General features: G+C 57.3%; 51 protein-coding genes (2 of these 51 running past the window's edge). 20 read left to right on the top strand and 31 right to left on the bottom strand.

The window, feature by feature from the left end:
- Positions 1-362 carry the 3' portion of a molybdopterin synthase catalytic subunit MoaE gene (gene moaE, locus AC1VYI_RS17795; protein ID WP_134866634.1) on the top strand. 91 nt of this gene lie to the left of the window's left edge, so 362 of the gene's 453 nt are visible here — the last part of the coding sequence; the start codon falls outside the window, past its left edge; the stop codon is at positions 360-362.
- A gap of 64 nt (positions 363-426) precedes the next feature.
- On the top strand, positions 427-1,134 hold the full coding sequence (locus AC1VYI_RS17790; RefSeq protein WP_134866633.1) for a Bax inhibitor-1/YccA family protein: 708 nt from the start codon (positions 427-429) through the stop codon (positions 1,132-1,134).
- Positions 1,135-1,239: 105 nt separating this feature from the next.
- On the opposite strand, the gene AC1VYI_RS17785 is transcribed toward AC1VYI_RS17790, so the two are convergent.
- The 3 genes from AC1VYI_RS17785 to AC1VYI_RS17775 are packed head-to-tail and all read right to left on the bottom strand — an operon-like array spanning position 1,240 to position 4,198.
- Positions 1,240-2,202, bottom strand: coding sequence for a lysylphosphatidylglycerol synthase domain-containing protein (locus AC1VYI_RS17785; RefSeq protein WP_023310857.1), 963 nt, complete (start codon positions 2,200-2,202; stop codon positions 1,240-1,242).
- A complete protein-coding gene (gene clsB, locus AC1VYI_RS17780; RefSeq protein ID WP_023310858.1) occupies positions 2,202-3,440 on the bottom strand; it encodes a cardiolipin synthase ClsB in 1,239 nt (412 codons plus the stop codon). The genes AC1VYI_RS17785 and clsB overlap by 1 nt, the downstream gene beginning before the upstream one ends.
- Complete coding sequence (locus AC1VYI_RS17775) at positions 3,437-4,198, bottom strand: endonuclease/exonuclease/phosphatase family protein (RefSeq protein ID WP_023334979.1); 762 nt, start codon at positions 4,196-4,198, stop codon at positions 3,437-3,439. Before AC1VYI_RS17775 ends, clsB begins: the two co-directional genes overlap by 4 nt.
- A 133-nt stretch (positions 4,199-4,331) precedes the next feature.
- Here AC1VYI_RS17775 and AC1VYI_RS17770 point away from each other — a divergent pair, with 133 nt between their 5' ends.
- On the top strand, positions 4,332-4,742 hold the full coding sequence (locus tag AC1VYI_RS17770) for a YbhQ family protein (protein ID WP_014883088.1): 411 nt from the start codon (positions 4,332-4,334) through the stop codon (positions 4,740-4,742).
- Here the strand turns inward: AC1VYI_RS17770 and AC1VYI_RS17765 are convergent.
- From AC1VYI_RS17765 to cecR, 5 genes are read right to left on the bottom strand one after another with little or no spacing between them, the layout of a single operon-like run.
- Positions 4,704-5,810 carry an ABC transporter permease gene (locus AC1VYI_RS17765; RefSeq protein WP_023310860.1) on the bottom strand — a complete coding sequence of 369 codons (1,107 nt, stop codon included), beginning with the start codon at positions 5,808-5,810 and terminating at the stop codon, positions 4,704-4,706. The two genes, AC1VYI_RS17770 and AC1VYI_RS17765, sit on opposite strands and share 39 nt — an antisense overlap.
- A gap of 9 nt (positions 5,811-5,819) precedes the next feature.
- Complete coding sequence (locus AC1VYI_RS17760) at positions 5,820-6,953, bottom strand: ABC transporter permease (protein WP_059446392.1); 1,134 nt, start codon at positions 6,951-6,953, stop codon at positions 5,820-5,822.
- Positions 6,943-8,682 carry an ATP-binding cassette domain-containing protein gene (locus tag AC1VYI_RS17755; protein WP_134866632.1) on the bottom strand — a complete coding sequence of 580 codons (1,740 nt, stop codon included), beginning with the start codon at positions 8,680-8,682 and terminating at the stop codon, positions 6,943-6,945. The genes AC1VYI_RS17760 and AC1VYI_RS17755 overlap by 11 nt, the downstream gene beginning before the upstream one ends.
- Complete coding sequence (hlyD, locus tag AC1VYI_RS17750) at positions 8,675-9,670, bottom strand: secretion protein HlyD (RefSeq protein ID WP_039261400.1); 996 nt, start codon at positions 9,668-9,670, stop codon at positions 8,675-8,677. Before hlyD ends, AC1VYI_RS17755 begins: the two co-directional genes overlap by 8 nt.
- Positions 9,667-10,344, bottom strand: coding sequence for a transcriptional regulator CecR (gene cecR, locus AC1VYI_RS17745; RefSeq protein ID WP_134866631.1), 678 nt, complete (start codon positions 10,342-10,344; stop codon positions 9,667-9,669). Before cecR ends, hlyD begins: the two co-directional genes overlap by 4 nt.
- Before the next feature lie 207 nt (positions 10,345-10,551).
- Between cecR and rhlE the strand changes: the two genes are divergently transcribed.
- Positions 10,552-11,931, top strand: a complete 1,380-nt coding sequence (rhlE, locus tag AC1VYI_RS17740) for an ATP-dependent RNA helicase RhlE (RefSeq protein ID WP_134866630.1) — start codon at positions 10,552-10,554, stop codon at positions 11,929-11,931.
- A gap of 97 nt (positions 11,932-12,028) precedes the next feature.
- On the top strand, positions 12,029-14,206 hold the full coding sequence (gene dinG, locus AC1VYI_RS17735; protein ID WP_134866629.1) for an ATP-dependent DNA helicase DinG: 2,178 nt from the start codon (positions 12,029-12,031) through the stop codon (positions 14,204-14,206).
- On the opposite strand, the gene AC1VYI_RS17730 is transcribed toward dinG, so the two are convergent.
- The 5 genes from AC1VYI_RS17730 to AC1VYI_RS17710 all read right to left on the bottom strand — a co-directional run bounded on the left by AC1VYI_RS17730 (position 14,193) and on the right by AC1VYI_RS17710 (position 19,554).
- Positions 14,193-14,696 (bottom strand): fimbrial protein, encoded by a 504-nt coding sequence (locus AC1VYI_RS17730; RefSeq protein WP_134866628.1) that lies wholly within the window; start codon positions 14,694-14,696, stop codon positions 14,193-14,195. The genes dinG and AC1VYI_RS17730 overlap by 14 nt on opposite strands.
- The gene (locus AC1VYI_RS17725; protein ID WP_134867391.1) at positions 14,693-15,685 is read right to left on the bottom strand and encodes a fimbrial protein; all 993 of its coding nucleotides are present in this window, start codon (positions 15,683-15,685) and stop codon (positions 14,693-14,695) included. Before AC1VYI_RS17725 ends, AC1VYI_RS17730 begins: the two co-directional genes overlap by 4 nt.
- Before the next feature lie 20 nt (positions 15,686-15,705).
- A complete protein-coding gene (locus AC1VYI_RS17720; RefSeq protein ID WP_134866627.1) occupies positions 15,706-18,249 on the bottom strand; it encodes a fimbria/pilus outer membrane usher protein in 2,544 nt (847 codons plus the stop codon).
- Between the two features lie 25 nt (positions 18,250-18,274).
- Positions 18,275-18,949: a fimbrial biogenesis chaperone gene (locus tag AC1VYI_RS17715; protein WP_134866626.1), complete on the bottom strand. Its 675-nt coding sequence runs from the start codon at positions 18,947-18,949 to the stop codon at positions 18,275-18,277.
- A gap of 68 nt (positions 18,950-19,017) precedes the next feature.
- Positions 19,018-19,554: a fimbrial protein gene (locus AC1VYI_RS17710; RefSeq protein ID WP_023310872.1), complete on the bottom strand. Its 537-nt coding sequence runs from the start codon at positions 19,552-19,554 to the stop codon at positions 19,018-19,020.
- A 266-nt stretch (positions 19,555-19,820) separates the two neighbouring features.
- On the opposite strand from AC1VYI_RS17710, the gene ybiB reads away from it, so the two are divergent.
- The gene (ybiB, locus tag AC1VYI_RS17705) at positions 19,821-20,783 is read left to right on the top strand and encodes a DNA-binding protein YbiB (RefSeq protein WP_482882188.1); all 963 of its coding nucleotides are present in this window, start codon (positions 19,821-19,823) and stop codon (positions 20,781-20,783) included.
- A gap of 116 nt (positions 20,784-20,899) precedes the next feature.
- Here ybiB and ybiJ read toward each other — a convergent pair whose 3' ends face one another.
- From ybiJ to mcbA, 3 genes are all read right to left on the bottom strand, one after another.
- Positions 20,900-21,160 carry a DUF1471 family protein YbiJ gene (gene ybiJ, locus AC1VYI_RS17700; RefSeq protein WP_023310874.1) on the bottom strand — a complete coding sequence of 87 codons (261 nt, stop codon included), beginning with the start codon at positions 21,158-21,160 and terminating at the stop codon, positions 20,900-20,902.
- 285 nt (positions 21,161-21,445) lie between these two features.
- Positions 21,446-21,712: a DksA/TraR family C4-type zinc finger protein gene (locus AC1VYI_RS17695; RefSeq protein WP_023310875.1), complete on the bottom strand. Its 267-nt coding sequence runs from the start codon at positions 21,710-21,712 to the stop codon at positions 21,446-21,448.
- A gap of 122 nt (positions 21,713-21,834) precedes the next feature.
- The gene (gene mcbA, locus AC1VYI_RS17690; protein ID WP_023310876.1) at positions 21,835-22,101 is read right to left on the bottom strand and encodes a DUF1471 family periplasmic protein McbA; all 267 of its coding nucleotides are present in this window, start codon (positions 22,099-22,101) and stop codon (positions 21,835-21,837) included.
- A gap of 243 nt (positions 22,102-22,344) precedes the next feature.
- Between mcbA and rlmF the strand changes: the two genes are divergently transcribed.
- Entirely contained in the window at positions 22,345-23,256 is a 912-nt protein-coding gene (rlmF, locus tag AC1VYI_RS17685) for a 23S rRNA (adenine(1618)-N(6))-methyltransferase RlmF (protein ID WP_047742421.1), read from the top strand.
- Between the two features lie 48 nt (positions 23,257-23,304).
- Here rlmF and ybiO read toward each other — a convergent pair whose 3' ends face one another.
- The 6 genes from ybiO to rhtA all read right to left on the bottom strand — a co-directional run bounded on the left by ybiO (position 23,305) and on the right by rhtA (position 29,914).
- Positions 23,305-25,518 (bottom strand): mechanosensitive channel protein, encoded by a 2,214-nt coding sequence (gene ybiO / locus AC1VYI_RS17680; RefSeq protein ID WP_045355729.1) that lies wholly within the window; start codon positions 25,516-25,518, stop codon positions 23,305-23,307.
- Between the two features lie 124 nt (positions 25,519-25,642).
- The gene (gene glnQ / locus AC1VYI_RS17675) at positions 25,643-26,365 is read right to left on the bottom strand and encodes a glutamine ABC transporter ATP-binding protein GlnQ (RefSeq protein ID WP_023310879.1); all 723 of its coding nucleotides are present in this window, start codon (positions 26,363-26,365) and stop codon (positions 25,643-25,645) included.
- Positions 26,362-27,021 carry a glutamine ABC transporter permease GlnP gene (glnP, locus tag AC1VYI_RS17670; protein ID WP_014169254.1) on the bottom strand — a complete coding sequence of 220 codons (660 nt, stop codon included), beginning with the start codon at positions 27,019-27,021 and terminating at the stop codon, positions 26,362-26,364. Before glnP ends, glnQ begins: the two co-directional genes overlap by 4 nt.
- Positions 27,022-27,117: 96 nt before the next feature.
- On the bottom strand, positions 27,118-27,861 hold the full coding sequence (gene glnH / locus AC1VYI_RS17665) for a glutamine ABC transporter substrate-binding protein GlnH (protein ID WP_023310880.1): 744 nt from the start codon (positions 27,859-27,861) through the stop codon (positions 27,118-27,120).
- A 362-nt stretch (positions 27,862-28,223) separates the two neighbouring features.
- Positions 28,224-28,727: a DNA starvation/stationary phase protection protein Dps gene (gene dps, locus AC1VYI_RS17660; RefSeq protein WP_010428924.1), complete on the bottom strand. Its 504-nt coding sequence runs from the start codon at positions 28,725-28,727 to the stop codon at positions 28,224-28,226.
- A gap of 299 nt (positions 28,728-29,026) precedes the next feature.
- Positions 29,027-29,914: a threonine/homoserine exporter RhtA gene (gene rhtA, locus AC1VYI_RS17655; RefSeq protein WP_134866625.1), complete on the bottom strand. Its 888-nt coding sequence runs from the start codon at positions 29,912-29,914 to the stop codon at positions 29,027-29,029.
- 354 nt (positions 29,915-30,268) lie between these two features.
- On the opposite strand from rhtA, the gene ompX reads away from it, so the two are divergent.
- The gene (gene ompX, locus AC1VYI_RS17650) at positions 30,269-30,787 is read left to right on the top strand and encodes an outer membrane protein OmpX (RefSeq protein ID WP_134866624.1); all 519 of its coding nucleotides are present in this window, start codon (positions 30,269-30,271) and stop codon (positions 30,785-30,787) included.
- A gap of 144 nt (positions 30,788-30,931) precedes the next feature.
- Here ompX and AC1VYI_RS17645 read toward each other — a convergent pair whose 3' ends face one another.
- Together AC1VYI_RS17645 and mntS are read right to left on the bottom strand one after the other, a co-directional pair.
- Complete coding sequence (locus AC1VYI_RS17645) at positions 30,932-32,515, bottom strand: phosphoethanolamine transferase (protein ID WP_134866623.1); 1,584 nt, start codon at positions 32,513-32,515, stop codon at positions 30,932-30,934.
- A gap of 283 nt (positions 32,516-32,798) precedes the next feature.
- The gene (mntS, locus tag AC1VYI_RS17640) at positions 32,799-32,927 is read right to left on the bottom strand and encodes a manganase accumulation protein MntS (protein ID WP_014831181.1); all 129 of its coding nucleotides are present in this window, start codon (positions 32,925-32,927) and stop codon (positions 32,799-32,801) included.
- Positions 32,928-33,110: 183 nt separating this feature from the next.
- Here mntS and mntR point away from each other — a divergent pair, with 183 nt between their 5' ends.
- From mntR to AC1VYI_RS17595, 9 genes are all read left to right on the top strand, one after another.
- Positions 33,111-33,584, top strand: coding sequence for a manganese-binding transcriptional regulator MntR (mntR, locus tag AC1VYI_RS17635; RefSeq protein WP_023310887.1), 474 nt, complete (start codon positions 33,111-33,113; stop codon positions 33,582-33,584).
- Positions 33,581-34,690 (top strand): anion transporter, encoded by a 1,110-nt coding sequence (locus AC1VYI_RS17630; RefSeq protein WP_126795056.1) that lies wholly within the window; start codon positions 33,581-33,583, stop codon positions 34,688-34,690. The genes mntR and AC1VYI_RS17630 overlap by 4 nt, the downstream gene beginning before the upstream one ends.
- A gap of 101 nt (positions 34,691-34,791) precedes the next feature.
- Entirely contained in the window at positions 34,792-35,886 is a 1,095-nt protein-coding gene (locus AC1VYI_RS17625) for an HlyD family secretion protein (RefSeq protein WP_047742414.1), read from the top strand.
- A complete protein-coding gene (locus AC1VYI_RS17620) occupies positions 35,883-37,454 on the top strand; it encodes a DHA2 family efflux MFS transporter permease subunit (RefSeq protein ID WP_033145003.1) in 1,572 nt (523 codons plus the stop codon). The genes AC1VYI_RS17625 and AC1VYI_RS17620 overlap by 4 nt, the downstream gene beginning before the upstream one ends.
- The gene (locus AC1VYI_RS17615) at positions 37,454-38,977 is read left to right on the top strand and encodes an efflux transporter outer membrane subunit (protein ID WP_226483658.1); all 1,524 of its coding nucleotides are present in this window, start codon (positions 37,454-37,456) and stop codon (positions 38,975-38,977) included. Before AC1VYI_RS17620 ends, AC1VYI_RS17615 begins: the two co-directional genes overlap by 1 nt.
- 102 nt (positions 38,978-39,079) lie before the next feature.
- Entirely contained in the window at positions 39,080-40,120 is a 1,041-nt protein-coding gene (locus AC1VYI_RS17610) for an aldo/keto reductase (protein ID WP_063408101.1), read from the top strand.
- 148 nt (positions 40,121-40,268) lie between these two features.
- A complete protein-coding gene (locus tag AC1VYI_RS17605; RefSeq protein ID WP_134866622.1) occupies positions 40,269-41,645 on the top strand; it encodes a glycoside hydrolase family 1 protein in 1,377 nt (458 codons plus the stop codon).
- Between the two features lie 51 nt (positions 41,646-41,696).
- Entirely contained in the window at positions 41,697-43,019 is a 1,323-nt protein-coding gene (locus AC1VYI_RS17600) for a PTS sugar transporter subunit IIC (protein WP_134866621.1), read from the top strand.
- Positions 43,020-43,034: 15 nt separating this feature from the next.
- A complete protein-coding gene (locus AC1VYI_RS17595) occupies positions 43,035-43,751 on the top strand; it encodes a GntR family transcriptional regulator (protein ID WP_196350295.1) in 717 nt (238 codons plus the stop codon).
- Between the two features lie 42 nt (positions 43,752-43,793).
- On the opposite strand, the gene ldtB is transcribed toward AC1VYI_RS17595, so the two are convergent.
- Entirely contained in the window at positions 43,794-44,714 is a 921-nt protein-coding gene (ldtB, locus tag AC1VYI_RS17590) for a L,D-transpeptidase (RefSeq protein WP_023310896.1), read from the bottom strand.
- Positions 44,715-44,936: 222 nt separating this feature from the next.
- Here ldtB and AC1VYI_RS17585 point away from each other — a divergent pair, with 222 nt between their 5' ends.
- Positions 44,937-46,532 carry an ABC-F family ATPase gene (locus AC1VYI_RS17585; protein WP_023310897.1) on the top strand — a complete coding sequence of 532 codons (1,596 nt, stop codon included), beginning with the start codon at positions 44,937-44,939 and terminating at the stop codon, positions 46,530-46,532.
- Between the two features lie 187 nt (positions 46,533-46,719).
- Here AC1VYI_RS17585 and AC1VYI_RS17580 read toward each other — a convergent pair whose 3' ends face one another.
- The gene (locus tag AC1VYI_RS17580; RefSeq protein WP_047742406.1) at positions 46,720-49,083 is read right to left on the bottom strand and encodes a glycoside hydrolase family 31 protein; all 2,364 of its coding nucleotides are present in this window, start codon (positions 49,081-49,083) and stop codon (positions 46,720-46,722) included.
- Between the two features lie 17 nt (positions 49,084-49,100).
- Positions 49,101-50,402: an MFS transporter gene (locus AC1VYI_RS17575; protein ID WP_134866619.1), complete on the bottom strand. Its 1,302-nt coding sequence runs from the start codon at positions 50,400-50,402 to the stop codon at positions 49,101-49,103.
- Positions 50,403-50,690: 288 nt separating this feature from the next.
- On the opposite strand from AC1VYI_RS17575, the gene AC1VYI_RS17570 reads away from it, so the two are divergent.
- Entirely contained in the window at positions 50,691-51,764 is a 1,074-nt protein-coding gene (locus AC1VYI_RS17570) for a LacI family DNA-binding transcriptional regulator (protein WP_047173467.1), read from the top strand.
- On the opposite strand, the gene AC1VYI_RS17565 is transcribed toward AC1VYI_RS17570, so the two are convergent.
- The 4 genes from AC1VYI_RS17565 to AC1VYI_RS17550 form a co-directional block, all read right to left on the bottom strand.
- Positions 51,761-53,017, bottom strand: a complete 1,257-nt coding sequence (locus AC1VYI_RS17565) for a DUF1479 domain-containing protein (protein ID WP_047742403.1) — start codon at positions 53,015-53,017, stop codon at positions 51,761-51,763. The two genes, AC1VYI_RS17570 and AC1VYI_RS17565, sit on opposite strands and share 4 nt — an antisense overlap.
- Positions 53,018-53,166: 149 nt before the next feature.
- Positions 53,167-53,982 carry a Cof-type HAD-IIB family hydrolase gene (locus tag AC1VYI_RS17560; protein ID WP_134866618.1) on the bottom strand — a complete coding sequence of 272 codons (816 nt, stop codon included), beginning with the start codon at positions 53,980-53,982 and terminating at the stop codon, positions 53,167-53,169.
- Positions 53,983-54,188: 206 nt separating this feature from the next.
- Complete coding sequence (locus AC1VYI_RS17555) at positions 54,189-56,621, bottom strand: formate C-acetyltransferase/glycerol dehydratase family glycyl radical enzyme (protein WP_134866617.1); 2,433 nt, start codon at positions 56,619-56,621, stop codon at positions 54,189-54,191.
- Positions 56,622-56,625: 4 nt separating this feature from the next.
- The gene (locus AC1VYI_RS17550) at positions 56,626-57,525 is read right to left on the bottom strand and encodes a glycyl-radical enzyme activating protein (protein ID WP_226483660.1); all 900 of its coding nucleotides are present in this window, start codon (positions 57,523-57,525) and stop codon (positions 56,626-56,628) included.
- A 128-nt stretch (positions 57,526-57,653) separates the two neighbouring features.
- Here AC1VYI_RS17550 and fsa point away from each other — a divergent pair, with 128 nt between their 5' ends.
- On the top strand, positions 57,654-57,671 hold the 5' portion of the coding sequence (gene fsa / locus AC1VYI_RS17545; RefSeq protein WP_134866616.1) for a fructose-6-phosphate aldolase. 645 nt of this gene lie beyond the right edge of the window; the window shows 18 of its 663 coding nt (coding positions 1-18); the start codon lies at positions 57,654-57,656; its stop codon lies off the right edge, out of view.

Here is a 57,671-nt window from a genome sequence, read left to right as displayed (position 1 = left end):
TCGTCACCTTCACCGGCAAGGTGCGCAACCACAATCTCGGTGACAGCGTGAAGGCACTGACGCTGGAGCACTATCCGGGGATGACCGAGAAATCGCTGACGGAGATTGTTAACGAGGCACGGGGCCGGTGGCCGCTTGGCCGGGTCACGGTTATTCACCGCATCGGCGAGATGTGGCCTGGCGAGGATATTGTCTTCGTCGGGGTGACCAGCGCGCACCGCAGCAGCGCGTTTGCGGCAGGGGAGTTCATTATGGATTACCTCAAAACCAAAGCGCCGTTCTGGAAGCGCGAGGCCACGCCGGAAGGTGACCGCTGGGTAGAATCTCGCGACAGCGATAAACAAGCCGCCAGCCGTTGGTAGTCGGTTTACGTGGATGTGTTAATCTTAACGTGTGTGTCTACTTAATCTTAATCAGGAGTGAATCATGGACCGATTTCCGCGTTCCGATTCAATAGTACAGCAGACCCGTAGCGGCCTGCAGACGTATATGGCTCAGGTGTACGGCTGGATGACGGTTGGCCTGCTGCTTACCGCGTTTATCGCGTGGTATGCGGCGAACACGCCTGAACTGATGATGTTTATCTTCTCGAGCAAAATTACCTTCTTTGGGCTGATTATCGCGCAGCTGGCGCTGGTATTTGTGCTTTCTGGTCTGGTGCAAAAGCTGAGTGCCGGAATGGCGACCACGCTGTTTATGCTCTATTCGGCGCTAACCGGGCTGACGCTTTCCAGTATTTTCATCGTTTACACCTACTCCTCCATCGCCAGCACCTTCGTGGTGGCGGGCGGGATGTTCGGTGCGATGAGTCTCTACGGTTATACCACCAAACGCGATCTGAGCGGCTTCGGCAGCATGCTGTTTATGGGGCTGATTGGGATTGTGCTGGCGTCGCTGGTGAACCTGTGGCTGAAGAGCGACGCGCTGATGTGGGCCGTGACCTACATCGGGGTGGTGATCTTCGTTGGGTTGACGGCGTATGACACCCAGAAGCTGAAAAACATCGGCGAGCAGATCGACGTACGCGACAGTTCAAACCTGCGCAAATACGCGATTCTGGGCGCGCTGACGCTGTATCTGGACTTCATCAACCTGTTCCTGATGCTGCTGCGGATTTTAGGCAACCGTCGTTAAGGTTGTTTTGCCGGGTGGCGGTGCGGTCTGGTGCCCTCACCCTGACCCTCTCCTACGGGAGAGGGAACAAACACCAAAAACGGCAACAAGGTTGCCGTTTTGCTTTTATTTCGCCAACGCCTTCTCGTTCTTCGCTCTCAGCTTCTTCGCCCGACTCTCCAGCACCAGATAACAGACCGTTGCCAGCGCCAGCGGCAGGAAATAATACAGCATGCGGTACGCCAGCAGGGCGGCGATAATCGTTCCCTGAGAGACATGCTCCCCGGCCAGCAACGCGATAAATACCGCCTCCAGCACGCCGATCCCGGCAGGAATATGCACAATTACGCCCGCAATACTGCTCACCAGCAGCACGCCCAGCACGAAGAAGTAGTTCACGTCCTCGCCAATCAGCAGCCAGATAATGGCCCCCATCGCCATCCAGTTGGCGCTGGAGACTGCCATCTGCAGCACCGCAAACTTCCACGAGGGCAGAACCAGCTTTTGCCCCTTGATGGTCATATGGCGGCGTTTGGCAAACGCGCAGGCCCACAGATAAACGGCGATAATCAGTAGCAGTACGATGCCCAGAATGCGCAGCGTGGCCTCATCGATATACCAGTGCGCGGGCAGCTGCACCACGCCGATGGTGAAGATCACCCCGCCGAGCAGAATATAGCCCAGCCAGTTGGTGGTGATGCTTAACGAGAAAATGCGCGTGATGGTCCCGCCCGGCAGGCCGAGCCGCGAGTAAAGGCGATAGCGCATGCCAATGCCGCCGACCCAGGTGCTCAGCGTCAGGTTAAAGGCGTAGCAGATAAACGACACCAGCATCACCTGACGTTTGGCCAGCTTGTGGCCGCAGTAGGCGCGGCCCAGCAGGTCATAGCAGCCGTACATCAGGTAGCTGACAATAACCAGCCCCACAGCGCCCAGCAGCACCATCCGGTTATAGTTGCGGATGACTTTCCATACCTCTTCCCAGTCAACTTTCTGCGCGTAGACCACCAGCAGAACCGCGACCGCAATAAAAAACAGCCAGGTCAGGATCTTTTTTGCCAGCCGCCAGCGCGGATGCGATTTCGACATCAGGGTTTGCCTCCATCTTCCGCTTCAACGCGGTCCTGGGTTTCCATTTCGGGTTGTACCGGCGGATCCACCTGCGCCAGCTTCGGCGTATGCGCCGGCAGCCAGCCGACCATCGCCGGGAAGTGGCGCAGGAAGTGGAACACCACCACGCCGATGCCAACGTTCCACCAGCTGCGTTTCGGCACCATGGATTCATCGACACGCACGCAGTCTTTGTCGATAAGCCCCTGAAGGTTATCGCGCAGGGTCTGATTAAACTGACGATCGTGGATGATCAGGTTCGCTTCCAGATTAAGCGATAAGCTCAGCGGATCGAGGTTACTGGAACCGACGGTTGCCCAGTGGTCATCCATTACAGCGACTTTGCCGTGCAGCGGACGGCGGCGATATTCATATATCTGCACGCCGCTTTTAACCAGATAGCGATAGAGTAAACGCGCGCCAACCTTCACAATCGGCATATCCGGCTCGCCCTGCACAATCAGCTTCACGCGAACCCCGCGTCGGGCCGCATTGCGCATGGCGTGCAGAAGACGATAGCCCGGGAAAAAGTAGGCGTTAGCAATAATCACTTCGCGCTTCGCGTTGGCGAGCATCTTGAGATAATGACGTTCAATGTCGTCCCGGTGCTCGCCGTTATCCCGCCAGACGAAAAGGGCCTGCGCTTCGCCGGGCTTCCGGTTCTCTTCCGGGCGATGGCGGCGTCTCCACCAGCGGCGAACGGCCTCTTTACCCGGCAGGTTCTCCAGCTCAAACAGCAAGATGTCCTGCACCACCGGGCCTTCAATGCGAATGGCGTAGTCCTGCTTCGCCTCCGGGCCGTAGTCGGACATATGCTCAGCGGAGTAGTTAATGCCGCCGACAAACGCCACCGTCTCATCCACCACCACAATTTTGCGGTGCATCCGGCGGAAAAGATTGGTACGCATGCCGAACAGGCGAGGGCCGGGATCGTAGTAGCGAAACACCACGCCCGCGGAGGTCAATTCATTCACAAACGCATCGCTGAGATCCGGCGAGCCATAGCCATCAAGCAGCACTTCAATTTTGACGCCGCGCTGGGCGGCGCGCAGCAGCACGCTATGCAACTGCTTGCCCACGTCGTCTTCGAACCAGATAAAGGTTTCGAGGATCACCTTCTGCTGTGCATGGTCAATCGCTTTAAATACGGCCGGATAATACTCGTCCCCGTTGACCAGCAGCGTGATTCGGTTGCCTTCCTGCCAGGAACATTTCATAGGTGGATCTCCGCGCTGAGCGGGGCATGGTCGGAAAGATGTCGCCAGTTAAGGAGCGCCAGGGCGGTCGGGCTGCTGGCGTGGGCATTTTTCACGTAGATGCGGTCAAGCCGAAGCAGCGGGAAACGGACCGGGAAGGTACGCGCAGGCCTGCCGTTGGCGCGAGTAAAAATCTCTTCCAGCCCGGCATCCACCTTCAGCGGATGGTTTGCCCGCTGTCGCCAGTCGTTGAAATCGCCCGCCACCACCACCGGTTCACCTTCGGGAAGCGCGTTGGCCCATTCGGCCAGCATTTTCAGCTGCGCCTGACGATGGGCTTCGCGAAGGCCCAGGTGAACACAGCCGACATGGACTGGTCGCTCGAGGTCTGGCGGCGTAATGCGGCAGTAAAGCAGGCCGCGTTTTTCGCTTTCCCCGACGGAAACGTCGCGGTTTTCGTAATGTTCAATGGGGTAACGGGACAGTACCGCGTTTCCGTGATGTCCTTCCGGATAGACCGCGTTGCGGCCGTAGGCGTAGTCACTCCACATGGTGTCGGCCAGAAATTCATAGTGCGGCGTGTCGGGCCAGTTCTCAAAGTGGAGCGGATGCACTTCGTGTGCGCCCATCACCTCCTGCAGGCAGACAATATCCGCGCTGACGGTGCGTACCGCGTCGCGCAGCTCCGGTAAAATGAAGCGGCGGTTAAATGCTGTGAAGCCCTTATGAATGTTTATCGTCAGCACCTTAAGCGAGAAATGCTGCATTTTTTGAGTCATAAGCTCCTTCCTGAGTGACTATCCCAATGAAAATAAAGTGTAGTCGTCGTCACAAAAAGATGCGGCGTTACGGAATTTTCCGTAAAGTGCGGTAGTCTGATTAAGCAGAGAAAAATCCTTCAGGAGAGAAGCCATGAAGTGGCAACAACGTGTTCGTGTCGCAACTGGCCTGAGTTGCTGGCAGATAATGTTGCATTTACTGGTCGTGGCCGTACTGGTGATGGGCTGGATGAGCGGCACGCTGGTGCGTGTTGGCCTGGGGCTATGCGTCCTTTATGGCGTCACCGTGCTGTCGATGCTGTTCCTACAGCGCCACCATGAAGCGCGCTGGCGCGAGGTGGGTGATGTGCTCGAAGAGCTCACCACCACCTGGTATTTTGGCGCGGCGATGATCGTGCTTTGGCTGCTGTCGCGCGTGCTGCAAAACAACCTGCTGCTGGCCCTGGCGGGTCTGGCTATCCTCGCTGGGCCTGCGGTGGTCTCGCTGCTGACCAAAGAGAAAAAGCTACGCAATGTTGCGTCTAAACATCGCGTACGCCACTGAGCCCGTCGTGGCCGCTATGACCAGTAGCGGCCACAAACTTCCCCAGACAATATCCAGACTCGCATCCTTCAGATAGATTTGCTTGGTGATGTCCGTAAAGTGCCGAATCGGGTTTACCCACGTCAGATCCTGTAGCCACACCGGCATGTTCTCGACGGGTGAAACATAACCCGAGAGCAAAATCGCGGGCATCATAAAGACGAACACCCCGATAAACGCCTGCTGCTGCGTCGAGCAGAGCGCCGAGATCAGCAGTCCAAACCCCACCAGCGACAGCCCGTAAATCACCATAGTGAAGTAAAACAGCGCCAGCGAACCGGCGAACGGGATCTGATAGGCCCAAATTCCCACCCCCAGCACGATGGTGGCCTGGAACGTCGCGACGATCAGTGCCGGGACCGCTTTGCCGACGAAAATTTGCCAGGTGGCGAGCGGGGAGACCAGCAGCTGGTCCAGCGTGCCCTGTTCGCGCTCGCGGGCGACGGAAAGGGAAGTCACGATCATCACCCCAATAGTGGTAATCATGGCGATCAGCGACGGCACCACGAACCACTTGTAGTCCAGGTTCGGGTTGTACCAGTTACGCACCACCAGCTCGCTGTTGTTGGGCTTCGGTTTGCCCTCCATCAGCTCCTGCTGGTAATCCTTCACCACCTGCTGCAGGTAGTTGGCGGCAATCTGGGCGCTGTTGGAGTTACGCCCGTCGAGGATCAGCTGCATCGGCGCGGTCTGGAAGGTATCCAGATTGCGGGAGAAATCCGCCGGGAACCGCACCAGCAGTAGCGCTTTTTGCGTGTCAATGGTGGGCTGGATCTCCTGCGGGCTTTTCAGCAGCAGGATGTGGGTAAAGGCTTTCGCACGGGCAAAGCGCTGCGTCAGCTCGACGGAATGTTTGCCGTTATCTTCGTTGTAAATGGCAATGGTGGCGTTGGTCACCTCAAGGGTGGCGGCAAACGGGAACAGTAAAACCTGGATCAGTACCGGCAAGACCAGAATGGCGCGGGTTTGCGGCTCGCGCAGCAGGGATTGCAGCTCTTTGCGTATCAACGTCCATAATCGGTGAAACATGTTCGCTCCTTAATCCAGTCGCCGTTTGGTTTTCATCCACGTCAACCCAATAAACATCGCCGCTGACGCCATTAAAAACAGCGTGTTGACGATCAGCACCACCGGAATATTCCCCGCCAGGAACAGGCTTTGCAGCGTGCTCACAAAGTAGCGTGCCGGGATGATGTAGGTCACGGCGCGGATCACCGCAGGCATACTGTCTATCTGGAAGATAAACCCGGACAGCATAATCGACGGTAAAAAGGCGGCATTGAGGGCCACCTGCGCGGCGTTGAACTGGTTGCGGGTGATGGTGGAGATGAGCAGCCCCATGCCCAGCGTACTGAGTAAAAACAGGCTGGTGATAAAAAACAGCACCACCAGCGAGCCGCGATACGGCACGCCGAGGATAAAGACCGAGACAAGCATACAGAGCAGCATCGCCAGCATGCCGAGGAAATAGTAGGGGATGAGCTTACACAGCAGCAGCTCGACGCGCGTGACTTCGGTAGAAAGCAGCGCCTCCATGGTCCCGCGCTCCCACTCGCGGGCGATCACCAGCGAGGTCAGGATCGCGCCAATCACCGTCATGATAATCGTCACCGCGCCCGGAATAATAAAGTGCTGACTGATGGCGGCGGGGTTAAACCAGTAGCGCGTCTGCACGTCGATGAGCGGTTTAAATTCTTCACCCCGATCTTCCGCCCGCTGCATCTGCCAGAGCTGCCAGATCCCCTCCGCGTAGCCCTGCACGAAGTTGGCGGTGTTTGGCTCGCTGCCGTCGGTGATCACCTGGATCGGCGCATCGGTATTTGCCCGCGCCATATTGGCGGCAAAATCCACCGGAATGACGATCAGGCCACGAATTTTCCCGGCCTGCATTTTCTGGATCAACTCCTGCCTGTTATCGCTGATGGTGGCGTCAATGTAGGGCGAGCCGGTCATGGCGTGAGTAAAGTCCAGCGCATCCTCACTCTGCTGCTCCAGCAAAATCCCGACCCGCAGCTTGCTGGAGTCCAGGTTAATGCCGTAGCCAAAGATAAACAGCAGCAGCAGGGGGATCACCACCGCAATCAGCCAGCTGCTGGGGTCACGCACGATCTGCCGCGTCTCTTTAATGCACAGCGCGCGCACCCTTCGCCAGGAAATGGCATTACTGCTCATGGGCATTCTCCTTATCCCAGTCGTGGATGAGGGTGATAAACGCCTGCTCCATGGTCGGGTCCGGAACTTCATCATCGGCGGCCTGGTTTTTCAGGTCGTCCGGGGTGCCGTGGGCAATCAGCTTGCCGCGATACACCAGCCCGATGCGGTCGCAGTACTCCGCCTCGTCCATGAAGTGGGTGGTCACCATCACGGTTACCCCTTTTTCCACCATGCTGTTGATGTGCAGCCAGAACTCGCGGCGGGTAATGGGGTCAACGCCTGAAGTCGGCTCATCAAGAAACAGAATATCCGGCTCGTGCATCAGCGAGCAGGCCAGCGCCAGCCGCTGCTTAAAGCCGAGCGGCAGCTCGTCGGTGGCGTGGGAGGCAATGTTGGTTAAGGCGAAGGCGTCGCTCATGCGCCGGATTTTCTCGTTCTGCGCCCGCCCGCGCAGGCCGTACACGCCGGAGAAAAAGCGCAAATTTTGCTCGACCGTCAGGTTGCCATACAGCGAAAACTTCTGCGCCATATACCCGAGATGCTGGCGCGCCTTGCCGGAGCTGACCTTCAGATCCATATCCAGCACCAGCGCCTTGCCGGACGTCGGCACCAGCAGGCCGCACATCATCTTAAAGGTGGTCGATTTTCCCGCGCCGTTCGGCCCGAGCAGGCCAAAAATCTCCCCGCGTTTAACCGCGAAATTGACGTTATCGGTGGCGGCGAAATCCCCGAACTTCTTGGTGAGGGATTTGGCTTCAATCACCGTTTCGCCCGGCGTGCCTTCCACCGTATGCAGAATGGCGGCAAGCGGCGACTCTGACGTGCCCGCGCCGCCCAGCAGGTCGATAAACGCGTCCTCAAAGCGCGGCGCGGTCTCTTCCATCTCGATCTCAGGCATGCCGGGCGCGCGGCGAATCTCGTCGACGGTGGCCTCTTTTTTGAGAATTACCCGTACCGAGCGGCCCTGGATCATCCCGTCGCTGACCTGCGGCAGCCTGAGCACCCGCTGGAGCAGCCTGCGGTTGGACTCCTGCGGGCTGTGCAGCAGGAAGCTGCGCCCGGCCATGCTCTGCGTCAGCGTCGTCGGCTCGCCCTGATACAGCAGTTCGCCTTCGTTCATCAGCAGCACGTCCCGGCACTGTTCCGCTTCGTCGAGGTAGGAGGTGCTCCAGAGGATCAGCATCCCGTCGCCCGCCAGCTCGTGCACCATCTGCCACAGCTCGCGGCGCGAAATCGGGTCAACGCCGACGCCGGGCTCGTCCAGCAGCAGCACCTTTGGCTCGCCGACCAGCGTGCAGGCCAGCCCCAGCTTCTGCTTCATCCCGCCGGAGAGCTTGCCCGCCAGCCGGTCGGTAAACGGGCCGAGGGAGGTAAACTCCAGCAGTCGGGCGAAGGTTTTCTCCCGGGTTTCACCGGTGACGCTGCGCAGGTCGGCGTACAGGTTCAGGTTTTCCATCACCGTCAGATCTTCATACAGGCCAAACTTCTGCGGCATATAGCCGAGCATGGCGTGGAGTGCGCCGTCATCTTTTATCGGGTCAAGGCCGAGCACGCGGGCCGATCCTTCATCCGGCTTCAGCAGCCCGGCCAGCATCCGCATCAGCGTGGTTTTCCCGGCGCCGTCCGGGCCGACCAGCCCGGTCACATAGCCTTTCCGGATGGTGCAGTTCAGCGGAGCAACCGCGGGTTTATCCATCCCCTTAAAGCGTTTAACCAGATTGTTGAGCTGAATAACCGCGTCATTCATGTCGTTCCCCGTTGTTCACTTTTACGGTGACGGGCATGCCCTGACGCAGCGCGTCGTCCGCATCGGTCACGATGATGCGCAGGCGATACACGAGGTCGGTACGCAGGTCCGGTGTTTCAACGGTTTTCGGCGTGAATTCGGCGGTAGGGGAGACAAAGCCCACCTTGCCGTGATACGGCTTGTCCGGGCGGCCGTCGGTATAGAGCAGCAGCTCGCGGCCCGGCTGCATCTGGCCGAGGTTTGGCTCATCAACGTAGGCGCGTACCCAGACCGGGCGGGTCAGGGAGAGCGTTAAGACGGTGCTGCCGGCGCTGAGCATGCTTCCCGGCTCCACGGCGCGGGTCATCAGCATGCCGTCAGACGGCGCGATTAAGGTGGTGTCGTGCAGATCCAGCTCTGCCTGGGCCAGCTGCGCCTGCGCCTGTTCAAGGCTGGCCTTCGCCTGGGCGATGTCCTGCGGTCGGTTACCGGTGTGGTACTGGCTTAATTTATCCTGCGCGGACTTTAGCGTGGCCTGCGCCTGGTCGCGGGACGAGCGTGCATTTTCCAGATCGTTGGCGGAAATGGTGCGGCTTTTCCACAGCCCCTGCTGGCGCGCGTAGAAGTTCTGCGCGTAGTCATAGGCGGCTTGCGCCTGCTTAACGGCGGCGGCGGCCTGGGCGATCTCTTCGTCGCGATAGCCAGCCAGCATCAGGTCATACTGCGCCTGGGCGACGGACACGCCCGCTTTGGCCTGCAGCAGCGCATTTTCATAGGGCGCTTTATCCAGCATCCCCAGCGTCTGCCCGCTTTTAATGGCATCGCCTTCGTCAACGCTCAGCGAGGCGAGACGTCCGCCCACGCGGAAGCTCATGTTCACCGTACGAATATCCACGTTACCGTACAGCGTCAGGCCTTTATCCTGATGGCTCTGATACCACAGCCATCCACCGACTCCGGCGGCAAGCAAAACAACAACCACCAGAATGATGGCGACAGGTTTTTTCATGACTTCAGGCTCCTTTGCGTTAAGCCTTGCAGGATCAGATCGACGTGACAGGCGATCACCTTGCTAATCTGCGCGGCTTTATCCTCATCAAATTGTGTCCAGCCGGTGCGTAACAGGATGGTTTCCCTGCCCAGACGGAAGGAAAGGATTTCACCCAGCAGGGCGTGGGTATGCAAAACTGTCTCGGTATCACTGGCGTCCCGCCCGGTATAGGCGGCGATCAGCCGGGTCAGGTGCGAGTGCATTGGCTCAATCACCCGATCGTGTACCCGCTGGTAGGCGACGGTCGGGGAGAGCTGCTCCCGGGAGATAAACTTGCTCAGGTTGAGCGTATCGTCGTGCGTCAGCAGGCGGATCATATCGTGACAGGCATTGAGAATAAGCTGGCGAACGGCGGCGCGATCCGGCGACGGCTGGCCGAGCAGCGCGGTGGCTTCCTCAACGTGCGGGTGAAACTGCGTGCCGATAAAATCGGCGATCCACTCGGCGCAGGCGAGGTATAAATCCTCTTTTGAGCCAAAATAGTAGGTAATCGCCGCAATGTTCTGCCCGGCCAGCGCGGCAATATCGCGCGTGGTTGCATGCAGCCCGTACTCACCAAACTGCGCCAGCGCGGCGGCGATAAGCTGATTTTTGGCCTGTTCACCTTTGGTTGTTGTGGGTGTCGTATTCATGGCGGCATTAATAATTAATCAATCGATTGATTAAGATTATGCCTGATTCCCGCTCACGTCGAGGGAACGCTGAGGGATATTTTATGCGCTACGTCACAAAAGCTGCTACACTCCGCTCCTTCGCGACATTGTGGTTTTTGTCCTCCCCTATTCGTTATATCTCCCTGAAAACTACACCTGTGATGGTCGGGGCGGTTCGGAGTTTTTATGTCTTTTGATTCCCTTGGCCTGAACCCGGAAATTCTGCGCGCGATCGCAGAGCAGGGCTACGTTGAGCCAACCCCAATCCAGCAGCAGGCGATCCCCGCCGTTCTTCAGGGCCGTGACCTGATGGCGAGCGCCCAGACCGGTACCGGCAAAACCGCGGGCTTTACCCTGCCGCTGCTGGAACTGCTGGTAAAAAACCAGCCGCACGCTAAAGGCCGTCGTCCGGTTCGTGCCCTGATCCTGACCCCAACCCGCGAGCTGGCGGCGCAGATTGGTGAGAACGTGCGTGACTATAGCCGCTATCTCAACATCCGCTCGCTGGTGGTTTTCGGTGGCGTCAGCATTAACCCGCAGATGATGAAGCTGCGCGGCGGCGTGGACGTGCTGATAGCAACGCCGGGCCGTCTGCTGGATCTGGAACACCAGAACGCGGTGAAGCTCGATGGCATCGAAATTCTGGTGCTGGACGAAGCCGACCGCATGCTCGACATGGGCTTTATTCACGACATTCGCCGCGTGCTGGCCAAGCTGCCCGCGCGTCGTCAGAACCTGCTCTTCTCCGCGACCTTCTCCGACGAGATCAAGGCGCTGGCGGAAAAGCTGCTGCATAACCCGCTGGAAGTGGAAGTCGCGCGCCGCAACACCGCCTCTGAGCAGGTGACGCAGCACGTCCACTTTGTGGATAAAAAGCGCAAGCGGGAACTGCTCTCCCAGATGATCGGTCAGGGTAACTGGCAGCAGGTGCTGGTCTTTACCCGCACCAAGCACGGCGCCAACCACCTGGCGGAACAGCTGAATAAAGACGGCATCCGCAGCGCCGCCATTCACGGTAACAAGAGCCAGGGCGCGCGTACCCGTGCGCTGGCGGACTTTAAATCCGGCGACATCCGCGTGCTGGTGGCGACCGACATCGCTGCCCGTGGTCTCGACATTGAAGAGCTGCCGCACGTGGTGAACTACGAGCTGCCAAACGTGCCGGAAGATTACGTTCACCGTATCGGCCGTACCGGCCGCGCGGCGGCAACCGGTGAAGCGCTTTCTCTGGTCTGCGTGGACGAGCACAAGCTGCTGCGCGACATCGAGCGCCTGCTGAAGAAAGAGATCCCGCGCATCGAAACCCCGGGCTACGAAGTGGACCCGTCTATCAAAGCCGAGCCGATTCAGAACGGTCGTCAGGGTGGTCGCGGTCAGGGCGGCGGCGGTCGCGGTCAGCAGCCGCGTCGTACCGAAGGTGGCGCGCCGAAATCATCCGGCAAACCGCCGCGTCGTAACAACGACAGCAAACCAGCGGGTGAAAACCCGTGGCGCAGCGGCGAAGGGAAACCGGCAGGGGAAGGGCAGCGTCGACGCCGCCCGCGCAAGCCTGCTAACCCGCAGTAATCTGGAAGCCCGGTCGTAAAGCCGGGCTTTTCTTTTTGCGGCAGCGAAGAGAAAGTGCCACAATAGTGGCTGTTTATACAGTATTTCAGGTTTTCCGATGGCTTTAACCGCTGCGCTCAAGGCGCAAATTGGCGCATGGTATAAGGCGCTACAACAGCAGATCCCCGATTTTATCCCCCGAGCGCCGCAGCGGCAGATGATTGCTGACGTGGCAAAAACGCTCGCCGGGGACGACGGGCGACATCTGGCGATTGAAGCCCCAACCGGCGTCGGGAAAACCCTGTCGTATCTCATTCCCGGCATCGCGATTGCGCGGGAAGAGGACAAAACGCTGGTGGTCAGCACCGCCAACGTGGCGCTGCAGGACCAGATCTTCAGCAAGGATTTACCCCTGCTGCGCAAAATTATCCCCGACCTGCGGTTTACGGCAGCCTTTGGGCGCGGGCGTTACGTGTGTCCGCGTAACCTGGCGGCGCTGGCCAGCAGCGAGCCGAATCAGCAGGATCTGCTCGCGTTTCTGGATGACGAGCTGACGCCAAACAATAAGGCCGAGCAGGAGCAGTGTGCAAAACTCAAAGCCGAGCTCGACGGCTATAAGTGGGACGGCCTGCGGGATCACACCAGTCAGGCCATCAGCGATGACCTGTGGCGCAGGCTCAGCACCGACAAAGCCAGCTGCCTGAACCGCAGCTGCCACTACTACCGCGAATGCCCGTTCTTTGTCGCCCGGCGCGAAATTCAGGAAGCCGAAGTGGTGGTGGCTAACCACGCCCTGGTAATGGCGGCGCTGGAGAGCGAAGCGGTGCTGCCGGAGCCGAAAAACCTGCTGCTGGTGCTTGATGAAGGCCATCATTTGCCGGACGTGGCGCGTGACGCGCTGGAGATGAGCGCCGAAATCACCGCGCCCTGGTTCCGCCTGCAGCTGGATCTCTTCTGCAAGCTGGTGGCGACCTGCATGGAGCAGTTCCGCCCGAAAACTACGCCGCCGCTGGCGGTGCCGGAGCGGCTGAGCGACCACTGTGAAGAGGTTTATAGCCTCATTTCATCCCTGAACAACATCCTGAATCTTTATCTTCCGGCAACCCAGGAAGCCGAACACCGCTTTGCGATGGGTGAGCTGCCGGAAGAGGTGATGGAGATCTGCCAGCAGCTGGCGAAGCATCTGGAAAAGCTGCGCGGGCTGGCGGAGATGTTCTTAAACGATCTCAGCGAGAAAACCGGCTCGCATGACGTGGTACGTCTGCACCGCGTTCTGCTGCAGATGAACCGCGCGCTGGGGATGTTCGAAGCGCAAAGCAAGCTCTGGCGGCTGGCCTCGATGGCGCAGGCGTCCGGCGCGCCGGTCACCAAATGGGCCACTCGTGAAGTGCGGGACGGGCAGGTGCACCTCTTTTTCCACTGCGTGGGCATCCGCGTGGCCGATCAGCTGGAAAAGCTGATCTGGCGCAGCGTGCCGCACGTGGTTGTCACCTCTGCCACGCTGCGCTCCCTGAACAGTTTTTCTCGTTTGCAGGAAATGAGCGGGCTCAAAGAGAAAGCGGGCGACCGCTTTGTGGCGCTGGACTCGCCGTTTAACCACTGCGAGCAGGGCAAGCTGGTCATTCCGCGCATGAAATTCGAGCCGCTTATTGATAACGAAGAGCAGCACATCGCTGAAATGGCGGCCTACTTCCGCGAGCAGGTCGAGAGTAAAAAGTACCCCGGCATGCTGGTGCTTTTTGCCAGCGGGCGGGCGATGCAGCGCTTCCTCGAACACGTCACCGATCTGCGTTTACTCCTGCTGGTGCAGGGGGATCAGCCGCGCTACCGGCTGGTGGAAACCCACCGTAAACGCATTGATAGCGGCGAGCGCAGCGTGCTGGTGGGGTTGCAGTCGTTTGCTGAAGGTCTGGATTTGAAAGGCGATTACCTGACGCAGGTGCATATCCATAAAATCGCCTTCCCGCCTATCGACAGCCCGGTGGTGATTACCGAGGGGGAGTGGCTGAAAAGCCTCAACCGCTATCCGTTTGAGGTGCAGAGTTTACCTGCGGCGTCGTTTAACCTGATTCAGCAGGTCGGGCGTCTGATTCGTAGCCACGGCTGCTGGGGGGAGGTGGTGATTTATGACAAACGCCTGCTCACCAAAAATTACGGCCAACGGCTCCTGAACGCGCTGCCGATCTTCCCGATCGAACAGCCGGAGGTGCCTGAGGTAAAAAAACAGCCGGTCAAACTGACTTCCGGGCGTAAGAAAAGCCTCCGTGCTAAGGGGCGCGGTCCTACTGGTAAATGAAGGTCACCTGCACCACGCTGCTGAAGGTTCCTGCCGTGACCGGCAATGAGGTGGCGTAATAGCGGGCGGCCAGCGGGAAATCCGCCGTGTGATTGTCCTGGTTGATCAACACGCTGAAGCTGGCGTCCGGGGCAAGCGAGATCTGATCCTGCGGGTCGGCAAGCTCCAGCGCCAGTCCTTTCGCGGTTCCGCTGCTGGCGAATTTAGTCGGATGAATGCTGTCCGGCTGACCGTGAAAGGTGGCCGTGGCCAGCACGGCAGTGGTTGGGCATTTCGACAGGGTTAAGTCGAATGATGTCCATTGTCCGGTATCGCCCACGTCCTTAAAATCGCCGGTATTCGCTTTGCCCAGATTGACCGTCAGGTTCTGGCTGGCGCTGTCCACCTGGCAGGCGTTGGCGTAAATGTTTCCGCGAATATCGAGCTGAATCTCTTCCGCCAGGCTCTGGCTCGCCACTCCAAGGAGTAAAAAGGCTAATAACGTTTTCATTTGTAGGCCACCGTAATGGTTGCGACGGTATTCGCCGTTCCGGGGGTCACCTCCGCGCTGGTTTGTTCGTAAGAGACGCTGAAGGGATATTGCGACTGCATATTGGCATAGGTGGGAAATGTGCTCATATATTGCCCGAAAGCAGGTATCTGCCCGTTAAAGAGCATTTTCACCCCGACGCCGGTCGCCACGCCGCTTTCCGGCGTTAATTTGATCACGCCGGGAAAATTCGTTTCATAGCCATTGGCGCTGGCGATCATCATTTCAGGCTGTACATCCTGATCGCAAAGCATGCCAATATTGAATGTCGACTGAGCAACCACGGTTCCTGCCCCGGTAAAGCGGCTCACCGGAAAATCACCCAGTATGATAGTCAGGGATTTGGGTGACACAGTGCAGGTCACAGCTTTTACCTGGACATTGCCTGAGTAAGAGATGGTGTTAGGGTCACCCAGGGCCTCAATGCGTGCAACAGCAAGGTTGAATTGCGTATTGCTCATCGTCAGTGCGCCCGAAGCCACGGTTTCGCTGGTTTTTACCAGTTCCAGCGTCACGTCAAAGCTAAAGGGGATGGTAGAGTCGCTGTTTATCGTACCGGAGACCTGGCCTACGGGCATGTTCGCCGAACAAACCTGGTCCGCCGCGCCGGTCACGCGCTGTCCTTTATCATTTCTTAGCGAGATGCCGACACCAGCAACGCCTGTTTCATAGACGCCGGGGATCCCGGGTATCTCTTTGCCGAAGCCGTTGTAGCACGCGATGATTGGCTGACCCGCATCCGGCGCGGAGTAACAGTTTCCCGCTATGTGGACACTGCGTTCAGTTCCCGGAATGGTCGACCCCACGGGCAGGCTGGTGGGCACTGAAATAGACGCTAAGGATAGCAGCGCGGGCAGGCTCGGCGATTGGCAAGAAGCCTTCGCGTGCGGCATAAAGAGTGCTGCCGTCGCCAGAACTACAAGTAAGAAAAACGATTTTGCTATCTGCATCATGATCGGTCCGGTGTTAATCAGTGGCACTGCGCGGCAGCGTTAATAATGTTGGTGTTATCCTTCTCCTGCATCAGGGCGTAATCGGCGACGCAATGCTCGCTCGCCTCCTTGCCCCAGGAAACGAAAAGGCGTCCGTGCTGCGGCAGGCCGGTGAGATACACCAGGCCGTCGTTACCGACGATAAATTCGCTGCTCTTATCTTCCGTGGTGACCGTTGCGCCGAAGGGCAGCGGCTTGTCGTTCCAGGCCAGCGTCATTAAGACGCGGTTGCCCACGCGAGTATCGAAGCTGGCGCGAACTACCGCGCCGCGTGATGGTGTTACCGTCTGCGAGGCGTGCGTGACGTCGGCATCTTCTGGCAGTGTCTCCGTGTTCAGTGAAATGGGGTTGTGACGCCACGGCGTGACAAACGGCACCAGCGTATAGCCGCGAGAGTCCGTTTCCACGCCCGTCTGGTTGGCAACGTGCGTGCCGTGTGTTCCCGGCGCTTTAATCAGCACCACGGTTTCGCCCAGGGTCTGACCGAAGGTGACGCCGTCAGAGTGGGCGACGATGCCGCCCTGGATCCCGGCGCTCACGGTGTGCTGATGGCTGTCCTGGCTGACGCCCCCGCGTATTTCACCGTAGGTACCTTTGTAATCCGCATTCATACTGGTAGAAGTGTTGTTATTGGCGCTGTCCAGTCCCTGCTGAACGTTCCAGCTCAGCTTGTCTCCCTCCAGCGCGGTACCATTCAGGCCCAGATTGTGGGTGGTGCCGTCTTTACCGTTGTTCAGGCTGTAGTTTGCCCAGGTGTCAGGCAGCCAGCGGTCGAGCGGAACCGACACGTTGAGGCCGATTTGTTGGTCATCGCTGATGGATTTACCGTCCTCGTCCGTGTCGTCGCTGTTTTTATTGACGCTGTAGCTCAGGCTATAGCTCACGTCGTGCCAGCTGTTGTTGTAGCTAACGCTCAGGGAGGTCATATCCTGACTCTGGCTCCAGTAACGCTCTTTCACCAGGCTTAGCGTCACCGAACCCCACTTATCGCCCAGCGTCTGGTCGATGGTGGCCTCCGCTCGTGCGCGGCGCTGCTGTGGAGCGGACCAGTCGTTTGCACGAGTCCAGGACTCCATAGTGTCCTGCAGGGTGTAAAAGCCTTTGCTGTTGTAGCGATAACCCGCCAGCGAGAAGCTAGTGCCGGTCGCGGTAAAATTTTTGCTATAGCGCAGACGAAGGGATTGCCCTTTGCTGGTTTTGCGCTTTTTCAGTAACGCTTTGGCGCGGGTAGCGTCTAAGGAGAACGCGCCGAGGTCGCCAACGTTTTTCCCCGCGCCGAGCGCGGCGGAGTGGTAATGCGAACTCTGCTGCGTACCGCCGTAAAGGGTGACCCCGTGTGACAGGCCATAGATGGCGCTGCCCTGGGCGAAAGGAGTCTTCTCAACCTCTTTATCGTATGAACGGTAACGCCCTGCCGCGACGCTGTATTTCAGGTGTTTTTCCCGCTGCAGCACCGGCACGGAGGCAAACGGCACCACGAAATGACTCTCGCTACCGTCGGTCTCTTTTACCGTGACGTTCAGATCGCCGCTGCTGCCGGTGGGGTAGAGATCGTTAATCTCAAACGTGCCGGGGGCCACGGTGTTTTGATAGATAACGTAGCCATTCTGGCGAACCACCACCTGGGCGTTACTGTGCGCCGTGCCGCGTACCACCGGGGCATAACCGCGCTCGCTGTCCGGCAGCATGTCGCTTTCGGTAGCCAGCTGTGCGCCAGTGTAAGAGACGCTGTCGAAAACGTCGGCCTGGGTGCTGCTCTGCCCCACGGTCAATTCGCTCTTCAGCCCCACGATATCGCGCTGGGCATAGGTATAGACCGGGGTCAGCTTGCCGTCGTCCTGACCCCCGTCCGAATTGTGGTTCCAGGTGCTGTAATTACGCACGCGCCAGGCACCGGCGTTAAAGCCGGGGCGCAGATTAATAAACTGGCTGCTGTTGTCCGCTTTCCCCTGCTGGCGGGCGCGGCTTTGGCTGGCGTTAACGCTATAGTTCAGGATGCCCGCTGTAATCCCTTCGTCATACTCTTTCGGATCGATATAGCCACGGGGCACCTGGCCCAGCGCCGACTGGGGAATACTCAGCAGTAGTTGCTGGTTTTTGATGCGGAAAGCCGCCGAGGCCGAAGGGATGGCGCTGAGATCCGCGCATTCCCCTTTTGCCGCCAGCTTTGGATAATCTTTGGTTTTGATGCCCAGATGCATTAATTCATCCAGACTCAGGCAGGGCTGCAGGGAATCATCTCCCTGCGCATCTTTTTGTAATGTAAAAAGGACGTCACGGGTGTCGATTTTATTGTTATTGATGAACATCGTTACCTGATATTTGCCTGGCGCCTGACCGGGACCTTTTTCATAAACAGAGAGATCGGTCTTTGCCTGCTCTGGATTATCAATATCCAGCAGGGCAGGGTTAAAATAATCATCAGCGTGGGCCTGCAGCGCGAAGCATGTCACCGCTATCCCACAAAAAATGGGCAGCATTTCACGCAGTCGACGTAATAGCGGCTTAGTTGTGCTGTACATGATTATCCAGGCGTCGAATAGAGTATTAACGAACGGATGCAGACCAGGCTTTACTGATGCTTCCGTAATCGGTAATGACAGACCAGGATACGGTGTTACCGCTCATATTTGTCGGAAGGGCAAAGCGGGTAGCGGTATTTGGCACAGCCCAGGTCGCTTTTGTTACTTTTTGGCCGTTCAGCGTTACGCTCTGGAAATTCATATAGAAAGGCGTAGGGTTGTTGACCACCAGATCGTTGCCTTCGCGGTGCCATTCCAGTTTATCAGCCACCGCTTCGGGTTTGCCTTTAATCGAAGCAGGGCGATACAGCAATTTAATACGGGTATTAATGGCGATTTGTAATGTATTAACGCCCTCTTCATGGCTTGAAGAAGGAATGGCTTTAATATTTAACCAGTACAACGACTCGCGATCTTCCGGCATATTTCCGCCGGTGCGTACCACGCGCAGTACGTTATCTTCTTTAGCATTCAGACGGAACAGCGGCGGGGTAATCAGAAACGGTGCTTTACCGCCTTTTTTCAAGCCGGTATCCACCCAGGATTGTACCAGATAGTTAATATCATCCGGATTGGAAATCCCAATCGAAGACTCTTTTTTCTCTCCCTGATAAACCAGTCGTGTGCCATTAATGATCACACCTGCATGGGCTGTTACTGCGGTCAGTAAAAGCGCGCTTAATAAATAACTGTGTCGCATAAATATGTCTCAAAGAAAGAGGAGATAGTAACCTTCGCGTGAAGGCGAATATCTCCTCATTAAACGTATCAGTTATAAATAACGGTAAAAGTAGAGGCTGAGTTAGCCTGCCCGGCCGTGATCGCAGCCTGAGTCTGAATATAACGTGCGCCAAACTCCAGATTAGTTACCGTCGTTCCAGGAGTTAAAGGATACTGCTTTGAAGGCGTATACAGACTGACGGGCTGTTCGGATGAATCAACCAGCTGAATCGCCACGCCGGTTGCAGTTGTCGCACCCGGGGTTAAGGCCAGCGTGGTATTATTATCCGCATCGGGCGTACCACCGAAGTTGATGGCTGCAGACGTGACCGTTTCCGGGCAGTCTTTTAACTGAATATCAAATTTCGTTAAGGTGCTGGTAGAGCCTGCGCCGGTAAATGTTGTTTTGGATACTTTGCCCAGCGCAACATTCAGCGGACTGCTTAAACCGTTCACCACCTGACAGGCGGAATCGATAATTTCACCCGTGAAGTTAATTTGCCCTTCGCCGGTGGATGCCGCGAAAGAAGATGCAGAGCATCCCAAAGCGGCAGCAATGAATAAACCTAAAATGACTTTTTTCATATTTAAACCTGTATGTTTCTCCTTTCGACCTCTGCGTCCCGCATTATTCGAAGTTATGTCTCAACTACTCACCGCTGGCTATTTAATCAGAAAATTTAGGCCGGGAAAGATCCCGCGCGGCTTCCAAATAATTCAATTAATTCTTGCAAAATAAATTTTTTCACTAAAACAATTGATTATAAAAATCCGCAGGGCGGGCAAAAAAACTAACAGCGGAGTCATCATCAGGGCTATATTGTTGATAACCTGCTGTAAGGAGAAATGTCGTGGATTATCGCAAAATTATCAAAGAGGTAGGGCGCGGGAAAAATCATGCCCGCGATCTGGACCATGAAACCGCGCGTGCGCTTTATACCCGCATGCTGGAGGGCGACGTCCCCGACCTGGAGATGGGGGGCATTCTGATCGCGCTGCGTATCAAAGGCGAAGGTGAAGCGGAGATGCGCGGGTTCTATGAAGCCATGCAGGCGCAAACGCTGCGCTTAACGCCGCCGGTGGCAAAACCGATGCCGATCGTGATCCCGAGCTACAACGGCGCGCGCAAACAGGCAAACTTAACCCCGCTGCTCGCTATCCTGTTACACAAGCTGGGGTTCCCGGTGGTGGTGCACGGCGTTAGCGAAGATCCCACCCGCGTGCTGACGGAGACCATTTTCGGGATGCTGGGCATCGAGCCAACGCGTCATGCCGGTCAGGCGCAGGCGAAGCTGGATGGCCATCAGCCTGTTTATATCCCGGTCGGCACGCTCTGCCCGCCGCTGGAAAAGCAGCTCGATATGCGCTGGCGCATGGGCGTGCGCAACAGCGCGCACACGCTGGCGAAACTGGCCACGCCGTTTGGCGAAGATGCCGCCCTGCGTCTCTCCAGCGTTTCGCATCCGGAATACGTGGCGCGCGTGGGGCAGTTCTTTGAGGCAATTGGCGCAAGGGCGTTACTGATGCACGGCACGGAGGGCGAGGTTTATGCGAACCCGCAGCGCTGTCCGCAGGTGATGCTGATCGATTCTGTCGGAACGCGCGCCGTTCTGGAACGCGGGGAAGAGAATAGCGGTGTGATATTGCCTGAGGCAAAAGATCCCCATACCACAGCCCACTGGATTGAGCAGTGCCTCGCCGGAAATGTTCCTGTTCCGCATTCCATCAAGCTGCAGATGGCCTGCTGTTTGCTGGCAACCGGAGAAGTGGAATCCATTCAGGCCGGGCTTGAACGCGTGGCGCAGGCGTTTTAGACAAAAAAAAGCCCGTCCAGTGGCGGACGGGCAAGCAAGGGTAACAACAACAGGGTCAATGAGGGTGGAGCAGCTCACCAGAGGGTATGGCGAGGGTACAGCATTCGTTCAGTCGATTATTTGTAGATAACCGCGGTACCGCTCAGCTTGTTATTGCCGTTAGCGGAGGTAATGGTGTATCCGCTTGCGCCGGCAGCAGCGGCTTTCTCAGCCAGTTTGGCTTCCAGACCGTCCAGGGTGGTTGCGCCATCAGCACTCACCACACCGACTTTGTTCATGTTCTGTGCCTGAGTGGAAGAGACTGGCTCTACAGCGAAAGCGCCGAAAGACAGAGCGGACAGGGCAACAGCAGCTACAGCATATTTGATGGTTTTCATAATTAATCTCTCGCAGGTGTTTCTGTTAAGGGGACGATGTTCCGTCGATGTGATAAGTATCACGGTTTTTTGCGAGTGATAAAATCGAAGAGAATTGACGTGGTTGCTCAAAAAAATTGAATGACAAATAACTTATTGAATATTAATAAATTCAAAGCACCACTTTACACTTCTTGCGGATGCGCTTTACAGAAGCGATACGAAGGGCACGTTTTGCTACGCGTCTGGCTAAAAACCGTGAGCGTAAAGGAACGCACGCGCTCGGTTAGCTTTGGTAAAGCAAAGTCAACGTAACTGGCTGTCTTTCGAACCTCTGCGATTATATCCTGAGTGTGATGCATTTTTTGAATCTTTCTGCTGCTGGCACGTGATGCAAAGCCGTACGCCGGGAATGGCTTTTCGGCGCGCCTCCGGAATGGGTTCTCCGCATTCTTCGCATTCCGTTAGGCTTTCACCGCGCGGAATTTCACCGCGGGCACGCGCAACCGCATCTTCAATAGTACTGTTGATCTGTTCGTTAACAGCGTCGTCATTTGCCCAGCCGGAAGCCATAGCGTCCTCCTGAAATCGGTTTAGGCCATATGTTTACTATGGGGTTAAAAAATGAACAATCAAGGCGAAGAGAGAAGTGAACTGCACCCGTTGAGCAGATGCAGTCTTGTGGAAGAGACAGATTATTTATAAATGGTCGCAGTGCCGTACATATGGTTATCTCCGCCAGCGGAGTTCACCACGAATCCTTTTGCACCTTCCTGACGGGCTTTTTCGGCGAGCTTATCCTGTAGATCGTCAAGGTTACTGGCACGGCTTACCGAAACGGTGCCCGCAGCACGTAGCTGGCTCGTATCGGTACTTTGGGTCAGTGACTGAACGGCCATGGCAGAGAAGGACGCGGTCGCCAGGGCGGCTGCGATAACAGCAAGGGTCAGGTACTTTTTCATAATCACATCCTCATGAGGAAACAACAGGTGATTCCCTTTAAGTTTAGAAGCCTGACGAGTGTGACTTAGCGCAAATATTTGATGATGATATGCTTATTTTTTGAACAATGTAAATTGACAATTCGCTGACGGATCATAGACATAAAGGTGTTTGATTTATGGCGGGTTTTTGAGCGTAGCAGAGAAAGATTTACCGTTGGGCCAGCAAAGGGTATCTTACGCCGCTGTTTAAAGGAGAATGCCATGACTGCCCAAAAGCCGGGATTGCACCCGCGAAATCGCCACCGCAGCCGCTACGACATGAACGCGTTATGCCTGAGCTGCCCGCCGCTGCAGGACTATCTTGTTCAGACCCCTGCGGGTGAATCCTCGGTCAACTTTGCTGACCCGCAGGCGGTTAAAATGCTGAACAAAGCCCTGCTGGCGCATTTTTACGGTGTAGCTCACTGGGATATCCCGGAAGGCTTTCTCTGTCCACCTGTGCCGGGCCGCGCTGACTACGTACATCACCTTGCCGACCTCCTTGCCGAAGGCAATGAGGGTGTCGTTCCACAGCAGGCCACCATCCTGGATATTGGCACCGGTGCGAACCTGATTTACCCGCTGATCGGCGCGCATGAATATCAGTGGCGCTTTACCGGAAGCGAAATCGGTGACGAGGCATTTGCCAGCGCCCAGGCGATTATCAGCGCTAACCCGGGATTGAGCCGCGCCATTCGCCTGCGTCGTCAGAAAGACGCGGCGTCGATATTCAACGGCATTATTCACAAAAACGAAAGCTATGACGCCACGATGTGCAACCCGCCGTTCCATGATTCGGCGGCATCGGCCCGTGCGGGCAGCGAGCGCAAGCGCCGTAACCTGGGTCAGGCTGAAGATGCCGCGCTGAACTTCGGCGGACAGCAGCAGGAGCTCTGGTGCGAAGGGGGCGAAGTGGCGTTTATCCTGCGCATGATAGCGGAAAGCAAACAGTTTGGCCGTCAGGTGAAGTGGTTCACTACGCTGGTTTCCCGGGGGGATAACCTGCCGCCGCTCTACCGCGCGCTGACCGAAGCGGGCGCCGTAAAAGTGGTGAAAAAAGAGATGGCGCAGGGCCAGAAACAGAGCCGCTTTATCGCCTGGACGTTTATGGACAATAACAAACGTCGCAAATAGCACTCCGTCGTAGGCCGGGTAGGGCGAAGCCGCCACCCGGCAACCAGGTCACAGCGTCGGCTCCTGCGGAGGGAGCGGCGATGCGGGCGGCGGCAATACCTGATACGTCTGCACGGGCATCCGCACGTTCGCCAGATCAAAGTGTTTTTTCACCATGCTGTCGAGCGCAAAGCGCACCGTCCACTGCTTCAGCGGCTGGGTGGTGAACGACACGCGCAGGGTAAATGCCGTGTTCGACAGCCCGACGATGCCGGCAAATGACGGCTCCCCGATCACCAGCCCGCGAATATCCTCCATCTCCATCAGTTCTTCTACCGCATCGCGCAGCGCCTGCTTCGCTTTGTCCGCATCCTCGTGGCGATCCACATCGTAGTTCGCCACAACGGAACCAATGCCGCGCACAAAGTTGGCGAAGGTGGTGATCGAAGACCAGGGAATGATGTGGTACGCCCCGGTGTCCTGACGCACGCCAACCGAGCGGATGGACATCCTCTCCACGGTGCCGGTTAACGGCCCGATGGTGACCAGATCGCCCGTGTTCATCCCGTTTTCAAACTGAATGAAGATACCGGTAATAATATCCTTCACCAGCGTTTGTGAGCCGAAGGAGATGGCCAGCCCCAGGGCACCGGCACCCGCCAGCAGCGGGGCGATATTCACGCCGATTTCCGACAGCACGATCATGATGGTGATAGTGCTGATAATCACCGCCAGCGCGTTGCGGAACAGGGTTAACAGCGTTCTTGCCCGTGCGCTGGGCAGGGGCCTGCCGTGAATATCCGATACCAGGCGGTTCTCAATAAGGCTCGCCAGCAGCGTCCAGCCGACGGCGGAGAAGAATAAAATCAGCGCGATGCGAATCAGGATATCTACCGTTTTTTCACCCGCACCGTTGTGCAGCCAGTTCCAGAAATCAAACAGGCTCCACGCATTCAGAAGCAGCATAATCGCCACGCAGACGGTGAGAATGCGCGCCACTTTGAGCGATACCGACATCCAGCCGTTTACCCGCTTTTGCAGTTCCGGGTAATTACGCTGGACCTGCGGCGACAGGGTGATGGTTTTCGAGATCCAGCGCGACAGCAGCCCCGATACAAACGCCGCGATGCCGATAATGGCCAGGCTTTTGAACGTCGCTCCCATCATAAACTTCAGGCTATTGCCCGGGTCGAACAGCGAGAAGAAGCACAGCACGATGAAGTAAGCGCTTGCCAGCCAGTGCCACACCAGGGCGAACGCGCGGATAAAGAGGCTAAAGAACGAGAGGGAACGATCGGCCAGATTCAGCAGGCTTTGGGTAATGGTTTTTTTATTGTGGAAGATAAGGTACAGCGACCAGACGGTAATGCAGATCATGATCAGCACGTTTGCCAGCGCGCCAAACTGGACGTTCACCTGGTTGGAGATGATCGGCACGGCAACCAGCAGGCCGTAGCCAATCAGCCCGCTGAGCACGCTCAGGCGCAGCGCCCAGTACTTCGCGCTCGCATCCCGAATGGAGAAAGGCCGCAGCTCCGGCACGTGCGGACAAAAGAGTAACCGCAGCAGCGCCTTGAAGAACTCAATCAGGGCAAAGGCATTCAGGAAAAGCGACTGCTGGAAGGCGATGGTTTTGTTGCCGGCATTCAGCCTGTCGGCCAGCATCTGGCCTAAAAACAGCGTCAACGCCAGCAGCAGTAAATCGATGATGAACGCGGAGGCGATCATCAACGGCAGGTGCAGCCAGCTGCTTTTATGCTGATTCTTTCTGCGTCCCCATTGCCCCATTTTGCGGTACAGCGGCCACGCGCACAGGCGCACCAGCCAGTAAAAAAGAAACACCGCCCCCGCCAGCATCAGGAACTGCGTGGCGGCGGCGGTAAACGTTTGCGGGTTAAATGGCTTATGCGGGGAGCCAATCAGGTTGCGGTAAAGCTGAGCGAAGCGCGAGGAGAGCGCTTCCCCATAGTGACGGCTCACGTCGGTGACGTTTTCCAGCACCGTTTTTTGCTCCTCAGCCTGCGGAGGGGTGAGGGTTGGCACCGACTCCTGCGGCGGCGTGGCGGCGGCTTTGCGCAGCTGGCCAATGAGCTCCTGCCGGGAGGTGTCGTTTTCAAGGACGTCGGCAAGCGCGCTGTAGGCGGCTTTTTTCTGTTCAACATCGGGTTCCGGAGGGGGCGTACTTTGCTGGGCAGCAGGGGCGCCGGTGGTGACGCCGGGGATCGCGACGGCGAACGATGGCGCACTAAACAGGCTTATCAACAGCAACAGGATCCACGGCACGGCGTCCTCCGGTGAAAATGTCGAACAAAATGATAAGTATAGAAGTCGGGACGCGGAGGGGGATTTTTGGGAACAATCTGGCGTAAAAAAGCCGGGCTTGCCCGGCTTAGCGTAAAGCGATGGATCAGGAGACGTGCTGCAGGAACTCCTGCAAACGCTGGCTCGGCGGGTTCGCAATCAATTCCTGCGGGTTACCGTCTTCCGCGATACGGCCTTTATCAATAAAGATCAGGCGGGACGCCACTTTTTCAGCAAAGCCGATTTCGTGGGTCACGATAACCATCGTCATCCCTTCTTCCGCCAGATCCTGCATGACTTTCAGCACCTCGTGGCGCAGCTCCGGGTCGAGTGCGGACGTCGGCTCATCAAACAGCATCATTTTCGGTTTGACCGCCAGGGCGCGGGCAATCGCCACACGCTGCTGTTGGCCGCCTGACAGCTCGGAAGGGTAGTGGTGCGCACGTTCTGCCAGGCCGACTTTCGCCAGCAGATCTTTTGCCAGCGCTTCCGCCGCCGCTTTGCTGGCACCGCGCACGCGCAGTGGGCCAAACATCACGTTTTCCAGCGCCGTGAGGTGCGGGAACAGGTAGAACTGCTGGAACACCATGCCCGCTTCCTGACGAATCAGACGGTCATCCACTTTTGGGTCGTTTACCTTCAGGCCGTCGACGATCAGATCGCCGCTGGTGATCTCTTCCAGCTTGTTGATGCAGCGCAGCAGGGTGGATTTACCGGAGCCGGATGGCCCAATAATCACCACCACTTCACCCTGTTTGATGTTGAGATCGATATTGTGCAGCACCTGGGTTGGGCCAAAGTGCTTGGAAACGTTTTTAAATTCAATCACAGGATTTTCATCCTTCTTTCAAGACGACGCAGAACGAAGCTCAGAACCAGAGTAATGATCAGGTAGACAACGGCTACCGCACTCCAGATTTCCAGCGCGCGGAAGTTGCCAGCAATGATCTCCTGCCCCTGACGGGTCAGTTCGGCCACGCCGATAACAATGAACAGCGACGTATCTTTAATGCTGATGATCCACTGGTTACCGAGCGGCGGCAGCATGCGACGCAGCGCCAGCGGCAGAATAACGTGGCGGATCGTTTCGCGACGAGAAAGACCTAGCGCCAGACCGGCTTCACTGAAACCTTTATGAATCGACAGCACCGCACCGCGGGTGATTTCCGCAATGTAGGCGCCTGAGTTGATCATAATGGTGACGACGGCCGCGCTGAACGGGTCGATGCGCAGGTCGGTGAACGCCATAGGCAGGGCGAAGTAGATGAACATGACCTGCACGACAATAGGCGTGCCGCGGATCACTTCGATGAAAACCAGTGCGATGTGGTTTGCGATCCAGCCGCCGTAGGTGCGGGCGAAACCGGCGACAAGACCGATAATCAACCCACCAACCAGACCCAGGACCGAAATCCACAGGGTCATTTTAGCGCCTTCAAGCAAGATAGGAATGGCAGGCCAGATGGCGCTCCAGTCAAACTGCATGATAATTTCCTGTTACTGTTACTGTTACTGTTACCGTGTTTCAAAAATAGCAGGGGCGAAAGGTCGCCCCCGAGTGAACGTCATTTTTACGTCTTATTATTTAGGCTCGGTGCCGAACCATTTTTTGTAGATTTCGTTATAGGTGCCGTTCTCTTTCAGCGTTTTCAGCGCGCCGTTAACTTTCGTGCGCAGGTCGTCGCTGCCTTTCGGGAACGCGATACCGTACTGCTGCGCTTCCAGAGACTCGCCAACGGCTTTGAACTTGCCGTTACCGGCTGTCTTAATGAAGTACAGGATGTTAGGCGTGTCGTGCAGAACAGCGTCAGCACGGTTGGTGCCGAGTTCCATGTACGCGTTGTCGATGTTCGGGAACTGACGCAAGTCTTTGGTTTTGATATTTGCTTTCGCGTAATCAACAGAACCGGTGCCGCTCTTCACTGCCACCACTTTGCCGTCGAGATCTTTCACGCTTTTTACGTCGTTATTATCGGCTTTGACCATGACCAGCAGGCCGCTTTTGTAGTAGCCGTCAGAGAAGTCGATCGCTTTTTTACGTTCATCGGTAATGGTGATGCCTGCCAGTGCCAGATCAACGTTTTTGGTTTGCAGTGCCGGGATGATGCCGCTGAAGTCCATAGGCTTCAGGGTGTAATCCAGCTTGAGTTCTTTTGCGACAGCGGCCCACAGATCCACATCAAAACCAACGTATTTATCACCCTGTTTGAATTCAAACGGAACGAACGCCGTGTCGGTCGCCACAACCAGTTTGTCGGCAGCCTGAGAGGACACTGCAAAAGCCAGGGTAAGTGCAGCCAGTGAAACTTTTAATACAGACTTCATAGCATTTCCTTTTATATCCACGGGGCGATCCCCTGCGAGAACAGGTGGCACAATGAAAAAATCGTGCCAACTTTACAAGCTATTGTTTTGCAAAGGGGATGATGTCATGCATTGCACAATAAATGGGGCAATGAGGTGTTATTGCACCAAACTGGAGCACCGTTTTGGTGCGCTTCGTTTGGCTCAACTGACGGGGAGATATTTAGCGTAAATTCTGACGAAAAAATAATCTTCCGTTAACGGTTGTGTGAGGTGATTATTACATTTCGTTCACTTTTGCAGGTGTGCAGGCAAAAAGTGTGCACCATAGATGTGCAAAACCCTCACCGGAGGGCGAGGGTTTGATAGAAAATTCATATGAATTATTCGATGTTAGATTCGATAAACCACAGGAACTGGTCCAGGTCGCGGGAGGCGGCGGTGAAAATGTCTGCGGTATCTTCGTCTTTGGCTTCGCCAATCGCTTTGCGCACGTCATTGGCCACAATTGCGTAGCGGTCCGCCAGCTCTTTAAGGTGATCCTGAACGGTATGGATATCCAGCGGATAACTCTTCAGTGGCGTTTTGCTGTTGATCACCTGCGTGGTGCCCAGCGCCACGCCGCCCAGCTGAACGGCACGTTCAGCCATCGTATCGAGGTGGGTAACCAGTGCTGTGCGGAAGCCATCCAGCATTTCATGAACGGCAATAAAGTTTGCACCGCGCATATTCCAGTGGGCCTGTTTGGTGATCAGCGAAAGATCGATGAACTGGATCACCTGGCGATTCAGCAACTCAATGGTCGCCTTTTTGTCGCTATCCGATACATCGTTACGGGTATAAAGCAGATTAGACGCTTTCGTTTTCACCAGTTTAGCGGTACTCATAATCTCATATCCTCTTGATGTTTATGTCCCAGGTAATTACGGAACTAAGTATAGCACCGGATTTTTTCTCTGCGGTTTGGCTATGCCTATCGGTTTAATAGCGAGAAGGAGGTTGAGAATTTAATTTATTGAAATTAATGGGTAATTTTTAAATTGATACAGATCAATCTTAATTGCTGGTTGGGGATGTAAACGCAGAGGGATATTTCGAAATTAGCGCAAAGTGTGTAAGAAATTATAACGTCTGTCTTTCTGGCCTTTATTCTGCATGGCGTGGAAGCCATGCAGAATATATGGCCTTAGCTGATATCCACTTTCTCAACTTTAGGCTCCGGGCGCATGGTGAGCGTCGAGCCCATTGATGCCGCGATAATTGAGCAGAGCGCCAGCGTCTGGGTCAACGTGAGGGTTTCGCCGAGAAACACCATTCCGGAAATGGCGGCTAGCGCAGGCTCCATGCTCATCAGCGTGCCAAATATGCGCGTCGGCAGACGCGTGAGGGCAATCATCTCCAGAGAGTAGGGGAGTGCGGTAGAAAGAATTGCGACCGCCAGCCCGATGGGCATGACGGACCATTGCCAGATAGATTCGGTCGCCTGCGCCATGCCGATAGGCACGAAGACGATGGCTGCGATCAGGGAACCTAACGCGACGGTCGCCGGACCGTGCTCTTCTCCTGCACGCTGGCCCGTAAGTATATAGACGGCCCAGCAGGCGCCTGCACCCAGCGCCAGAGCTGCACCCGTCAGATCGATCTCAGCGACGCTCTGGCCCAGCGGCAGCAGGAACCATAAACCCAGAACGGCTAACACGACCCAGATAAAATCGACCGGACGTCGCGAGGAGAAAAGCGCCACCGCCAGCGGGCCGGTAAACTCCAGCGCGACGGCGATCCCCAGCGGTATCGTCTGAATAGAGAGATAGAACAGATAGTTCATTGCCCCAAGGGAGAGTCCATAAAACAGCAGGGGTAAACGCTGCCCCTTTTTGAAGCGCAGACGCCAGGGTTTGAAAATGACCACCAGTATCGCCGTGCCCAGCACGATACGCAGGGCAGTCACCCCAGGCGCACCGACCAGCGGAAAAAGTGATTTTGCAAGCGAAGCACCGCTTTGAATGGACAACATGGCAATGAGTATGACTGCTACCGGCAACCAGACCGACGACGTGCGGGATAACCCAGGCATCCTTTCTCCTGTCAGCTTATGTCAAATGAAGTAAAGGTTGCAGTGTAAAGGAAATAAGCGGCAACGGTTGAGGTGCTGTTGAAAAAAAACCTCGTGAAATCCGTAAAATGGTTAAGCGCTGGTGGATTTATCGCCTGATAGATTAGGAATAATCTGGATGAATGTAACGGCGCTTGCGCGCACTATGCGCATTTAGTAGTGAAAATTGCATGTGATTTGAAAGAGATAGCTGACGCTGGAAACGTTCTGTTACAGGAAAGGTTTCATTAGACATCACGAATCACAAAGAGTTTCGCAAATTTTTTTGATATATTTAAAACTTACGGACTTACTTGAAGCACATTTGAGGTGGTTATGAAAAAAATTGCATGTCTTTCAGCACTGGCCGCTGTACTGGCTGTTTCCACAGGTACCGCTGTAGCTGCTACTTCTACTGTTACTGGTGGTTACGCTCAGAGCGACTATCAGGGCGTGATGAACAAAGCTAACGGTTTCAACCTGAAGTATCGCTACGAGCAGGATAACAATCCACTGGGCGTGATCGGTTCTTTCACCTACACCGAGAAAGATCGTTCTGAAAACGGCGCATACAACAAAGGCCAGTACTACGGTATCACCGCTGGTCCAGCTTACCGTCTGAATGACTGGGCGAGCATCTACGGTGTTGTAGGTGTTGGCTACGGTAAATTCCAGCAGACTGAAAACCAGAGCGAAAGCCGCACTGCAAGCAACAGCGACTATGGCTTCTCCTATGGCGCAGGCCTGCAGTTCAACCCAATCCAGGACGTTGCTCTGGACTTCTCCTATGAGCAGAGCCGTATCCGCAACGTTGACGTTGGCACCTGGATCGCGGGCGTAGGTTACCGCTTCTAATCACTCCGGTGAGCTAATAAAAAATCCGCCCAATGTGGCGGATTTTTTTGTGGAAAGTAAAAGCAAAACGGCAACCCCAGGTTGCCGTTTTTAGTGTTGTTCCCACTCCCCGTGGGAGAGGGTCAGGGTGAGGGTATCGGACCGCTACTTACTCTTAATATCGAAAATATCCGTACCCAGATGGTTGTAGTCAACTTTCTGTAACTTGAAGTTGGTAACGTACACTGGGGGAGCTTTCTTGTTAGAGACAAACGGGTATGCCGTTTTTATCTGCTCGGCTGTAATTCCCGTCCACTGCGAGAAGAACTGCAGGAAATCATTTGCCGAACGGCGCGCTTTAATCACGCGATGCGTTTTATCATCACTCGACAGCACCATAAACGGCACCTGGAAGTTCTGCTGGAACTTGTCATCATGCGCCAGGTACTGCACCTCTTTACCACGTTCTTTAAACGCCAGCCCATGATCCGAGAAATAGACCATGGAGAAGCTGTCGCCCGTATTGCGTAGCTGATCGTACAGCTTGCTCAGCAGGTCGTCGGTTTGCGTCATGGTGTAGAGATAGCAAGAGGTCTCTTTGGACTGCACGAACTCCGCGTACTTCCCGCCGGTCCGATCGCAGGCCTGCGGGTGCGACCCCATCAGGTGCAGGACGATCAGCTGAGGCTGGGTGCGCGGAGTGGCGAAGACCTGTGCCGTCATTTTCAGCAGCGCTTCGTCTTTGGTATTTTTGTCGGCTTCAAAGTCGCCGTTCTTAAGGAACTGCACTTCGTCGGCACGTTTGGCGATACTGGCGATGGCCGTATCGTATTCGCCAATTTGCCCCTGATTGGAGAACCACCAGGTCTGATAACCCGCGCGGTTTGCCAGGGTGACAAAATTATCCTGATACTGAGGTTTGCCGTCGACGACCCGGTTAAGCGTCAGGCCGAGCGATTTCTGCGTCGAGCCGCTGGCCGCAACATAATCGGTAAACAGCGTGCCTTTGACCGAGCTGGCAAACGGTGTGTTATCCCAGTGTCCGCCGAAGGCTCCCATTGCATCGCGACGGGCACTTTCCCCAATCACCACCACATAGGTGTGATACTTCGGCTTAACGGCCAGCACGTTCCAGGTGTCTTTCATATTGGAAAGCTCAGCCATGCGCGCCTGTTCGTCGAGAACCTCTTTATTATTGACAACGACGTCCTTCACGAAGCGAAAAACCGGATAGCCGATATTGATGAGCCTGAGCTTACCGTCCCAGGGAATATTCTGGATGGGGGCGACAAACGCCACGGCAACGCTGAACACCAGACAGAGTATTTCGATCTTACCCCAGGATTTTTTCTCGCCCGGCTGACGGCGGATGGCGATAACGCCCAACGCGAAGATAAAGATCCCGACTACGTAGCTGTACCACGGGAAGATCGTCAGGATCTCCGTCGACTCTTCCATATTGGTCGAGTGCAGCGCCAGCAGGGTATTAAAGTTTGGCGAGCCGTAAGCCTGACCGAACGGGAAATAGAGTGCAGCAACCAGCGAGCAGATCCCGATTAACGCTTTTTGCACGCGCGGTGCGGTTCGCCACAGCACATGCAGAACGCAGGTGAAAGCCACCGCGTAGAGCAGACTAAAGGGATAACCCAGCGCAAAGTTAATCAGCAATGACTGCAAAAAGTAAAAACCCGTCCACGGGCTTAAGGCCCGGCTGCGGGTCACAACGGTATCTATCAGGGTTACATTCATAGGTCACTATCATGGATGAAAACGCCATGTGCTCACCCTGGCGTCAAGGGTCATAACCTGCCTGACAGTGCGTGGAGAGGGAATGAGGGTCCGCTTCAGCGAGCCGCAAATTGTGCAGGGCTGCAAGAAGATAGTGCTAGCGCTAAATAATATCAACAGTTGCTAAGCAGATGTTTTGCGAAGGGGATTGCAAATCCGTAAAAAAGATCGGGAATAAGGCGGCTGGAAGCCAGTTTACAGCGTGATTGTGACGGGAAAATGAAGCGGCGTACCGCAACGCCGCTTAGTGGGAAGGTTTGTCGTCCTGATGCGGTTTGTTGTTAAACATATCGCACAGCATGTTCAACAGCATTAAGCGCACTTTAAAGGGAGAGTGGGTAAACACGGTCATGCACCTCTTGAATTCGTTCATAAGACCTCCTGAGTTTTGATCCCTTCGATCCGTGAAGGGTGACTGCATTACATACAGATATAGCACAGGCTATATTGTATAGCTATGGCTATTTCGTTAATTTTTTGTGCTTGCGGAGCTATGGTTTACAATGTGCGCTCTCGAAACCGGGCGCTGGAAGCGTCACCCCACTGAGGAAGTACAATGAACCGTCGCGCAGGTCATCCGACAATGAGGAAAACGACGCAACTGGTGAATGTTGAAGAACATGTCGAAGGTTTTCGCCAGGTCCGTGAAGCGCACCGGCGTGAACTGATTGATGACTATGTTGAACTCATTTCCGATCTGATTCGTGAGGTTGGTGAAGCGCGCCAGGTCGATATGGCCGCCAGGCTGGGGGTTTCACAGCCAACTGTCGCTAAAATGTTAAAACGCCTGGCCTCCGTGGGCTTAATTGAAATGATCCCCTGGCGCGGTGTTTTTCTGACGCCGGAAGGGGAGAAACTCGCGCAGGAGAGCCGCGAGCGCCATCAGCTTGTCGAGAATTTTTTACTGGTGCTGGGCGTCAGCCCGGAGATTGCCCGCCGGGATGCGGAAGGAATGGAACACCACGTGAGCGAAGAGACGCTGGTGAAGTTTCGCGAATTTACCCTTAAATATGGTCCCTCCGCTGAATGAAAATCCCCGGACTGCAGGCCCTGGCACGCGATCGTTTCTTCCATCTTTTATTAATCATTGGCGCAGCGTTAAGCCTCTTTGTGCCGTTTGCGCCACGCGCCTGGCCCGCCGCAATTGACTGGCGCACCATCATTACCCTGAGCGGCCTGATGATGCTCACCAAAGGGGTCGAGCTGAGCGGCTATTTTGACGTTCTGGGCCGTAAAATGGTGCGCCGCTTTGCCACCGAGCGCAGGCTGTCCCTGTTTATGGTGTTCTCCGCCGCGGTGCTGTCGACGTTTCTGACCAACGATGTGGCGCTGTTTATCATCGTGCCCCTCACGCTCACGCTGCGTAAGCTTTGCGAGATCCCGGTCAGCCGCTTGATCATCTTTGAAGCGCTGGCCGTCAATGCGGGCTCGCTTCTGACGCCAATCGGCAACCCGCAAAATATCCTTCTGTGGGGACGGTCCGGTCTGTCGTTCGCCGCCTTTACCTGGCAGATGGCCCCTCTGGCGCTGGTGATGATGCTGTCGCTGCTGGCGGTGTGCTGGTTTGCGTTTCCGGATAAAAAGCTGCAGTACCACAGCGGCACAACCGGCCCGCAGTGGCAGCCGCGCCTGGTGTGGAGCTGTCTCGGGTTATACATCGTCTTTCTGTTCGCGCTGGAGCTGAAGTATGAGCTGGCGGGCGTCCTGCTCGTTGCCGCGGGGTTTGTCGTCCTGGCGCGTCGCGTGCTGGTGAGCGTGGACTGGACGCTGCTGCTGGTCTTTATGGCGATGTTTATTGATGTGCATCTCCTTATCCAGCTTCCGGTGCTGCAGAACGTTCTGCACAGCGTCAGCACGCTGTCTCAGCCGGGACTGTGGCTGACGGCGATTGGCCTGTCGCAGTTTATCAGCAACGTGCCGTCCACCATTCTGCTGCTCAACTATGTTCCGCCCGATACGCTTCTGGCCTGGGCGGTCAACATCGGCGGGTTTGGGCTGCTGCCCGGCTCGCTGGCAAACCTGATTGCGCTGCGTATGGCCAACGACCGTCGTATCTGGTGGCGTTTCCACGTCTGGTCGATTCCGATGCTGGTTTGGGCCGCGGCGATTGGTTTCGGAATATTCCTTCTCATATAGTGCGCAATTTGTCAGTTTTTCCTGGCAAACGTATAGCAACGTCCTAGCTTTAGTGAACGGCATAGTGTGATGCCGCTCACTGACAGGACCGTTGCTGAACTATGGCTGAAGATCAAAACCCGCCTGCTGACGAGCAGGACAAAAACAATAATGAGCGTAAGCGCCCGGGCAAGAAACCGTTAATTATCCTCGGCATTGTCGTGGTGGTAATGGTGGTCGTGGCGCTGGTCTGGTGGTTTTTAACCCGTAACGAAGAGACGACCGACGACGCCTTTACCGACGGCGACGTGGTGACGATTGCTCCCAAAACGGCGGGCTACGTTACCGAGCTGCGCGTGCGCGATAACCAGCGCGTGAAAAAGGGCGATCTGCTGGTGGTTATCGATCCGCGGGACACCACCGCGCAGCGCGATCAGGCTCAGGCCCAGCTTGGGCTGGCTATCGCGCAGCTGCATCAGGCCCAGGCGCAGCTGGCGCTTTCAAAAGTCCAGTATCCCGCCCAGCGTGACGAAGCCAAAGCGCAGGTGCTGAAAGCGCAGGCCGATCTGGCGAACGCGCAGGCGGAGTACCGTCGTCAGCGCGGCGTCGACCCGCGTGCGACCACTCAGCAAAGCATTGATTCCGCGAACGCTCAACTGCGTAGCGCACAGGCAGGGCTGGCCAGCGCTCAGGCGCAGCTGGAAGTGGCAGAGCAGGTTCAGCTGCAAATCCGCCAGCAGGAAACCAACGTTGAAGCGCGCGAGCGTCAGGTCGATCAGGCTAAAGCGCAGCTGGAAACCGCCAACCTTAATCTCTCCTATACCGAAGTCCGCGCCCCTTTCGACGGGTTTGTCACCAAACGCAACGTGCAGCCCGGCACGCTGGTGCAGGCGGGAACGGCGCTGTTCTCGCTGGTTTCCCCGAACGTGTGGGTGGTCGCGAACTTTAAAGAGTCGCAGCTTGAACGCATGAAGCCGGGCGATAAGGTCACCGTGTCCGTCGACGCGTGGCCGGATATGGAGCTTGAGGGCCACGTAGACAGTATCCAGCAGGGCAGCGGCTCGCGCTTCTCCGCCTTCCCGGCAGAAAATGCCACCGGTAACTTCGTCAAAATTGTGCAGCGCGTGCCGGTCAAAATTGTGATTGATAAGGGCCTGGATCCAAACAAACCGCTGCCGCTGGGGCTGTCGGTTGCACCGAAGGTGACGGTGGAATGACGGATCACAGCCACGACAGCTGGAAGCCCGCCAGCAATCCGTGGGCGGTGGCGATTGTCGTCACCCTGGCGGTGTTTATGGAAATTCTGGACACCACCATCGTCAACGTGGCGCTGCCCCACGTGGCGGGTTCGCTCTCGTCCAGCTATGACGAATCCACATGGGTGTTAACCAGCTACCTGGTCGCGAACGGCATCGTGCTGCCCATCTCGGCGTTTCTGAGCCGGGTGTTTGGCCGCAAGCAGTTCTTCCTGATCTGCATCGTCATGTTTACCGTCTGCTCGTTCCTCTGCGGGATTGCCACCGAGCTGTGGCAGATCATCCTGTTCCGCGTGATGCAGGGCTTTTTTGGCGGCGGGCTGCAGCCCACGCAGCAGTCGGTACTGCTCGACTACTTCAAGCCGGAGGACAGGGGCAAAGCGTTTGGTCTGTCCTCCATAGCGATTATCGTTGCGCCGGTCCTCGGCCCGACGCTGGGCGGCTGGATCACCGATAACTACTCCTGGCGCTGGGTGTTCTTTATCAATATCCCGGTGGGGATAGTCACGGTGCTGGCGATCTACCAGCTGCTGGAAGATCCGCCCTGGGAGAGCAAGTCTAAAGAGAAGCTGACTATCGACTGGACGGGGATCGGCCTGATCGCCTTAGGGCTTGGCTGTCTGCAGGTGATGCTCGACCGGGGAGAAGATGAGGACTGGTTCTACTCGAACTTTATCCGCACCTTCGGCGTGTTGACGCTTGTCGGCATTATCGGCGCCATCTACTGGCTGGTATATGCCAGAAAGCCGGTGGTGGATCTGCACTGCATGAAGGATCGCAACTTTGCCATCTCCAGCCTGCTGATGGCGGGGATGGCGATGATTTTGTACGGCAGCTCGGTGGTGATCCCGCAGCTGGCGCAGCAGGACCTTGGCTACACCGCTACCTGGTCGGGGCTGGTGCTGTCGCCCGGCGCGGTGCTGATTGTGTTAACCATTCCGCTGGTGCTGAAGCTGATGCCGGTGGTGCAGACGCGCTGGATTATCGCCTTTGGCTTTACCTGCCTGGCGGTGTCGTTCTTCTGGTCGCGCACGCTCACCCCGGATATTGACTTCGAAACGCTGGTGTTGTTCCGCAGCGCCCAGTCGATAGGGCTGGGGTTCCTGTTTGTGCCGCTCACGACTATTGCGTTTATCTCGATACCGAGGCGGCTGAATGCCGATGCGGCGGCGCTGTTTACCATGTTCCGCAACGTAGCGGGTTCGATTGGCATATCCCTTTCGACGGCGGCCATCACCGAACGCGCGCAGGCGCACAGCGCGCATCTGGCGTACCACGCCTCGCCGCTTAATGAGCAGTTCCAGCAGGCGATACGCGAAAGCGCCCAGGCAATCCAGAACTTCACCACCCAGGTAGGGGACCCCACCGGGATTGCCACCGGACGCATGTACCAGACCATGATCGAGCAGTCGCGCTTTTTGGCCTACATCGACGTCTTCACCATCCTGAGCGCGGTGGCCTTGTTACTGATTCCGTTTTGTTTGTTGCTCTCGCCGGTTAAGAGCGAGGGGAGTGCAGGAGCACACTGATGATACACAGACGTTTACACCCCCTGATGATAATGATGCTGCTGGCGGGCTGCGCCGTCGGGCCGGATTACCAGCAGCCTGCGCCGCCCGCCGTTACGCACTGGAACGATAAGGGCGACAGCGGGGTAAAATCGCAGACGACCTCCGCCGCGACCAACCCGCGCTGGTGGAAAACCTTCGGTTCGCCGCAGCTCGACAGCCTGGTTGAACGTGCGATCGCCGGAAATCTAACGCTGCAGCAGACGGTGCTGCGCATCGCCGGAGCGCGAGAGCAGATTAACCAGGCGGGCGGGGCGTTTTACCCGTCGGTGAACGGCAATTTGCAGGCGACGCGCCAGCAGCTTGGGCTTGAAGGGGAGCTGAAATCCCACGGCGTGTATGATCAGGTGGACAGCATCGATCCAGACCTTAAAGGCGCGCTGGGGCCGCTGACGCAGCCGTTTAATCTCTACCAGGGCAGCTTCGATGCCCAGTGGGAAATTGACCTGTGGGGCAAGGTGCGTCGTCAGGTGGAAGCCGCCGAAGCGCAGCAGAAAGCCGCCATCGAGCAGCGTAACGACGCGCTGGTGTCGCTGGAGGCGGAAGTGGCGCGCGCGTGGCTCCAGCTGCGCGGGGCGCAGAGCATTATCGCCACGCTGAACACCCAGATTAAAAGCGCGCAGCAGACGCTGGATCTGACGGAAAGCCGCCAGCGGGGCGGGCTGTCGCCACAGATGGACGTGGAAAACGCCCGAGCGCAGCTGGGCAACCTTGAAGCCCAGCTTCCGCAGTATCAGGCGCAGGAGCGGCAGGCGATGAACGGCCTGGCGATCCTGCTCGGCAAGCCGCCTGGGGCGCTGGATGCGGAATTGCAAAGCGTGCAGCCGATGCCGGCCCTGCCGGATATCGTGCAGACCGGCATTCCGTCCACGCTGGCGCGACGCCGTCCGGACGTGCGCGAAGCGGAGGCGAACCTTCACGCCGCCACGGCGCAAATCGGCGTCTCGGTGGCGGAGTTGTTCCCGAGCTTTACGCTCTCCGGGCAGTTTGGCCTGCGCAACAGCGAAACCAACTGGCTGACCGACTGGAGCAGCCACTTCTACAGCTTTGGCCCGCAGGTCTCTATTCCGATCTTCCAGGGCGGTCGGCTGGTCTCCAGCGTCAAGGTGGCGCGCGCGCAGCAGGGAGCGGCGGTGCTGGACTATCGCCAGACTGTGCTGACCGCGCTCGGGGATGTGGAAAACGCGCTGGTGAGCTATCGCACCGACCAGCAGCGTGAAGCGGGTCTCGCAAAAACGATCGACGCCCTGCAAAACGCTTTTGACCTGGCAAGCGACAGCTACCGCCAGGGGATTGCCAGCTTTATCGACGTGCTGGACGCGCAGCGGCAGCTCGCGCAGGCCCAGCAGCAGCGCGCACAGGCGCAGGTGCAGAGCGCGCTCGATCTCGTGGCGCTCTACAAGGCTCTCGGCGGCGGCTGGGAGCCGTATCAGCAGGTGCAGTTACCGGACTACAGCGTCTTTGGCGACGCCCCGCGCGGATAAATTCAGAGGATTGGGCAAGAAACGGACAGGAACACCACATTCGCGATGGTTGAGGGGCGGGTATAACTATCGGGTACCCAATCGACATGCGAGGAATAACTTATGCGTTATCAAAAACTGGGCAACACCGGTCTGTTTGTTTCTGAACTGTGCCTCGGCACCATGACCTTCGGCGGCGAGGGCGGCATGTGGGGCAAGATTGGTCAGCTCCAGCAAAGTGAAGCCGAGCAGCTGGTGGGCCGCGCGCTGGATGCCGGGATCAACTTTATCGACACTGCGGACGTTTACTCGGAAGGACGCTCGGAGGAGATCACCGGTCAGGCGCTGAAAAACCTGAAAATCCCGCGCGAGAACGTGGTGGTCGCCACGAAAGTGTTCGGCGAAACGGGAACGGCAGGGGTGAACTCGCGCGGCAGCTCGCGCTATCACATCATCAGCAGCGTGAAGGAGAGCCTGCGCCGCATGCAGCTCGATCATATCGATCTCTACCAGCTTCACGGCTTCGACCCCGCAACGCCGATTGAAGAAATGCTCTACGCGCTGGATAACCTGGTGCAGCACGGCCACGTGCGCTACATCGGCGTCTCAAACTGGGCGGCGTGGCAGATTGCCAAAGCGCTCGGTATTTCTGAACGTCTTGGGCTGGCGCGCTTCGCATCCCTCCAGGCGTATTACACCATTGCCGGACGCGATCTTGAGCGCGAGCTGGTGCCGATGATGCAGAGCGAAGGCGTCGGGCTGATGGTCTGGAGCCCGCTGGCAGGCGGCCTGTTGAGCGGAAAATATGGCCGCGACGGGCAGAGCGAAGCCGGCGGTCGCCGTCTGGAGTTTGACTTCCCGCCGGTGAACAAAGATCGCGCCTTCGACTGCGTGGACGTAATGCGCACTATCGCCGAAAGCAAGGGTGTCTCCGTCGCGCAAATTGCGCTGGCGTGGCTGCTGCACCAGAAAGCGGTGACCAGCGTCATCATTGGCGCGAAACGCGTTGAACAGCTGGACGACAACATTGCCGCCACCGGGATCCGCCTGAGCGAAGACGAGCTTAAGCAGCTTGATGCGGTGAGCGCGCTGCCGCGCGAATACCCGGGCTGGATGCTGGAGCGGCAGGGGGAATATCGCCGCAATCAGCTCGCGCAACAATAACCTTCCTTGCCCCGGTAGTGCATCGCTAACCGGGGCTTTTTTTCCCGCATTGCTCACAAAAAACGATCCTCCTCTTTGATCCCCATTTCATCTTCGCCTATATGACTAGTCATGAAATTTTAAATGACTAGTCATATAGGGAGGAAACATGAACAATCAGCTGCCGGCCAATTTTTTATGGGGTAACTCGGTGTCAAGCATGCAGACGGAAGGGGCCTGGAATGAGGGGGGGAAAGGCATGTCGGTGTATGACATTCGCGAAGCCGGGGAGAACGTCTCCGACTGGAAAGTCGCGACCGACTCCTATCACCGCTACCGGGAAGATTTCGACCTGATGCAGGATCTGGGCATGAACTGCTACCGCTTTCAGATCTCCTGGAGCCGCGTCTGCCCGCAGGGCGACGGCGCGTTCAACGACGAAGGCATCGCGTTTTACGACCGTTTTATCGACGATCTGATCGCCCGCGGCATCGAGCCGATGGTCTGCCTGTACCACTTCGATATGCCGCTGGCGATGGCGCAGGAGTACAACGGCTTTAATGATCGCCGGGTAATGGACGCCTTTATCCGCTACGGCAAAAAGATGATCGACTGCTTTGGCGACCGCGTGAAGTACTGGCTGACCTTCAACGAGCAGAACATCTTCCATATGCCGGAAGCGTTCCGTATTTCCGGCTATATGCACGGCGAGAAAACCCTGCGCGAGCTGTACGAGCTGCAGCACCATACGATGGTGGCGCACATGGCGCTGACCGAGTATCTGCACCAGACCAGACCGGGCCAGCTGATGGGCGGCATGCTGGCGCACCAGCTGATCTACCCGGCCACCTGCAAACCGCGCGATATCTTCTGCGCCCAGCAGTACGACGAGTTCCTCAACCAGAACCTGCTGCGCGTCTTTGCAGGGCAGGGCTACAGCCCGGCGGTGATGGCGGTGGTTGAGCAGGAGGGCTTTGGCGATATCTACCGCGCCGAGGATTTAGCGCTGCTGGCGCGGACTAAAAACGACTATATGGCCTTCAGCTATTACGCCAGCAAAACGCTGGACAGCGATGCGATCCCGGAAGGTACGCCGGTGAACTATTACCTGCTGCATGGCGAGAAAAACAATCCGTACCTGAAGGCCACCGAGTGGAACTGGCAGATCGATCCGCTGGGCTTTCGCACCATCATCACCCGCTACGCCAACGACTGGCGGATGCCGGTCTTCCCGATCGAAAACGGCATCGGGGTGATTGAGTCCTGGGACGGCGTCAATCCGATTGAGGACGCCTACCGCATCGACTACCACCGGGCGCATATCAATGCCATGAAGGAGGCGATGTTCGAGGACGGGGCAGAGGTGATCGGCTACCTCGGCTGGGGGTTAATCGACATTCTCAGCTCCCAGGGCGACATGCGTAAGCGCTACGGCGTGGTCTATGTCAACCGTGAAAACCACGACCTGAAAGACCTGAAGCGCGTGCCGAAGAAGAGCTACGCGTGGTTAAAACAGGTTATCCATACCAACGGACGCGAGATGTAAGTCGTACGCTGCCGGGCCGTTTTTGTGACTGATTGATGGGAACTATCCGCTATGTCTGAAACAAAAATAACACCGCACATGCAGTCTTTTGTCGATAAGTTTGTTGAGTTCTCGGCGCGCCTGGCAAACCAGGTGCACCTGCGCTCCCTGCGCGACGCTTTCGCCACGGTGATGCCCATTTTCATCCTTGCCGGTCTGGCGGTACTGGTGAACAACGTGGTATTTCCGTGGATTTTTCACGGCGACACGCTCGCGCAGTTTAAGGTGTGGGGCGAGGCGATTATCAACGGCACGCTGAACATCGCCGCGCTGCTGCTGGCCCCGATGATTGCCTGGTCGCTGGCGCGCAACAAAGATTTCGACAATCCGGTCTCGGCAGTGGTTATCGCCGTCAGCAGCTTCATCATCATGATGCCGATGCGCCTGCAGATTACGCCCGTCGGCAGCGATGCCGCGGTGAACGTCACCCAGGTGCTGACGTTCGCCAATATTGGCTCAACCGGGATTTTCGCCGGGGTGCTGATCGGGCTGCTCTCAACGGAGGTGTTTATCGCCATTTCGCGGCTGAAGGCGCTGCACATTTCCCTCGGGGAAAACGTGCCTCCGGCGGTGAGCAAATCCTTTACCGCGCTGATCCCGACCATCCTCACGCTCTCCCTGTTCGCGGTGCTGGCGGCGATACTGGCAAACGTACTGCACACGGACCTGATCCATCTTATTACCACCTTTATCCAGCAGCCGCTGCGGCTGATCAACACCAGCCTGCCGGGGGCGATTTTCATCTACAGCTTCGGTAACTTCCTGTTCACGCTGGGTATTCATCAGTCTGTCGTTAACAGCGTGGTGCTGGAGCCGTTCCTGCTGATCAACACCAACGAGAACATGCTGGCCTTCGCCAACGGCCAGCCCATCCCGCATATCATCAACAACATCTTCGTGCCGACGTTTGGCATGGTGGGCGGCACGGGCAGCACGATCTCGCTGCTGATTGCCATCTTTATCTTCTCCAGACAAAAATCGGCGAAGCAGGTGGCGCGTCTGTCGCTGGCGCCGGGCCTGTTTAACATCAACGAGCCGGTGATTTTTGGCCTGCCGATCGTGTTTAACCTGCCGCTGATGATCCCGTTCGTGCTGCTGCCCGCCATCGGCATTTACTTCGCCTGGCTCTGTACCACGCTGGGGTTAATGTCGCGCTGCGTGGTGATGATCCCGTGGACCACGCCGCCCATTCTCAGCGCCTGGCTTGCCACGGCGGGGGACTGGCGGGCGGTGGTGGTGCAGTTGGCAATCATCGTATTTGGTGTATTCTTCTACCTGCCTTTCCTCAAGATTGCCGAGAGAGTGGCGTTGAAAAACAGCGGGATAGAAAACTAACTGAAAGGAAGGACGATGGCGGCGAAGTACATCACCATAGCGCGGGAAATTAAGAAACGCATTATCAGCCAGCAGTACGCCGCCAATGAACCGCTGCCGGACCAGTTTGCGCTGGCGGCGGAGTTCAGCACCAGCCGGATGACCATTCAGCAGGCGATGCGCCAGCTGATCGTCGAAGGTCTGGTCTATACCCGCCAGGGGCAGGGCACGTTCATCCGTAAAAACTTCCTTCAGCTCTCGCAGTGGGATCTCTCCGGCAGCGACTACTTTGGTGCGACCAAAACCTGGGAACATCTGGGCAAGGTGACCAGCCAAGTGGTGCATTTCGAGCTGCGTTTTCCGAATGAGAAAGAGCAGGCGTCGCTGATGATTAACGCCGATGCGCCGATCTATGACTTCATTCGACTCCGCCTGCTGAACGGCGAACCGATGTCGCTGGATTCCACGGTGATGCCGATGAATCTGGTGCCGGGCCTGACGAAAAACCATCTTGAAGGTTCGGTGTTTCAGTACGTGCAGGAGACGCTGGGGCTGAAAATTATGGGGTCGTATCGGGTGGTGCGGGCGCTTAAGCCCAACGCGCTGGACAGGGAGCATCTGGTCTGCGAAGAAACCGATCCGGTGCTGGAGGTGGAGCAGGTGATTTATCTGGAGGACGGCACGCCGCTGGAGTATGCCCACTGCCACTATCGGTACGACCACGGCGGGATAGTGATCGTGAATAATGGATAAAAAAAAGCGGGCAACGAGGCCCGCTTTTTTAATGCTTCGCTATCAGTTCAAACGCACCGGCATACCGGAGCGGTTCTGCACGGCCTGGTCAACAATCGCCGTTTCTACGTCTGGCTGAGAAGTCACCGCCTGCACCGCGCTGTTCAGCGTAACAGGGACGATTTCGTTGTTGTTGATCTGGTCTTCGCTGGTGGACAGCGGGTTGTGCACTTCGATGTAGCGGCTGCCGTCTGGCTCAGAGGTCGCTTTCACCGGTTCGTTGATGAACTGCACGCGCGTACCGACCGGCACGTTTTCGAACAGGAACTTGATGTCGTCGTTACGCAGACGCACGCAGCCGTGGCTTACGCGCAGGCCGATACCGAAGTTGGCGTTGGTACCGTGGATAGCGTACAGGCGGCCAATGTACAGCGCGTACAGACCCATTGGGTTATCCGGGCCTGCCGGTACAACGGCTGGCAGCGGTTCGCCCGCAGCGATGTATTCCGCGTGCATTTTGGCAGTCGGCGTCCAGGTTGGGCCCGCTTTCTTACGCTCAACTTTGGTGGTCCAGTTCATTGGGGTGTCTTTACCCAACTGGCCGATACCGATTGGCAGCACGATAACGGTGTTGGTGCCTTTCGGGTAGTAATACAGACGCATTTCGGCGCTGTTAATCACGATACCTTCATGAACGGTATCCGGCAGGATCAGCTGCTGAGGAATATTCAGCACGGTACCCGCTTTCGGCAGATACGGGTCAACGCCCGGGTTCGCTTCCAGCATGTTAGACAGGCCCAGCTGGTACTGCGCAGCGAAATACTCCAGCGGCTGAGAGTTACCTTCTGGTACCGTCACAACCTGGTTCTGGCCTACCAGACGGCTACCGTCTGTTGGCAGGGGATACGTCACCGCAGACGCGGTCTTACAAAAACCTACTACGGCTAACGCCGCCGCTAAAAGCGTTGTTAATTTCATGTTCATGTTGTGCGAGGTATCTAAGCCATTCTGGCGATGAGTTGATAAGTCTGAATCTGTGATGGGAGCGCATTATATGTGCATTCCCGCTCACTGGGAATTCAGATGTGTACGAAATCACATTTTTTTCGATTTTGTTAAAGTTTAGTGGATTGCCGCAACACGGGATCTCAATTCGGAATTGTGGCATAATGCCGTGTTTATCACACTTTTCGCAGGAATCTCCCCGTGTTAGTTACCAGCAACGTCACTATGCAGTTTGGCAGTAAGCCGCTGTTCGAAAACATTTCCGTCAAATTTGGCGGCGGCAACCGTTACGGCCTGATTGGTGCCAACGGTAGCGGAAAATCCACCTTTATGAAGATCCTCGGCGGTGACCTGGAGCCGACGCTCGGCAACGTATCGCTCGACCCTAACGAGCGTATCGGTAAGCTGCGTCAGGATCAGTTCGCCTTCGAAGAGTTCACCGTGCTCGACACCGTGATCATGGGGCATGGAGAACTGTGGGAAGTGAAGCAGGAGCGCGATCGCATCTACGCGCTGGCCGAAATGAGCGAAGAAGATGGCTATAAAGTGGCCGATCTGGAAACGCAGTACGGTGAGATGGACGGTTACTCTGCAGAAGCGCGCGCGGGCGAGCTGCTGCTGGGCGTAGGCATTCCGGTTGAACAACATTACGGCCCGATGAGCGAAGTGGCGCCAGGCTGGAAGCTGCGCGTGCTGCTGGCACAGGCGCTGTTCTCTAACCCGGACATCCTGCTGCTCGACGAACCGACGAACAACCTGGACATCGACACCATCCGCTGGCTGGAGCAGACGCTGAACGATCGCGACAGCACCATGATCATCATTTCGCACGACCGTCACTTCCTGAACATGGTCTGTACGCACATGGCGGATCTGGACTACGGCGAGCTGCGCGTTTACCCGGGCAACTACGACGAGTACATGACGGCGGCTACCCAGGCGCGTGAACGTCTGCTGGCGGATAACGCCAAGAAGAAAGCGCAGATTGCTGACCTGCAGTCCTTCGTCAGCCGCTTTAGCGCCAACGCCTCTAAGTCGCGTCAGGCAACCTCGCGCGCGCGTCAGATTGATAAAATCAAGCTGGAAGAGGTTAAAGCCTCCAGCCGTCAGAACCCGTTCATCCGCTTCGAGCAGGACAAGAAGCTGTTCCGTAACGCGCTGGAAGTGGAAGCCCTTACCAAAGGCTTCGATGAAGGCCCGCTGTTTAAAAACTTCAACCTGCTGCTGGAAGTGGGCGAGAAGATTGCCATCCTCGGTGCCAACGGCGTGGGTAAATCCACCATGCTGAAAACCCTGGTCGGCGAACTGCAGCCGGACAACGGCACCGTGAAGTGGTCTGAAAACGCGCAGATTGGCTACTACGCGCAGGACCATGAATACGAGTTCGAAAATGACCTGACCGTCTTTGACTGGATGAGCCAGTGGAAGCAGGAAGGCGACGACGAGCAGGCGGTACGCAGCATTCTGGGTCGTCTGCTGTTCAGCCAGGACGACATCAAAAAGCCGGCTAAGGTGCTCTCCGGTGGTGAGAAGGGCCGCATGCTGTTCGGCAAGCTGATGATGGAAAAACCAAACATCCTGGTGATGGACGAACCGACTAACCACCTGGACATGGAATCTATCGAATCCCTGAACATGGCGCTGGAGATGTATCAGGGGACCCTGATCTTCGTCTCTCACGACCGTGAGTTCGTCAGCTCGCTGGCGACCCGCGTGATCGAAATTACGCCAGAGCGCGTGGTGGACTTCACCGGTAACTATGAAGATTACCTGCGCAGTAAAGGTATCGACGGCTAATTTCCCGTCGTCTTTCACGCTGCAGATGCGTTGGCTTCACCTGTTCACCCCGGTCACTTACTTATGTAAGCTCCCGGGGATTCACAGGTTTGCCGCCTTCCTGCAGCGCGAAATACTTAGGGAAAGGGGGCGTGCCTTTATTCCCTCTCCCTGTGGGAGAGGGTTAGGGTGAGGGCATCAGGCCGTACTAGATCACCCACTCGCCCCCTTCAACCCCGTTCACCAGCAGCGTACGTTTTTCCCCTGCAGGCAGCGACACCTTAAGCGATTTCCACGCCGGACGATAATCCCCGCGCGCGTTGACCTTCAGGTTGATGGTTGCGCCGTCGCACACCATTTCCCACTCCACCCACAGCGCATTGCCGTTCTGGTAGCCCCAGCTTTCGCCGTCGTCTTCAAACAGCATTCCGGAGGTTGTCCCGACGCCTTTTACCGGGAACAGCTTCAGCTCGCGTGCCGTATCTTTTTCGGCATTCACATGCGTGATGCGCTCGCTCAGCGGCAGACCGGCTCCCGCACGAACCAGCAGCGGCAGTTTTTCCAGCGGCGCGTCGAGGACGATTGACTGGCCGCCCGCATACCACGCGTGGGTGTAAAAATCATACCAGCCGGTGTCGTTATCCGGCAGCCAGACGCGGCGCTCGCGCTGCCCGGCTTCGACGACGCTGGCCACCAGCAGGTCGCGGCCCAGCAGGAAGTCATCGCACTCCTCAAACGTCTGCGCATCATGCTCGTGGTCGAGGAAGGTCGGGCGCAGCATCGGCTCGTCGTCGGCATGCGCCTGCCAGAGCAGGGTATAGAGGTACGGCAGCAGGCGGTAGCGCAGCTCAACCGCGCCGCGAACGGCTGGCGTGACGCCCGGGTACATCCACGGCTCGTTCACGGTGTGGTCATCGTTCCACGAGTGAATGGTAAAGCGCGGGTGCATCACGCCGTTCTGCACCCAGCGTACGAACAGCTCGGCGTCCGGTTTGTCGCCGGAGAAACCGCCGACGTCATGGCCGACGTTGAACAGGCCGGACAGGCTCATGCCCAGCCCCATGCGGATGTTATAGCGCAGGGTGTCCCAGCTGGTGCGGTTGTCGCCGCTCCAGGTCTGGACGTAGCGCTGCATCCCGGCGCAGCCGGAGCGGGAGATGAGATACGGACGTTTTTCCGGCGCGAAACGCTGCTGCGCTTCCAGCGAGGCGCGCATCATCAGCAGCGGCATCACCGGGCGAATGTGCTTGATGGCGATCTCCTTGCCGAAGCCAAAGCAGCGCGCTTCCCCGTCCCACACTTCATATTCGTTGTTGTCGTTCCAGGTAGAGTCGATGCCCATCTCCAGCAGCTGCGTGGTCACGCCGTTCTGCCACCACTGCACCGTCTGCGGGTTGGTAAAGTCGAGGTGCGAGCCTTCGTCATCCCAGAAGCTGGAACGTTCCGGTGCATCGGTTTCTGAATCGCGAATGAACAGGCCGCTCTCCGCCACTTCGTTATAGCGCGGATGGTCCTGCAGCAGGCACGGCTTGATGTTTGCCGCCAGCTTTAGCCCCGCGTCGTGGAACGCCTGGCTCATCACCTTCGGCTGCGGCACCTTGTCATAGTTCCAGTTAAAGACGTAGCGCTTGCCGTTGATGGAGGTATAGCCGGAGGAGAGCTGGAACGAGTCGCACGGAATGGCGTGCTCTTCGCACAGGCGGATGAAGTTCATCAGCTGGTTCTGGGCGTCCGGCGCGTCGGTGTAGTGCATGGTCGAGCCGCTGTAGCCCAGGCTCCATTTCGGTCCGAACAGCGTTTTCCCGGTCAGGCGCACGAAGGCTTTGGTGACGTCCAGCACGCGCTTGCCGGTAAAGATGTAGTAATCGATATCGCCCGCTTCCGCCTGCCAGCGGCGATAGGCGGTGTGGTAGTTGTCGATTTCGTTACCCAGATCCAGCCAGCAGCTGCTCAGGTTGTCGTAGAACAGGCCGTAGCTGACGTCGTCGCGGCGGGCGATAGTGAACGGAATATGTTTGTAGAGCGGGTCGGTGCTGGCCGCGTTGTACCCCATGGCGTCGAGGTTGCGCATCTCATAGCGCTTGCCGTTGCGCTGCAGATCGCCCGCTTTTTCGCCCAGGCCATAGAAACGCTCGTCCTTGCGGCGGCTGAGGTAGTGCGCCACGCCGTCGCCGTGGGCGTTCAGCAGGTAGGCGCTGGTTGGACGGTCGTTGACCAGCGGCTGCCACTCGCCAGCCTCATTGCGGTAGTGCCACTCCAGCCACAGCGGCTGGTGGACCGTCACGCGCAGCTGTTCGGTTGCCACGGTGAGCGTCTCATCCTGCTGCGTCAGGGTCCAGGCCGGGCAGGAGAAGCCGCTTATATCGTCACGACGGCGGCCTTCCCACGGCACGTCTTTTTCCGGCGCGATGCTCCAGGTGCGGTCCAGCGCCAGCTCGCCTTTGCGTTTGATCAGCACGCGGAACAGGTTCTCTTCCAGCACATACAGGCACAGGCGGTGCTGGTTATCGACCAGCAGTTCCAGATGGTTTGCCGACTGCGTATCAAGGGTCCAGTTTTTCAGGGTTTTCATATGCAATACATCCACTATCAGGCGCGCTTGGCGCGACGTTCAGCAATAAATGCTACCAGGAAGAGAGCGCCAATCAGGTCAAAGAAGCCCATGGCAATAAAGAGCGGGTTAAAGCCGATTTTGTCGGCGGTCACGCCGATTAACAGCGAGAACAGGAAGCTGGCGATCCACGCCGCAGAGCCGCGCATGCCGTTGACGGTCGCCATCTGGCCTTTGTCGAACGACTCAACGACCAGGGCGCTCAGCATGCAGGAGATGATCTGGTGCCCGAAGCCGCCGATGGAAATCAGCACGATGGTGATATACGGGTCGCGGGTAATGGCCACGATGCCCAGCGAGATCATCAGGAACGCGCCCGTCACGGAGCTGGCAACGACCGAGTTAACGCGCGAGCAGCCGAAAAGACGGGTGTACAGACGCGTCAGGTAGCCACTCGCCACGCTGCCGAGGTCGGCGGCGAGGAACGGCAGCCAGGCAAACATCGCAATCTGCTTCAGGTCCATGCCGTGCTCTTTGGCGAGGTACAGCGGCACCCAGAAGCTCAGCACCGCCCAGGCCGGTTCCGCCATAAAGGCCGGGATGGCGATCCCGTAGAAGCGTTTGTTTTTCGAGACGGTTTTCAGCGCGGTCAGGAAGGGCAGTTTCACCGCAGGCGGTTCGTTATCCTGTTTGATGAACGCCAGTTCGTCCTTGCTCAGGTTCGGGTGCTGCTCCGGGTTGTGGTAGAACGCCCACCAGAGGATCACCCACAGCAGCGCCAGCACGCCGGTAAACATAAACGCGCCCTGCCAGCCGAACGATGCGTGAGCAAAGTAGATGATAGGCGGAGCCAGCATTGCGCCGATGGAGAAGCCCACGCCAGCCCAGCCGGCGGCAACGGGTCGCTCTGATTTCGGGAACCATTCGCCGATGGTTTTGGCGTTCGCCGGGGTAGCGGCGGCCTCAGAGGCACCCATAAAGAAGCGCAGAATAGCGAGGTGCAGCCAGCTTCCGGCACCCGCGTGGAAGATACACATCAGCGCCCAGATCCCGGCGCAGACCATAAAGCCAATCTTCAGGCCGATGACGTCAATCAGCCAGCCGCACAGGGGCTGGAAAATGGTATAGGCGATCTGGAACGCGCCGACGATCCAGGAGTATTGCTCGGTGGTGATCCCGAGGCTCTCTTTCAGTTCCGGGGCGAGGATCCCGAGTGAGTTTCGGGTGATGTAGTTAACGGTGACGCCAAGTAAGAACAGCACCAGCACGTACCAGCGCAGGTTCTTGATGACGCGACGGGTTTTGCTTGTCGCTACGGTGTTATTGATGCCCTGACTCATTTTACTCTCCACAAGACGGACGGTAAGGGAACGGAGGTTCAGGTGTCACACGGATTTTTATGCCTTTGATTTCTATCCGTTTAAACTGCTTAAGTTGGTATACAACTAGTATGGAAGTTGTGTGACAAGTTCACCTTAAGGAAGAAAATGAGTGGGCAAAAGTGGATTTTGTGCAAAATTTCTCATAACTGACGTAAACCCTCTGGCATGATGGCTTTTATGTCAGCTATTACCTGACCAATACGCTATGAAAATTTTTTCATTTCGCAAATGGAGCCAGATCACAAAATGGACAAAAGGCTAAAAATCACCGAAATCGCGGCCCGGACGCAGCTCTCGATCAGCACCGTATCGCGGGTGCTGGCGGGAAAAGCGAATACCAGTGAAAAAGCGCGCGCGAAGGTGCTGGCGTGCGCGCGGGAGCTGGGGGTGATGGACGGCATGGCGGCAGGGCGTCTGCTGCTTAATAGCCTGGTGGTTTTTGCCCCGCAGCGGGCGTTTGACGAGCGGTCCGACATCTTTTACTACCGCGTAATCCAGAGCGTGAGTAAAGGCCTGGCGTCCCACGATGTGCGCCTTCGCTACTGCGCGCTGGAGGAGAACGACAGCGACGCCCAGCTGTTTCTGGCACGCATGAACGAAGCGGACACTCAGGCGGCAATCCTTCTTGGCATCGACGATCCCCATATCCACGATCTGGCGGTGGACGTGGGTAAACCCTGCATGCTGATTAACTGCCGCGACCGGCACATGCGTCTGCCTGCCGTCGCGCCGGACCATCGCGCCATTGGCGAGCGGGCGGCGGAGTACCTGTTCGAGATGGGGCACCGCGAGGTGATGAACGTGCTGTGCCTGCGTCGCTACACCATGGAGCTGCGCCTGTCGGGGATCCGCGACGCGTGGCAGTCTCACAACCTGAAATTCAACGATAAACGCGATCTGCTGGTGGTGCCCAGCTTCAGCGCGCGCGAAACGGAACAGATGGTCAGCAGCTGGCTCAGTGAAGTGCAGGGGAAGGATTTACCTACCGCGTTCCTGGTCGGCGGCGACTTTATGGCGGCGGGCACCATTAGCGCCTTACAAAACCACGGCCTGCGCGTGCCGCAGGACGTGTCGGTGATGAGCATTGACGGCTTTAACCTGGCCGCAATCCAGGATGTGCCTCTGACGGCCGTGCATGTCCCCCGCGATGAGCTGGGAACCGAAGCGGTATATATGCTCCAGCAGCGGCTGATGCGCCCGGACGCGCCGGTCGGGACGTTACTGCTTAACGGCACGCTGGCCGTGCGGGAATCGGTACGGCGGATACGTCAGGGGAAACGACGCACCGCCGTGGAGCGGGAAGGGCTGTACGACAGTTAAACCATGCCCAGCGCGCGCTTGCCGTGGATGTTGAGATCGTTCACGGTAAAGCGGTCCTGCCAGCTTTTTTCATAATCCTCGCGCGGGAAGTCTCCCGGCGACGCGCCGGTTTCCAGCGCTTCCTTGACCTTCTTAGCGTAGGCGAGGTTTTTCTCGCACATCGGCGCGGCAGGGATGTACATCACGTTGCCCCAGCCCTGCTGATTTTCCACCGGCGCCACGGAGTGGATCACATCGCAGTGCCACCACACGGAATCACCCGCCTCGAGTGCCGGTATGCTGCTTAATGCCTCGATCAGCAGCGGGTGCCACTTCTCGGAAACCGGCAGCACGCGCCCCGGCGCTACGCCGCACAGCTCGTCTTCCGGCACGTCGTCCAGCAGCGGACGCAGCAGAATGTAAGCCATCGCTTCCGGGATTGGCACCACGTGCAGCAGCCCCTGACCTGGGATCATGTCCGACAGCGCCGTCCAGCCCTGGAAGGTGCGGAACACCGAGCATTTGGTGGTGTTATCGACGGTGTACTCTTCCACTTCGGTACGGTGCGCGGCGTTCCACGGATCGTACTTGTCGACATTGCCGTCAAACACGCGGGCAAAGACCTGCTGATAGGCTGGCAGCAGCCAGCGCTCCAGCGCGCCGGAGTCGGTATGCGCCCCAAGCCCTTTCGAGGTCGTTCCCGGCGGGCGGCGGCGGATACGGTCCGGGTAAATCACGCTCACGTCCGGGTTGAACCACTGCTTGCCGTTGCTCTCGAATGTCCATAAACGGTTCAGGAACGACTGCACCTGCGCCATCTCTTCGCTCTGGCGCGCCTGCATTTGCGCCTGAGACCAGTAAATCGGGTAAATCTCCGGACGAGAGGCCGTCAGGGTGCCGAAGAAGTTATCGCCCGGGCCTTTGTAGACCTCATCAAACTTATTCAGATCGAGGTAGTCGAGCATCGACTGATCCCACGCCAGCGCCTGCTCGCGCGGGAAATGACCTTTAATCACCGCGCAGCCGCGGCGTTTAACGGCCTCGCGCTGTGCGTCGGTAATCGTGCCGTTTTTCACATCCGCAAACGGAATTACCGGCCAGACGGATTCGCCTTTGTTCTTTAGCGCGTTGATTTCCGCCACGCGGGTGGCAATTTTGTCGCTGAGCTTATTAAACACCGCCTGCACGTCGCCGATCTGCGCGCGCAGCTCACGTTTTAACTGACGGATTGCCGCTTTGTGGTCCGCTGGTAAGGTTTCACTGGTAAAGGTCATAACTGCCTCGCATCTTTCATTCGAAAGTAAAAATGTCTACAAGTGATACTTTAAGTTAAAATTAAGTTAATGCAAGTTTAAAAACTTGACGCAAGCCACAGGTCGGAAAAAGAGTGAGAGGCCGGAGCGACGCTCCGGCGAGGAAAGGATCAGAGGTCGAACGGGGAATGGTTGTCGAGCACGGCCTGAATGACGTTCAGCGCGCCCTGATGGTTGTTATCCTCTGTGCCGTAGCGGCTGATTTCTTTGATGCTCTCTGCCGCGTTGCCCATCGCAAAGGAATATTTCACCAGCTTCAGCATCTCGGCATCGTTGCCGCTGTCCCCAATGGCCACGCACTCCTGCGGGGAGATTTTCCAGCGTTTCAGCAGACGACTGATGCCGTTGGCCTTGTGGAGGCCGGGGATAATCAAATCGACAAAACCAAAGCCGCTGGTGACCGGCTTCATAATGCCGTCCAGGGAGACGTGCAGTTTATCCACCAGATTAGGGATATCGCTGTCCGGCAGGTTCAGGGAGAATTTAAACAGTACGTCGTCAATTTCGCGGTAATCGCTGATGCGCTTTAAGCGGTGATAGTGCTTTGACATCAGCGCCACGAACGCGTCCGGGGCTTTATCGCTCACATACGCGCTCTCGAGCCCGCAGGCCACAAAGTTCAGCCCTTTATCTTTCAGCAGCTCGCCAATCACGATTTGCGATTCATGCCGCGTCAGCTCGCCGTGGAAAATCTGTTCGCCGCGATCGAACACCAGCGCGCCGTTTTCCGCGACGAAGGAGATCCGATCTGTGAGCTCCGGAAAGAAGGAGATGAGCTGGTAATACTGGTTGCCGCTGGCGACAACGAATTCAATGTCGCGGGCTTTAAGCTGTTCAAACTGTGCCTGGAAGCGGTCACGATCGTACTGCTTGGCATCATCAAGGAAAGTTCCGTCCATATCGGTGACGATAACTTTAACGGTCATACTGTGCTCCTGGGTCACTGCGTTTTGAAACATTCTAATAACAAGGTGACGGGGAGCACAAATTTAATTTCATTCGAAAGTAAAAGCAAAACGGCAACCGAGGTTGCCGTTTTTAGTGTTTTCTCCCTCTCCCCGTGGGAGAGGGCCGGGGTGAGGGCATCAGCGTGCGCATATCCCCTCACCATCAAGAGTGAGGGGATATGCCGTTACAGCGTATGTTCAGTACGGGCGATAATATCGTCCTGCGCATCCGGCGACAGGGCGGTGAAGAACGCCGAGTAGCCCGCGACGCGCACCACGAGATCGCGATACTGGTCAGGATGTTTCTTCGCTTCCAGCAGCGTTTCGCGCGAGACGATGTTGTACTGAATATGCCAGCCCTTATGCACCTCGAAGAAGGTGCGCAGCAGCACCATCAGCTTCTGGCGATCGCTGTCGTTTTCCAGCGTCGACGGGTTCAGCTTCTGGTTAAGCAGCACGCCGCCGAGAATCGCTTCCGTCGGCAGTTTACCCACCGAGCCAATTACCGCCGTCGGGCCGAGGTGGTCCGTACCGGAAGCCGGGCTTGCTCCTTCCGCCAGCGGGGTGTGCGCCTTACGTCCGTCCGGCGTGGCCATTGTTGCCGCGCCAAACGGCACGTTTGCGGAGATGGAAGAGGTGCCCGCGTAGTAGTTACCGCCAATCGGGCCGCGGCCGTGGCGCGGGTTGTGGTACTGCTTAAGCTCTTCGATGTAGGTCTGATAGGCGCGCGTCAGCAGCATGTCCACGCTGTCGTCGTCGTTGCCGTACTTCGGCGCGCCGTTGATCAGGCGCTGACGCAGCTGCTCGTGGGTCAGCCCGTCGAAGTCATCCGCCAGCGCCGCCGCCAGCTGCTGCTGACCAATAGTGCCCTGCTCGAACACCAGCTTCTTCACCGCCGCCAGGCTGTTGCCGAGGTTGGCGATGCCCACCTGCAGGCCGGAGACCCAGTCGTACTTCGCGCCGCCCTGCTTGATGCTTTTCGCGCGTTCGATGCAGTCGTCCACCAGCGCCGAGCAGAGAATGTCGTGGACGTTCTCTTCCAGCATGGTGTCCACCACGTACTCAATCTCGATGGACTTGCGGGTGTAGTAGCGGATCTGGCTATCCCACGCCGCCATCACTTCGTCGAAGTTGTCGAAGTTACCGGCAGAGAGCGCTTTCTCCTGCGGCAGGAACACCTTGCCGCTGGTGGCGTCGCGGCCGCCTTCCAGCGCGGCCAGCATCACGCGGGCGAAGTTGATAAAGCTCATGCCGGTGCAGCGGTAGCCCCACTTGCCGCCCACCGCGGTTTCGATGCAGCCGATGGCCGCGTAGTCGTAGGCGTCGTTTCGTTCAACGCCGAGCTTGATGAATTCCGGAATGACGATTTCATCGTTGTTGAACGCGGGCATCCCGAAGCCGCAGCGGATCACCTGCACGCAGGCGTCGAGGAAGTCGTTGCTCATGCCCGCGTGGTAGCGCACGCTCAGGTTCGGCTGGGTGGAGCGCAGGCGACCGCAGGATTCCAGAATCGCGTAGGAGAGCGGGTTCACCGCGTCCATCGGCTCGCCGTTGACCAGCTTCTGGCCGCCGATGGTGACGTTCTGGTACAGCGGGCTGCCGGCGGAAGCTTTCGAGTGCGAGCCGGAGCGGATTTTGTTCACTTCCAGCAGCTTCAGCCAGCAGCTGTGCAGCAGCTCGATAGCGTGCTCGCGGTCCAGGCTCTGGTTCAGCTCCACGTCGCGGCGGTAGTACGGATACAGGTACTGGTCCATACGCGCGAAGGAGACGGAGTGGCCGTTGGACTCAATCTGCAGGATCAGCTGGATGAAGTAGCACAGCTGCAGCGCCTGCCAGAAGGTTTTTGGCGGCTCGTGGGCAATCACGTCGCAGTTCTCCGCCATCGCCAGCAGCTCGTCGCGGCGGCTTTCGCGGGTTTCCGTAGATGCCATCTCGCGCGCCAGATCGGCGAAGCGTTTGATGTGCAGGCTTACCGCTTCCAGCACGATATCAATCGCCTTCAGGAACTGCTCACCGTGCAGGTCTTCCAGCACCGTCAGGTTGATGCGCGAGCGGCGTTCGGCCACTTTGGCGCGCAGGCCGTCGAGGCCTTTCTCCAGCACCAGCGGGAAGTTCACCGCCAGGTGCGCGTCGCCGGAGGTCATGTTGCCTTCGGCTTTGATAATGCCGGTTTCCAGCAGGCCTTTCTGCTCGTCGGTGAACATGCCGTAGCAGCGGTCCTGCACCGTCTGGCCGCGCCACCACGGGCAGATGTCGTGCAGCACGCGCTTGTTCTCTTCCCTCACCGCAAAGCCCGCGCCCGGGCGGTCCGCCAGATCGTCGATCTCTTTCTCAATCCAGGATACGGTGTATTCCGGGAAAATCGGCGCGGCGCGCACTTCGCTTGCCTGGTTACCGATAATCAGCTCGTCGTGTTTGATCCAGATGGTGCGCTCGGCCAGGTGATGCGCCAGCGCGAGGGCGCGGCGCACCGGGATCGGCTTGTCCATGTGCTGCTGGTACATTTCGGTGTAATGCTGCGCGCGCTCGGTACAGACCGGCGGCTTAACGATATGCACCAGCGCCGTTTTGTGCGCCTTAATGCGCTCGCTGAGGGTGTTGAGATTCAGGGTGGTCATAGGTTTATCCTCGTAAGGTCGCGGTTAACCCTTTCTGGCAGGCGTACTGCTGCGCGAAGTCCAGCAGGGCAGGGTTATCCAGCGGTTTGTCAGGGGCAGAGTAGGGTTGGCCGAGCAGGAGGTATTTGTTCATGCCCAGCGTGTGATACGGCAGAAAATGAATATCCTCGACGCCGAGCTCGTCGGCAGCGAAGTTGGTAATGGCGGTAACAGACGCTTCGTCAGCGTTAAAGCCCTGGATCAGCGGCACGCGAATGGTGATTTTTTTCCCGGCGGCGGCAAGGCGCTTCAGGTTGTCCAGGATTCGCTTAGCCGAACCGTCCGTCCACTGTTTGAACACCTCACCGTCGACGTGCTTCAGGTCGGCGAGGAACAGAGCGACGTAGGGTAATGACGGCTCGATGTAGTGCCACGGCACGTGAAGGCAGGTTTCCACGGCAGTGTGGATCCCCTGTTCGTGGCTGGCTTTAAACAGGGCCTGTGCCAGCTCGGGGTTCATAAACGGCTCGCCGCCGGACAGGGTGATCCCGCCGCCGCTGCGGTCGTAAAAGGGCTTGTCGCGCAGTACGGTCGCCATGATCTCCGCGACCTGCTGTTCTTCACCGCAGACGGTCAGCGCCTGCGTCGGGCAGCAGTTAGTAATGGCGTTGAGCGCGGCTTCATCAAGCTTCTCGCGGTGGATAACCAGGCCATTCAGCGCGCGTTCGATGCAGCCCGGCGCCGCCTGCTGGCACAGGTCGCAGCCGTCCAGGCACAGGCGCGCGTCAAACAGCACGCCCCGGCTGCGGGAGCGGCTTTCCGGGTTCTGACACCAGCGACAGCCCAGCGAGCAGCCTTTCAGGAACACCACGGTTCGAATACCGGGGCCGTCGTGGGTAGAGTAACGCTGAATATTGAAGATCATGATTTCGCCTCTCGCATTGCATATGAAGATTAAATGACTTTCGAATGAAAGTTATCTTGATGCAGGTCAACTCTTGAGCAGGTTTTGTCGTGATAGGGTAAGTGCAGGCTAATTTTGAGGGTGACATCATGGAACTTTATCTCGAC

This window comes from Enterobacter sp. QK-SA4, from assembly GCF_056856775.1.
Note: the sequence above shows the minus strand (reverse complement) of the source record. Positions and strands in the feature narration are given on the sequence as shown.

Coding starts and splice junctions, on each gene's coding strand:
- AC1VYI_RS17790 (WP_134866633.1), top strand. CDS start 427: ATGGACCGATTTCCGCGTTCCGATTCAATAGTACAGCAGACCCGTAGC.
- AC1VYI_RS17785 (WP_023310857.1), bottom strand. CDS start 2,202: ATGTCGAAATCGCATCCGCGCTGGCGGCTGGCAAAAAAGATCCTGACC.
- clsB (WP_023310858.1), bottom strand. CDS start 3,440: ATGAAATGTTCCTGGCAGGAAGGCAACCGAATCACGCTGCTGGTCAAC.
- AC1VYI_RS17775 (WP_023334979.1), bottom strand. CDS start 4,198: ATGACTCAAAAAATGCAGCATTTCTCGCTTAAGGTGCTGACGATAAAC.
- AC1VYI_RS17770 (WP_014883088.1), top strand. CDS start 4,332: ATGAAGTGGCAACAACGTGTTCGTGTCGCAACTGGCCTGAGTTGCTGG.
- AC1VYI_RS17765 (WP_023310860.1), bottom strand. CDS start 5,810: ATGTTTCACCGATTATGGACGTTGATACGCAAAGAGCTGCAATCCCTG.
- AC1VYI_RS17760 (WP_059446392.1), bottom strand. CDS start 6,953: ATGAGCAGTAATGCCATTTCCTGGCGAAGGGTGCGCGCGCTGTGCATT.
- AC1VYI_RS17755 (WP_134866632.1), bottom strand. CDS start 8,682: ATGAATGACGCGGTTATTCAGCTCAACAATCTGGTTAAACGCTTTAAG.
- hlyD (WP_039261400.1), bottom strand. CDS start 9,670: ATGAAAAAACCTGTCGCCATCATTCTGGTGGTTGTTGTTTTGCTTGCC.
- cecR (WP_134866631.1), bottom strand. CDS start 10,344: ATGAATACGACACCCACAACAACCAAAGGTGAACAGGCCAAAAATCAG.
- rhlE (WP_134866630.1), top strand. CDS start 10,552: ATGTCTTTTGATTCCCTTGGCCTGAACCCGGAAATTCTGCGCGCGATC.
- dinG (WP_134866629.1), top strand. CDS start 12,029: ATGGCTTTAACCGCTGCGCTCAAGGCGCAAATTGGCGCATGGTATAAG.
- AC1VYI_RS17730 (WP_134866628.1), bottom strand. CDS start 14,696: ATGAAAACGTTATTAGCCTTTTTACTCCTTGGAGTGGCGAGCCAGAGC.
- AC1VYI_RS17725 (WP_134867391.1), bottom strand. CDS start 15,685: ATGCAGATAGCAAAATCGTTTTTCTTACTTGTAGTTCTGGCGACGGCA.
- AC1VYI_RS17720 (WP_134866627.1), bottom strand. CDS start 18,249: ATGTACAGCACAACTAAGCCGCTATTACGTCGACTGCGTGAAATGCTG.
- AC1VYI_RS17715 (WP_134866626.1), bottom strand. CDS start 18,949: ATGCGACACAGTTATTTATTAAGCGCGCTTTTACTGACCGCAGTAACA.
- AC1VYI_RS17710 (WP_023310872.1), bottom strand. CDS start 19,554: ATGAAAAAAGTCATTTTAGGTTTATTCATTGCTGCCGCTTTGGGATGC.
- ybiJ (WP_023310874.1), bottom strand. CDS start 21,160: ATGAAAACCATCAAATATGCTGTAGCTGCTGTTGCCCTGTCCGCTCTG.
- AC1VYI_RS17695 (WP_023310875.1), bottom strand. CDS start 21,712: ATGGCTTCCGGCTGGGCAAATGACGACGCTGTTAACGAACAGATCAAC.
- mcbA (WP_023310876.1), bottom strand. CDS start 22,101: ATGAAAAAGTACCTGACCCTTGCTGTTATCGCAGCCGCCCTGGCGACC.
- rlmF (WP_047742421.1), top strand. CDS start 22,345: ATGACTGCCCAAAAGCCGGGATTGCACCCGCGAAATCGCCACCGCAGC.
- glnP (WP_014169254.1), bottom strand. CDS start 27,021: ATGCAGTTTGACTGGAGCGCCATCTGGCCTGCCATTCCTATCTTGCTT.
- glnH (WP_023310880.1), bottom strand. CDS start 27,861: ATGAAGTCTGTATTAAAAGTTTCACTGGCTGCACTTACCCTGGCTTTT.
- dps (WP_010428924.1), bottom strand. CDS start 28,727: ATGAGTACCGCTAAACTGGTGAAAACGAAAGCGTCTAATCTGCTTTAT.
- rhtA (WP_134866625.1), bottom strand. CDS start 29,914: ATGCCTGGGTTATCCCGCACGTCGTCGGTCTGGTTGCCGGTAGCAGTC.
- ompX (WP_134866624.1), top strand. CDS start 30,269: ATGAAAAAAATTGCATGTCTTTCAGCACTGGCCGCTGTACTGGCTGTT.
- AC1VYI_RS17645 (WP_134866623.1), bottom strand. CDS start 32,515: ATGAATGTAACCCTGATAGATACCGTTGTGACCCGCAGCCGGGCCTTA.
- mntS (WP_014831181.1), bottom strand. CDS start 32,927: ATGAACGAATTCAAGAGGTGCATGACCGTGTTTACCCACTCTCCCTTT.
- mntR (WP_023310887.1), top strand. CDS start 33,111: ATGAACCGTCGCGCAGGTCATCCGACAATGAGGAAAACGACGCAACTG.
- AC1VYI_RS17630 (WP_126795056.1), top strand. CDS start 33,581: ATGAAAATCCCCGGACTGCAGGCCCTGGCACGCGATCGTTTCTTCCAT.
- AC1VYI_RS17625 (WP_047742414.1), top strand. CDS start 34,792: ATGGCTGAAGATCAAAACCCGCCTGCTGACGAGCAGGACAAAAACAAT.
- AC1VYI_RS17620 (WP_033145003.1), top strand. CDS start 35,883: ATGACGGATCACAGCCACGACAGCTGGAAGCCCGCCAGCAATCCGTGG.
- AC1VYI_RS17615 (WP_226483658.1), top strand. CDS start 37,454: ATGATACACAGACGTTTACACCCCCTGATGATAATGATGCTGCTGGCG.
- AC1VYI_RS17610 (WP_063408101.1), top strand. CDS start 39,080: ATGCGTTATCAAAAACTGGGCAACACCGGTCTGTTTGTTTCTGAACTG.
- AC1VYI_RS17605 (WP_134866622.1), top strand. CDS start 40,269: ATGAACAATCAGCTGCCGGCCAATTTTTTATGGGGTAACTCGGTGTCA.
- AC1VYI_RS17600 (WP_134866621.1), top strand. CDS start 41,697: ATGTCTGAAACAAAAATAACACCGCACATGCAGTCTTTTGTCGATAAG.
- AC1VYI_RS17595 (WP_196350295.1), top strand. CDS start 43,035: ATGGCGGCGAAGTACATCACCATAGCGCGGGAAATTAAGAAACGCATT.
- ldtB (WP_023310896.1), bottom strand. CDS start 44,714: ATGAACATGAAATTAACAACGCTTTTAGCGGCGGCGTTAGCCGTAGTA.
- AC1VYI_RS17580 (WP_047742406.1), bottom strand. CDS start 49,083: ATGAAAACCCTGAAAAACTGGACCCTTGATACGCAGTCGGCAAACCAT.
- AC1VYI_RS17575 (WP_134866619.1), bottom strand. CDS start 50,402: ATGAGTCAGGGCATCAATAACACCGTAGCGACAAGCAAAACCCGTCGC.
- AC1VYI_RS17570 (WP_047173467.1), top strand. CDS start 50,691: ATGGACAAAAGGCTAAAAATCACCGAAATCGCGGCCCGGACGCAGCTC.
- AC1VYI_RS17565 (WP_047742403.1), bottom strand. CDS start 53,017: ATGACCTTTACCAGTGAAACCTTACCAGCGGACCACAAAGCGGCAATC.
- AC1VYI_RS17560 (WP_134866618.1), bottom strand. CDS start 53,982: ATGACCGTTAAAGTTATCGTCACCGATATGGACGGAACTTTCCTTGAT.
- AC1VYI_RS17555 (WP_134866617.1), bottom strand. CDS start 56,621: ATGACCACCCTGAATCTCAACACCCTCAGCGAGCGCATTAAGGCGCAC.
- AC1VYI_RS17550 (WP_226483660.1), bottom strand. CDS start 57,525: ATGATCTTCAATATTCAGCGTTACTCTACCCACGACGGCCCCGGTATT.